37 protein-coding genes (1 of these 37 cut by a window edge) are annotated in these 41,205 nt (G+C 26.5%); 22 read left to right on the forward strand and 15 right to left on the reverse strand.

All coding sequences use genetic code 11. The features are described 5' to 3' along the window. On the forward strand, window positions 1-418 hold the end of the coding sequence (locus tag ACH5BF_RS11870; RefSeq protein WP_423274455.1) for a tetratricopeptide repeat protein. The gene continues 533 nt to the left of window position 1, outside the view; 418 of the gene's 951 nt are visible here — the last part of the coding sequence; its start codon lies beyond the left edge, outside the window; its stop codon occupies window positions 416-418. A gap of 30 nt (window positions 419-448) precedes the next feature. Here ACH5BF_RS11870 and ACH5BF_RS11875 read toward each other — a convergent pair whose 3' ends face one another. Beyond that, window positions 449-919, reverse strand: a complete 471-nt coding sequence (locus tag ACH5BF_RS11875; protein WP_423274456.1) for a hypothetical protein — start codon at window positions 917-919, stop codon at window positions 449-451. A gap of 266 nt (window positions 920-1,185) precedes the next feature. Here ACH5BF_RS11875 and ACH5BF_RS11880 point away from each other — a divergent pair, with 266 nt between their 5' ends. Then, window positions 1,186-3,645: a methyl-accepting chemotaxis protein gene (locus tag ACH5BF_RS11880; protein ID WP_423274457.1), complete on the forward strand. Its 2,460-nt coding sequence runs from the start codon at window positions 1,186-1,188 to the stop codon at window positions 3,643-3,645. 112 nt (window positions 3,646-3,757) lie between these two features. Next, complete coding sequence (locus ACH5BF_RS11885) at window positions 3,758-4,321, forward strand: hypothetical protein (RefSeq protein WP_423274458.1); 564 nt, start codon at window positions 3,758-3,760, stop codon at window positions 4,319-4,321. 15 nt (window positions 4,322-4,336) lie between these two features. Here ACH5BF_RS11885 and ACH5BF_RS11890 read toward each other — a convergent pair whose 3' ends face one another. Next, window positions 4,337-5,149 carry a DUF4197 domain-containing protein gene (locus tag ACH5BF_RS11890; RefSeq protein ID WP_423274459.1) on the reverse strand — a complete coding sequence of 271 codons (813 nt, stop codon included), beginning with the start codon at window positions 5,147-5,149 and terminating at the stop codon, window positions 4,337-4,339. Window positions 5,150-5,227: 78 nt separating this feature from the next. Between ACH5BF_RS11890 and ACH5BF_RS11895 the strand changes: the two genes are divergently transcribed. Next, window positions 5,228-5,662, forward strand: coding sequence for a hypothetical protein (locus ACH5BF_RS11895; RefSeq protein WP_423274460.1), 435 nt, complete (start codon window positions 5,228-5,230; stop codon window positions 5,660-5,662). An 8-nt stretch (window positions 5,663-5,670) separates the two neighbouring features. On the opposite strand, the gene ACH5BF_RS11900 is transcribed toward ACH5BF_RS11895, so the two are convergent. Next, window positions 5,671-6,297 (reverse strand): LOG family protein, encoded by a 627-nt coding sequence (locus ACH5BF_RS11900; protein ID WP_423274461.1) that lies wholly within the window; start codon window positions 6,295-6,297, stop codon window positions 5,671-5,673. 120 nt (window positions 6,298-6,417) lie between these two features. Here ACH5BF_RS11900 and ACH5BF_RS11905 point away from each other — a divergent pair, with 120 nt between their 5' ends. From ACH5BF_RS11905 to ACH5BF_RS11950, 10 genes are all read left to right on the forward strand, one after another. Beyond that, window positions 6,418-7,950 (forward strand): cache domain-containing protein, encoded by a 1,533-nt coding sequence (locus ACH5BF_RS11905; protein WP_423274462.1) that lies wholly within the window; start codon window positions 6,418-6,420, stop codon window positions 7,948-7,950. Between the two features lie 71 nt (window positions 7,951-8,021). Further along, window positions 8,022-8,972: an HD-GYP domain-containing protein gene (locus ACH5BF_RS11910; RefSeq protein WP_423274463.1), complete on the forward strand. Its 951-nt coding sequence runs from the start codon at window positions 8,022-8,024 to the stop codon at window positions 8,970-8,972. 45 nt (window positions 8,973-9,017) lie between these two features. Further along, window positions 9,018-9,698 (forward strand): response regulator transcription factor, encoded by a 681-nt coding sequence (locus ACH5BF_RS11915; protein ID WP_423274464.1) that lies wholly within the window; start codon window positions 9,018-9,020, stop codon window positions 9,696-9,698. Between the two features lie 64 nt (window positions 9,699-9,762). Continuing rightward, window positions 9,763-10,719 (forward strand): TRAP transporter substrate-binding protein, encoded by a 957-nt coding sequence (locus tag ACH5BF_RS11920; protein ID WP_423274465.1) that lies wholly within the window; start codon window positions 9,763-9,765, stop codon window positions 10,717-10,719. 5 nt (window positions 10,720-10,724) lie between these two features. Continuing rightward, window positions 10,725-11,210: a TRAP transporter small permease subunit gene (locus ACH5BF_RS11925; RefSeq protein ID WP_423274466.1), complete on the forward strand. Its 486-nt coding sequence runs from the start codon at window positions 10,725-10,727 to the stop codon at window positions 11,208-11,210. Next, window positions 11,200-12,534, forward strand: coding sequence for a TRAP transporter large permease (locus tag ACH5BF_RS11930; RefSeq protein WP_423274467.1), 1,335 nt, complete (start codon window positions 11,200-11,202; stop codon window positions 12,532-12,534). The genes ACH5BF_RS11925 and ACH5BF_RS11930 overlap by 11 nt, the downstream gene beginning before the upstream one ends. A gap of 102 nt (window positions 12,535-12,636) precedes the next feature. Then, a complete protein-coding gene (locus tag ACH5BF_RS11935) occupies window positions 12,637-12,837 on the forward strand; it encodes a hypothetical protein (RefSeq protein ID WP_423274468.1) in 201 nt (66 codons plus the stop codon). Window positions 12,838-12,892: 55 nt separating this feature from the next. Further along, entirely contained in the window at window positions 12,893-13,630 is a 738-nt protein-coding gene (locus tag ACH5BF_RS11940) for a 5-oxoprolinase subunit PxpA (RefSeq protein WP_423274491.1), read from the forward strand. Beyond that, entirely contained in the window at window positions 13,630-14,304 is a 675-nt protein-coding gene (gene pxpB, locus ACH5BF_RS11945; protein WP_423274469.1) for a 5-oxoprolinase subunit PxpB, read from the forward strand. Before ACH5BF_RS11940 ends, pxpB begins: the two co-directional genes overlap by 1 nt. Beyond that, entirely contained in the window at window positions 14,301-15,212 is a 912-nt protein-coding gene (locus tag ACH5BF_RS11950) for a 5-oxoprolinase subunit C family protein (protein ID WP_423274470.1), read from the forward strand. The genes pxpB and ACH5BF_RS11950 overlap by 4 nt, the downstream gene beginning before the upstream one ends. Here ACH5BF_RS11950 and ACH5BF_RS11955 read toward each other — a convergent pair. Continuing rightward, window positions 15,204-15,989, reverse strand: a complete 786-nt coding sequence (locus tag ACH5BF_RS11955; RefSeq protein ID WP_423274471.1) for a diguanylate cyclase domain-containing protein — start codon at window positions 15,987-15,989, stop codon at window positions 15,204-15,206. The genes ACH5BF_RS11950 and ACH5BF_RS11955 overlap by 9 nt on opposite strands. Continuing rightward, window positions 15,986-17,209 (reverse strand): EAL domain-containing protein, encoded by a 1,224-nt coding sequence (locus ACH5BF_RS11960; RefSeq protein WP_423274472.1) that lies wholly within the window; start codon window positions 17,207-17,209, stop codon window positions 15,986-15,988. The genes ACH5BF_RS11955 and ACH5BF_RS11960 overlap by 4 nt, the downstream gene beginning before the upstream one ends. A gap of 177 nt (window positions 17,210-17,386) precedes the next feature. Between ACH5BF_RS11960 and ACH5BF_RS11965 the strand changes: the two genes are divergently transcribed. The 6 genes from ACH5BF_RS11965 to ribA all read left to right on the forward strand — a co-directional run bounded on the left by ACH5BF_RS11965 (window position 17,387) and on the right by ribA (window position 23,495). Next, window positions 17,387-18,013, forward strand: coding sequence for a hypothetical protein (locus ACH5BF_RS11965; protein ID WP_423274473.1), 627 nt, complete (start codon window positions 17,387-17,389; stop codon window positions 18,011-18,013). A gap of 1 nt (window position 18,014) precedes the next feature. Further along, the gene (locus tag ACH5BF_RS11970; RefSeq protein WP_423274474.1) at window positions 18,015-18,545 is read left to right on the forward strand and encodes a DedA family protein; all 531 of its coding nucleotides are present in this window, start codon (window positions 18,015-18,017) and stop codon (window positions 18,543-18,545) included. 11 nt (window positions 18,546-18,556) lie between these two features. Beyond that, on the forward strand, window positions 18,557-19,924 hold the full coding sequence (dbpA, locus tag ACH5BF_RS11975; RefSeq protein WP_423274492.1) for an ATP-dependent RNA helicase DbpA: 1,368 nt from the start codon (window positions 18,557-18,559) through the stop codon (window positions 19,922-19,924). Between the two features lie 111 nt (window positions 19,925-20,035). Beyond that, window positions 20,036-22,480 (forward strand): diguanylate cyclase domain-containing protein, encoded by a 2,445-nt coding sequence (locus ACH5BF_RS11980; protein ID WP_423274476.1) that lies wholly within the window; start codon window positions 20,036-20,038, stop codon window positions 22,478-22,480. 42 nt (window positions 22,481-22,522) lie between these two features. After that, the gene (locus tag ACH5BF_RS11985; protein ID WP_423274477.1) at window positions 22,523-22,804 is read left to right on the forward strand and encodes a peptidylprolyl isomerase; all 282 of its coding nucleotides are present in this window, start codon (window positions 22,523-22,525) and stop codon (window positions 22,802-22,804) included. 115 nt (window positions 22,805-22,919) lie between these two features. Then, entirely contained in the window at window positions 22,920-23,495 is a 576-nt protein-coding gene (gene ribA, locus ACH5BF_RS11990) for a GTP cyclohydrolase II (RefSeq protein ID WP_423274478.1), read from the forward strand. On the opposite strand, the gene ACH5BF_RS11995 is transcribed toward ribA, so the two are convergent. From ACH5BF_RS11995 to ACH5BF_RS12015, 5 genes are all read right to left on the reverse strand, one after another. Continuing rightward, entirely contained in the window at window positions 23,490-24,827 is a 1,338-nt protein-coding gene (locus ACH5BF_RS11995) for a sensor histidine kinase (RefSeq protein ID WP_423274479.1), read from the reverse strand. The two genes, ribA and ACH5BF_RS11995, sit on opposite strands and share 6 nt — an antisense overlap. A 3-nt stretch (window positions 24,828-24,830) precedes the next feature. Then, window positions 24,831-25,304, reverse strand: coding sequence for a hypothetical protein (locus ACH5BF_RS12000; RefSeq protein WP_423274480.1), 474 nt, complete (start codon window positions 25,302-25,304; stop codon window positions 24,831-24,833). 71 nt (window positions 25,305-25,375) lie between these two features. Then, a complete protein-coding gene (locus ACH5BF_RS12005; RefSeq protein ID WP_423274481.1) occupies window positions 25,376-25,741 on the reverse strand; it encodes a hypothetical protein in 366 nt (121 codons plus the stop codon). A gap of 89 nt (window positions 25,742-25,830) precedes the next feature. Continuing rightward, window positions 25,831-27,336: an HD domain-containing protein gene (locus ACH5BF_RS12010; RefSeq protein WP_423274482.1), complete on the reverse strand. Its 1,506-nt coding sequence runs from the start codon at window positions 27,334-27,336 to the stop codon at window positions 25,831-25,833. A gap of 189 nt (window positions 27,337-27,525) precedes the next feature. Continuing rightward, the gene (locus ACH5BF_RS12015) at window positions 27,526-28,905 is read right to left on the reverse strand and encodes a PhoH family protein (RefSeq protein ID WP_423274483.1); all 1,380 of its coding nucleotides are present in this window, start codon (window positions 28,903-28,905) and stop codon (window positions 27,526-27,528) included. A 122-nt stretch (window positions 28,906-29,027) separates the two neighbouring features. Between ACH5BF_RS12015 and ACH5BF_RS12020 the strand changes: the two genes are divergently transcribed. Next, on the forward strand, window positions 29,028-30,590 hold the full coding sequence (locus ACH5BF_RS12020) for a sensor histidine kinase (protein WP_423274484.1): 1,563 nt from the start codon (window positions 29,028-29,030) through the stop codon (window positions 30,588-30,590). A 278-nt stretch (window positions 30,591-30,868) separates the two neighbouring features. Here the strand turns inward: ACH5BF_RS12020 and ACH5BF_RS12025 are convergent, their stop codons facing one another. Next, window positions 30,869-31,378 (reverse strand): NADPH-dependent FMN reductase, encoded by a 510-nt coding sequence (locus ACH5BF_RS12025; protein WP_423274485.1) that lies wholly within the window; start codon window positions 31,376-31,378, stop codon window positions 30,869-30,871. Window positions 31,379-31,487: 109 nt separating this feature from the next. On the opposite strand from ACH5BF_RS12025, the gene ACH5BF_RS12030 reads away from it, so the two are divergent. Beyond that, a complete protein-coding gene (locus ACH5BF_RS12030; RefSeq protein WP_423274486.1) occupies window positions 31,488-33,371 on the forward strand; it encodes a sensor histidine kinase in 1,884 nt (627 codons plus the stop codon). 1 nt (window position 33,372) lies between these two features. Here ACH5BF_RS12030 and ACH5BF_RS12035 read toward each other — a convergent pair whose 3' ends face one another. The 4 genes from ACH5BF_RS12035 to ACH5BF_RS12050 all read right to left on the reverse strand — a co-directional run. Beyond that, entirely contained in the window at window positions 33,373-35,016 is a 1,644-nt protein-coding gene (locus ACH5BF_RS12035) for a response regulator (protein ID WP_423274487.1), read from the reverse strand. Beyond that, the gene (locus ACH5BF_RS12040) at window positions 35,016-35,552 is read right to left on the reverse strand and encodes a heme NO-binding domain-containing protein (protein ID WP_423274488.1); all 537 of its coding nucleotides are present in this window, start codon (window positions 35,550-35,552) and stop codon (window positions 35,016-35,018) included. Before ACH5BF_RS12040 ends, ACH5BF_RS12035 begins: the two co-directional genes overlap by 1 nt. 17 nt (window positions 35,553-35,569) lie before the next feature. After that, window positions 35,570-39,349: an ATP-binding protein gene (locus ACH5BF_RS12045; protein ID WP_423274489.1), complete on the reverse strand. Its 3,780-nt coding sequence runs from the start codon at window positions 39,347-39,349 to the stop codon at window positions 35,570-35,572. Window positions 39,350-39,352: 3 nt separating this feature from the next. After that, on the reverse strand, window positions 39,353-41,205 hold a 1,853-nt coding region (locus tag ACH5BF_RS12050), incomplete at its 5' end, for an ATP-binding protein (protein WP_423274490.1).

Below are 41,205 nucleotides of genomic sequence, written 5' to 3' on the forward strand. Positions count from 1 at the left end.
TGTAGCTTTACTACATGCAAAAGAGAATGAAAATGAAGAAGCTATTAAGGCTTATGATTATCTAATCGATAACTTTAATACTTATGAAGAGGACAACATTAAAGAGCTTGTTGCTAAAGCATATGTAAATAAAGCTGGGAGATTTAGAGAAGAAAATGAAATCACTAAAGCACTTGAAATTTATGATGAAGTTGTTTTAAAGTATGAAAATGAAAAAGGGGTACTTTTAAAACAAGTTGCATTAGCTTTATACAATAAGTCGATTATTTTAAGTCAGTTAAGTAATGAAAATGAACTTTTAGAGGTTTGTGATACTATTATTGAAAAGTTTTCAAATAGTAAAGACGAAATGATTATGAATATTGTAGCTTCTGCTGAGGTAGTTAAAGATAAAGAGAGATTTAATCACTCTTTCTAAAATAGTAAAAGTAAGATTTACTTTTACTATTTATTGATTATTGTTTTCTAGTTGCTTTAGAGAAACAATAATAGCGTTAGCTAAATCTTCTGTAATTATAGCTTCCCATTTTTTTAGCTGTTCTTCTGTGTGTTCATCACAAACTTGAATCATTGTTTCATTGAAGAATTTATTATCATTTATTTCATGAACCATATGCTCAATTTCAATCTTTTCTGTTTTTACATCTTCTAAATTGTCATTTGCAAACTTTTGTAAAGCATCCATTGCTGCTTGTTTTTTTAATTCATCTTCAAATATTTCATTGATATTGTCAAGTTTAGATAAATCTTTTAAAAGTTCATATATTGAACCAAGTGCATATTGTAGTTCTATGTCGTAATCAATATTATTGTTATTTGTAAGGGAGCAAAGTTTTCCAAGTGATACTTGATAATAGATTTCATAATTTGCTAGATTTTTAGTGATATTATTTCTTTGAAAATAGTTTTCTATATCCATGATTTTCCATTTTTTTATTTTCATTTTATCTAAAAAAATAAAAATTTAGATTAACACAAATTAGCAGTTTTATATGATAGTTACTTAAAGGGTTACCTTTTTATATTAATGTGTTATTTATAATGATACAATTCTTTAGAACCCCATTCTTATGTATAATATGTAGAATTATATCAAATTATTTTTTAGTGATTTTTGATGATTTTTTAGTAAAAATAAAACTATTTTATTATATAATGTTTAAAATTTATACATAAGGAAAACAAATGTTTAAAAAAATGACAATTAAAGCAAAAGTTATTGGACTTATTGTAGTGTCATTAAGTTTACTTGCTGTGATAATAGCTGGTTTTTCAGTAAGTAAAGCAAAAGAGGGAATTCTAGCACAAAACTATGCAATGCTTACAGCAGCTAGAGATTCAAAATCAAATCAAATTATAAACTTTTTTCAAGAAAGAATTGGTGATATTAAAGTACTATCTAAAAGTAATGATGTACTAGAATTGTACAATGCTTTAGAAAGTAGTTTTGAAACAGTAGGTTTGGATTCTAAATCTTCTTTTAATGTAAATAATCAATTAGTAAAAGATATTACAAATAAATATGAAGACTATTTTCAAAGCTATATGAAAGAGTATGGATATTATGATATTTTCTTAATCAATGCTCAAACTGGACATGTAATTTACACTGCTGCTAAAGAGTCAGATTATGGTGCAAATTTAAAATATGGTTCATTAAAACAGAGTGGATTAGGACAAGTTTATTCTAAAACTCTTCAAAAAAATCAACCAACATTTCAAGATATGAGACCTTATGCTCCAAGTAACAATGCTCCTGCAATGTTCTTAGGTAATCCAATTATTAAAAATGGGCAAGTAGAAGCTATTCTTGTTTTTCAAATTAGTGATAGAGCAATAAACAAAATCATGCAATTTAGAAAAGGTTATGGTCAATCTCAAGAGGACTATTTAATTGGTTCTGATAGATTAATGAGAAGTGATAGTTATTTAGATCCAAAAGGTCATAGTTTAAATGCTTCATTTGCAAATAATACTGAAGTAAAAACACAAGCTAGTTTAAATGCTTTAGATGGTAAATCAAAAACAGAAGTTGTTATTGACTATAATGGAAATCCTGTATTATCAGCTTATGCACCATTAGATATTAGTTCTGATATTAAATGGGCAATTTTATCTGAAATCGATGAAGCTGAAGTTTTAAAAACTCCACATGCTATTAGAAACTTAATTTTAATTATTGCTTTAGGTTTACTTATTTTTGTAATTGCAGGAGCTGTAATTACTATTAATAATGTAGTTGTAAAAAGATTAGTTAGATTTCAAGATGGATTAGAAGGTTTCTTTGATTATGTAAATAGAAAATCTTCAGATGTAAAAGAGCTTGAAACTGATAGTTTTGATGAGATTGGTTTAATGGCTCAGGTTGTAAATGAAAATATTCAAAAAGCTAAAAAAGGTATTGAAGAAGATAGAGCAATTATTGATGAAACAATCACTGTTTTAAATGAGTTTGAAAAAGGTGATCTAACTCAAAGAATTACAACTTCTGTTAATAATCCTGCTTTAAATGAGTTAAGAGATGTTCTTAATAAAATGGGTGATAATTTAGAAAATAATATCGATAATATTTTAGATGTTTTAGAAAAATTCTCAAATTACAACTATTTAAGTAAAGTTGATACAAATGGAATTAAAGAGCATTTAGAAAAACTTGCAAATGGTGTTAACTCATTGGGAGATTCAATTACTGAAATGTTAATTGATAACAAGAAAAATGGTCTAATTGTAAATAATTCTTCTGAACATTTATTATCAAATGTTGATACTTTAAATCAAGCTTCAAATGAGGCAGCAGCTTCACTTGAAGAAACAGCAGCAGCATTAGAAGAGATTACAGGAAATGTATCTTCAACTACACAGAAAATTTCTGAGATGTCAGTTTTAGCAAATGAAGTTACTAATTCTGCTAATCAAGGGGAACAATTAGCTTCAAGAACAACAGCCGCAATGGATGAGATTAATGATCAAGTAAGTTCAATCAATGAAGCAATTACTGTAATTGACCAAATTGCATTCCAAACAAATATCCTTTCATTAAACGCAGCAGTAGAAGCAGCAACAGCAGGTGAAGCAGGAAAAGGTTTCGCAGTTGTAGCACAAGAAGTTAGAAATCTTGCAGCAAGAAGTGCAGAAGCAGCTAAAGAGATTAAAGAGTTAGTTGAGAGTGCAAATATTAAAGCTAATGAAGGTAAAAACATTGCAGCTGAGATGATTAAAGGATATGAGGGATTAAATGCAAATATTGATAAAACAATTGAGCTTATCTCTGATGTTTCAAGTGCATCTAAAGAGCAAGAAACAGGAATCGTTCAAATTAATGATGCTATTAATTCTCTTGACCAACAAACACAAAAAAATGCAACTGTTGCAGGAGAAACTAAAAACATTGCTTTAAATACTGCTGAGTTAGCAAAAGATATCGTTTCAAAAGCAGATGAAAAAGAGTTTGCAGGAAAAGATAATATTGATATCTCAAAAGATATAAAAGCTATTAATACTTCAAGTGTAAGTAGTACGCCTTCTTACTCTAATACAAAAACTGAAGTAAGAACAACAAAGCCTAAGACGGCACCAGTACAAACAAAATATGAACCAAAAACTTTCAATGACATATCATCTGATGATGAGTGGGAAAGCTTCTAAGAGATTCACGAAAGTGAATCTCTTAAAAAACTAAAATATAGCTCTTAAAACCTTGTAATTCACATTTAAATATGTTAAAGTACATTTCTTTAAATTAAATTAAGGTATTCAAATGGGAATCATAAAAAACTTCTTAAAAAGTTTTATAAAACTATCAAGACCACGCTTTTTTTTCAATGATAATAAGCTAATTTTTAAAATAGATTCTGATAATTTTTATACCTATGAAATTGATAATTACGAAACAAAAACAAGACATGACTCTTATGTTTTAGATGCCTATACTTTAAAAACTGATGCTGTTTTTTTAGAACATATTCATATAGATAATGATGTTCAATGGGAAGGTTTACCAAGTTCTATTTATATTTCTTTTTTAAAAGATTCATTAAGAATAAAACAAATGGATGTTTTAGAGAAGATAGAGTTTGACGGTTTTGATTTTATTACTTATAAAATTGATAATCACTTTATTTTAAACTTTATTTATATTTATGAAATAAATAAAGATACTTTTATTTTAGATGTAAAATCTGAGCTTTACACAAATTTATTAAAAAAGTTTGATAGCTCTTATACTTATAAGTTTGAACAAAATAGTGATGAGACTTTAAGTCTTGATTTAAGTATCGTAAAACAAAATGGAATTTATGGTTACTTTAAACTTGATAACTAAAAAGGTTTAACCTTTTTAGTTTCCAAATACTTTTTGTAAAATAGATGTAGTTTGTGCAATTGGACTTGTTCTAATTTCTGCTTCTTTTTGTGCAATCATTTTAAATAATCCATCAATTGCTTTATCTGTAACATATTCATCAAGGTTTTTATCACTACTTCCTGGAAGATATGAATCAACTCCAAAGTTTTTAGCAAGTCCCATTACTGAACTTTCATCCACCATTGATTTTACATTTGTTTTATAAAAGTTGTTTGCCATATCATAGTAAGTTGCAACTTGATTCTCTTTCATTGTATCTTGGATTATTGGTTTAATCATTTCTCTTAATGAATTTGAAGTATTATCTTCAAAATATTTTGTAGCAGCATTGTTATCACCTGCTAAAATCTTTTTAGCATCTTCAATTGACATTTTCTCAATACTTTTGATAAAAATATCTGCTGTTTTAGGAGCTGCTTTTGTAGCTGCATTATTCATTGATTTGATTAAATTATCAGCGATTTCATTTCCACCTGCTTTTCTAATTAGAGTTTCAACTTTTGCTAAATTATCAGGTAAAGGGATTTTTACATTGTTATTGTTTAAATAACCATTCTCTTTTCCTAAAGTTGATACTGCAAAGTTAACACCTGTTTTTAAAGCTTCTTTTAATCCAGTTGATACTGTAGAACTATCTAGTGATGATTGTTCTTTTGAAGTTGTTTGTGTTGTCGTAGTTGGTTTTGTAACTGTATCAATTACATCTTTTGTAAGTGCATTTAAATCAAATGCAAAAGAAAGACTTGAACTTAAAATTAAAGATGCAAGGATTGTTGTTTTTTTCATTTTTATTCCTAGTATAAATATTTATTTTTATTTTAATATTATATAATAGATTAATTGTGAAAAAGGATAATTAAAAAAATGACTAGTGGAATTTCTGATTATTTTCATGCTTTTAAGAACAAACTTTTAGAGGCTGATGATATATATGGCAAATGTAGAAAAGATATTTTTGAGTTTGAAAAAATTTTAAATGAATCAGAATGTTTGAAAGAGTATGAAGATAATTTCTTAGTAATCTTAGGATATACATACCGACTTGATGATGTTTCTCAAAGACTTTATTATACTTTTCAAGAAGCTGTTTATGCGATTGATTTAGATAAACTTATGAGAAATGAAGACTCTTTAAAACTCAATAGCATCGTTTATACGCTTGTCTTAGCAAATATTTTAAGAGAATATGAATCTAATGAAGTAGATGAAGACTTAAAACAAAAAGCAATTTTAGCATATAAAAAGCTTGAAGAAAGAAAAGCAAAAGAGAATCAAAAATATCATATGTATCAAAATTGATACATATTTTATTTTAAAAGAGTTTTTATCTCCTCTTCAATTAATTTGATATCATCTGTAGCTTTGATAATATGAATATCTTCTTTACTTATCATATTATTTGCATAAAGTGATTTTTCAATAAATTTTAATAAATACTCCCAATAATCATATCCTACAAGATATATTTTGAAACCTTTTGGCATTTTTTTAGTCTGTGTTAATGTTAAAACTTCAAACATTTCATCTAAAGTACCAAAACCTCCTGGGAAAACTATACAAGCTTTTGAGTATTTAACTAACATATATTTTCTTGAAAAAAAGTAGTTAAATGTAAGATTTTTAGTTGTATATTGATTTAATGATTTCTCAAATGGAAGATAAATACTCAATCCAATTGAGTGGGCATTTTTTGCATCATATGCACCTTTATTGGCAGCTTGCATAATACCATCACCACCACCAGTAATAACATTTATACCATTTTTACTTAGATTAAAAGCTAGTTCATAAGCTAATTTAGCATATTTATCATCTTTATTTGTTCTAGCACTTCCAAAGATTGTTACATTATCTTTTAAATCTTTTAATAATTCTTTACCATTTGTAAAATCATCATTTATCTTTTTTTTATATACTGCATCAGGACTTAACATAATGTCCTCCTTTATAAAAAAATATTATTTATCTAAATTATATGCCAAATAATATTAAAAAACTCACTACTTTCTCACTTAGTTTTGGTACACTTTTATTTTTAAAGCGGAGATAAGATATTGTTTAGTGAAAAAAATATACCAAAACTTATTATTTTAACACCTATTTTAACGGTAGTTTTTATTGCTTTTTTTACTATTTATTTTTTTATAGAAAATCAGAATAACTATTTTGAAGCACAGAGTATTGAAGTAGAGAAAGCATATATTGATAAACAAAAAAATATTCTAAAAAAAGAAGTTGATTATATTATAAACTATTTAGAACACCATGTAAAAAGAAATACAAAATTAGGTGAAGAAGAGTTAAAAAAAGAGCTTTTAAAATATACTGAAACTATTAGATATGGAAAACATGGTTATATTTGGATTCACGATACAAGCTACTATTTAAGAGCTCATCCTTTTAGGCAAAAAAGTATTGATACTTATGATATTGATTTAAAAGATGCAATGGGAACTTATATTACAAAAGAGTTTATTGATAAAACTATAAAAAATCCAGATGGAGTTTTTATTGAGTATTATTGGCAAAAACCAGAAAATGTTCATTTCTCAAAGAAGCTTGGTTTTTTCAGATTATATGAAAAATATAATTGGGTTATTGGAGCAGGGCTTTATATTGATGATATTCAAAACTCAATTTATGAAAATAAGAAGATTTTAGAAGATAAAATTAATAAGCATATTAGATTAGTTGTAACTATCTCTTTTTTAGTGATTTTAGTTATTGGAATGTTGTCTTTTATTATGTCAAAAAAGATTACACAAGTATTTAAAGCTTACCAAGATAGTGTAAAGAAAAAAGAGTTATTACTTGAAGATTTAAATAGAAACTTGGAGCTTAAGGTTCAAAAAGCAATTACTGAAGTTAAGAAAAAAGATAGAGCAATGCTTCATCAATCAAGATTAGCTAGAATGGGAACTATGCTTAGTATGATTGCTCATCAGTGGAGGCAACCACTAAGTGAAGTTTCTGGAATATTAATGGAGCTTGAAACTGCAAATAAGTTTAATAAAGTTGATTCAAATATGATTAAAGAAAGTGTAGATGAGTCAAATAAACAAATACAGTTTATGTCAAATACTATTGAAGATTTTAGGAATTTTTTTAAGCCAGATAAGAAAAAAGTAGATTTTTATATTGACGATGCTTGTAGTGAAGCAGTAACATTGGTATATGCTTCTTTAAAAAGTTTTAATATCAAATTAAATAAGAATGTAAAGTATAACTGTTTTATTCATGGATATGAAAGAGAATTTGCCCAAGTTATGTTAAATCTTATTTCAAATGCAAAAGATGTTTTAATTCAAAGAAATGTTAAAAATCCTAAAATTGATATTACATTAGATAGAAAATTTAATAATGCAATAATAAAAGTAGAGGATAATGCAGGGGGTGTTGAAGATGAGTATATGGACTTAATTTTTGAACCTTATTTTACTACAAAGAGTAGTTCAAAAGGTACTGGGCTTGGATTATATATGGCAAAAATGATTATAGAAAAAAATATGCAAGGAGAATTAATAGCTGAAAATAAAAAAGCTGGAGCTTGTTTTTTTATTATTTTACCAATTGATCAAAAAGTATAAAATGATACTACTTTGATACTATTTTTTTGTATATTTAATAATCAAAAATTTACAAAAGAAGGTATTTTATTATGAGTCAAAAAGAGTTTGTATTTTCAGCACCCATTGAAATCTTGGATATTAAACAAAGTTTTGATTATCCAATTTATGCAAAATGTGAAAATAAAGGCTTTAAACTTTTAGTTGGAAGAAATGGACACTATAATAAACAAGAGTGCTCTTTTTATAAAGAAAAACAATTTAAAAGAGTATTTATAAATGTAAAAGATAAAATAAAATATCAAACAGATATGCAAAAATATATTGCAAATATTGTTGATAACGATGATATCTCATCAAATATAAAAGCAGTTTTGATAAATGACTTAGCAAAAGATACAATGCAGGCTTTATTTGAAGCTGATGTTTCAAAACAAGCTTTAGAAAATGTTGATGCTCTTTTAACAAGTAGTATAGATTTTATTTTAAAAGATGAACTTGCAATGAAATCTATGATAAAAGTAATCTCATATGATTACTATACATCAACACACTGTATTGATGTATCAACTTATGCTTTAGCCTTTGGAACATATTTAAATTTAGGAAAAGAGGATTTGAAAATCCTTGGGAAAGCAGCGCTTTTACACGATTTAGGTAAAAGAAAGATTGATAAAAATATCATATGTAAAAAAGGAAGATTAACAGAAGAAGAGTTTGAAAAAGTTAAAGCTCATCCAACATTTTCTGTTAAGATTTTAAAAAAATATGGAGAATCAAATCAAAGAGTATTGGATATTGTAGAACAACATCATGAAAAATGTGATGGAACAGGATATCCAAAAGGTTTAAAAAAACATGAAATTGACGACTTTGCAAAGATAATTGCAATTTGCGATATATTTCATGCTTTAACAACAAGGCGAAGTTACAAAGATAGTTTAGACAAACATGAAGCTTTCATGATTATGTATGAAAAAATGAGAGGCGAGATTTGTGAAGACTATCTTCGAAAATTTTTACAATTTTTGAAAGTAACTTAAAATAAAAAGCCTTGTTTATAAAATATATTTAAATAAGGTTTTTAAATGGAAGACTTAATAAAACAGCTTCAAAACTATACGGTTTTATGTGTAGAAGATGAAGATGGAATTAGAAAAAGATTAGTTAATACTTTAAAATACTATTTTAAAGAGGTTTATGAAGCTAATAATGGTGAAGAAGGTTTTGATACATATTTAGAGTATAAACCTACTTTAGTTATTAGTGATATTGAAATGCCAAATGAAAATGGTATTTCAATGATTGAGAATATCAGAAAAAATGATTTAGATACAATTGTTGTTATGATAACTGCATATTCAAATGAAGAGTATCTTTTAGAACTTATAAACCTTAATATAAATCAATATATTTTAAAACCTGTAAATGCAGATTCTTTGCTAGATGGAATTATAAAAGCTTTTGGAAATAGATTAAATGAAGTAATAGAGTTTTCAAAAGATTTACATTTTGATACAACACAAATGGAGCTTTTTTATGAAAAAAAGCTTGTACCTTTGCGAAAACGAGATAAAGAGTTTTTATTACTTCTACACAAGAATAGGAACGGTGTTGTTACTTATGACTTACTTGAAGAGTATTTATGGAGAGATAAGTCAATGAGTATTTCTGCACTAAAAACTTTCATCAAAGAGTTCCGTCAAAGAATACCTGTTGATATTATCACAAATGTGCCACAAATTGGTTACAAACTTTTAAACTCATAAAAAACTCACTATAAACTCACTTGATTGTTTTATGATTTCCTTATGAAAAATAAGGAGAAATGAAATGATCAAAAAAAGTTTATTACTTGCATCTCTAGCTACTTTAGCTTTAGCTGGAAATGTTAAAATGGATTTAAATGCAAAATATGGAGCAAATAACTTCCATACAAAAGGTGCTGTACAGTTTGCTGATCTTGTAAAAGATTACTCTAATGGAAGTGTAAATATCACAGTTCACCCAGGAAGTGCTTTAATTAAAGGTAACCCTTTAAAAGCTGTAAAAGACGCAACAGTTGCTATGACTGATATGTTTATTCCTTTTACATCAGGTGGAGGAAAAGTATTTGGAATCTCTGCTTTACCTTTTATTGCTAACTCTTATGAAGACGCTTATAAGTTATACCAATTAGCAAAACCTGCTTATGAAAAAACTGCAAGAAAATGGAATCAAAAACTACTTTATTCTGTAACATGGCCAGCTTCTGGTTTCTACTCAAAAGGTAAAGTGTCTTCTATTAATGACTTTAAAGGTATTAAAACTAGAACATATGATAAAAACTCTGCTGCGTTTATTAATTTAGCAGGTGGAAATGCTGTTGCATTACCATGGGGAGAGGTTTACTCAGCACTTAGAACTGGTATGGTTGACTCAGTTGTTACTTCATCTTCATCTGGAAAAGATGGTAAATTCTGGGAAGTTTTAGGAAACTATACAAAAATCAATTATGCTTACCCACTTCAAGCAGTTACTATTAACTTAGATTACTGGAATGCCTTAGATAAAGCACAACAAAAAGCTGTTTTAAAAGCTGCTAAACAAATTGAAGAGTCACAATGGAAAGCAGTAAAACTTGAAGAAAAAGACGCATTAGAAACTTTAGATAAAAATGGAATGAAAATAGCAGATGCAACTCCTGAATTAAAAACTGAGTTAGACAAGATTGCTAATAAGTTATTAGAAGAGTATTTAGAAGATGCAAATTCTGATATTAAAAAAATATTTAAAGAATATAGAAAGTAATAGTTATGAATTTAATTTCAAACTTTATAGATAAGCTTACCAAAATGGGAGCTTATCTTGCAGGCTTTCTTTTAGTGTCATTGGTTTTATTAATTTTAACAGAGATATTTTTAAGATCTTTTTTTGATATTTCTACAATGATTGCAGATGAGTATAGTGGGTATATATATCTAGCTTCAATCTTTTTAAGTTTAGGTTATGCTTTTTCAAAAGATGCTCATATTAGAATCAACATAATTACTTCAAGATTATCAAAAAAGACAAATAAAAAGATTGATATTCTTGCAGCAATTATTACTTTAGGTGTTTTAGCATTTGCTTTATATAGAACAATTTTATTTACATATGACTCTTATGACTTAGAGATGTTATCAGAAAATGTATCTGAAACGCCATTATATTTAACACAACTTGCAATGCCAATAGGAATTACAGTTTTTATGTTAGCTGTTGTATTGTTTATTTTTAAAGGATTCTCAAATGATAGCTGATCCACTAATTTTAGCAGTAGTTTTAATTACTGTAATGTTTATATTTTTACTGTCTTCTTTATGGATTGGAGTATCTTTAATACTTACAGGTATTATAGGAATGCTTATTTATGACCATAATTTGCCACCAGTAATTAGTATTTATGATAAAGTAGGGGATTTACTTGCTTCATCTTTATATGATGCAATGAACTCATGGTCACTAGCTGCCTTACCAATGTTTATTTTAATGGGTGAGATTTTATATAAGTCTTCTATTTCAGCAAAACTGTTAAATGGACTTAGACCTTGGCTTTCTCATATTCCTGGAGGGCTTTTACATGTAAATGTAGCAGCATGTTCACTTTTTGCTGCGGTTTCAGGTTCAAGTACAGCAACAACTGCAACTGTTGGAAAAATTACACTTGATGAACTTCAAAAAAGAGGTTACTCAAAACAATTAGCAATGGGTTCATTAGCTGGTTCGGGAACTTTAGGATATTTAATTCCTCCATCATTAATCATGATTATTTATGGGGTGATGTCTGATGTATCAATTGGTAAACTATTTTTAGCAGGATTACTTCCTGGTCTTTTAATGGCATCTTTATACTCATTTTATATTATGTATAAAGCAAAAGTTGACCCAAGTGTTTTACCTGCAAACGAAGAGAAGTATACTTGGAGTGATAAATTACATTCATTAAAAGATTTAGCTCCAATATTTTTACTAATTTCATTAGTTCTTGGTTCTATTTATGGGGGATATGCAACTCCAACTGAAGCTGCTGCTTTAGGAGTTTTAGGAAGTTTAATTTTAGCTACTTATTTTAAAGCTGTATCTTTAGAGATTTTAAAGAATGCTTTATTAAATAGTGTTAGAACATCTGTAATGATTGGATTTATTATTGCTGGTGCTGTTTTCTTATCTCAAGTAATTGGATTCTTAGGAATAGCAAGAGCTATGAGTGAGTTTATTACAGACCTTGGATTATCTCCAATGATGTTGATTTTATTAATTGGTGTAATGTATATTATTTTAGGAATGATTTTAGAAGCTATTTCTATTGTAGTTATGACTCTACCTATTGTATTACCAATTGTAGTAATGGCTGGATTTGATCCATTATGGTTTGGTGTATTCTTAGTATTTATGGTTGAAATGGCTCAAATTACTCCACCTGTTGGATTCTCATTGTTTGTAATCCAAAGTATTAGTAATGAAAAAATTCAAACAATTTTAAAAGCGACTTTACCATTCTTTATTTTAATGATTGTAACAGTTGTAATAATTACTATTTTCCCTGAAATAGTATTTTTCCTACCTGATCAAATGATTAAGTAGTAACTAAAAGAAGTAGTTTTGCTACTTCTTTTTTTATTTATATAAAACTCACTTTTTACCTACTTTTAGTTGTTAAGATTTAAAAAACTTTAGGTGGAAAATATGCTTGAATTATTTTATGTTTTTTTATGTGTGATGATTTATCTTAGTTCTTTTTTATATAGAAGAATATCGATATTAGCAAGTTTAGTAGTTTTATATGTAGCTTATGTTTTAGAGGTTAGTTTACCTTTTGCTCTTGGTGTTTTGGCCTTGTTAACCTTAATTAGGCTTAAAAAAACTGGGGTAAGAGAAGAACTTTAAAAAATTATATGTTTAATGTATGGTAGAATAAGGAATATCAATGCAAGGTAATGAAATGGCAACTATTAGATTAAACTGTGATATGGGTGAAAGTTTTGGAATTTGGAAAATGGGATTAGATGAGCAAGTAATGCCTTATATAGATATGGCAAACTTAGCTTGTGGATTCCATGCAAGTGATGCGGTAACGATGAATAAATCAGTAGCTCTTGCTAAGCAAAACAATGTAACTATTGGAGCACATCCTGCATATCAAGATTTAGTAGGTTTTGGAAGAAGAACGATGCAGTGTTCTTTAGAAGAAATAAAGTCAATAGTTTTATATCAGTTAGGCGCACTTAGTGCCTTTTGTAAAGCACATAAAACAGCAATATCTTATGTAAAGCCACATGGAGCTTTATATAATGATATGATGAGAGATGAAAATATTTATAAAGCAATTGTAAGTGCAATAGCATCTTTTGATAAAAATATTAAGATTATGATTTTATCAGGTCCAAAAAATGAGGCTTATAAACACACAGCACTTTTATATGGAATAAACGTAATTTATGAGGTATTTGCTGATAGAAACTATAATGATGATGGAAGTTTAGTTTCAAGAACAAGAGAAAATGCAGTTATTCATGATGAATTAGATGTGGCTGAGCGAATTGGTACTTTAAAAAATTATGGATATTTACATAGTGTAAGTGGACAAAAATTGTATATGGCTGTTGATACTATTTGTGTTCATGGTGATAATGAAAATGCTTTAGAGTTTATAAAGCTACTTAAAAAGGCGATGACCTAATGCAATTTAAAGTAGCATCTGTAGATTCATTGATTATTTATTTTGGCGATGAAATAGCTCAAGATGTAGCACTAAAAGTAAAAAAAGCTTATCAAGGTTTAAAAAGTTTAAATCTTGATGGTTTAATAGAATTAATTCCTTCATACACTTCAATCTTTATTAGTTACGATATTTTTAAATATGATTATGAAAGTTTAGTAGAACTTTTAAAACAAGAAATAAATCTTGATTCAAAAGTAGAGTTTGAAGAAAAAATTGTAACTATTGATACTTATTATGACCCTGAGGTTGGTCTTGATTTAAAAGATATGGCTTTTAAAACAAATCTTAGTATCGATGATATTATAGGGATTCATTCAAATAAACTTTATGATGTTTATGCAATTGGTTTTTTACCAGGTTTTGCATATTTAGCGAGTGTTGATGAAGCTATAGCAATGCCTAGATTAAGTAGTCCTAGAAAACAAATTCCTAAAGGTTCAGTTTCTATTGCAGATACTCAAACAGCAGTTTATCCACAAGCAAGTCCTGGTGGTTGGAATATACTTGGTAGAACAGCATTGGAACTGTTTGATAGAAATTTAGATACTTTATCTCCTTTAAGTGTTGGAGATAAGGTAAAGTTTAATCCTATTACTAAAAAAGAGTTTTTAGCCCAAGGAGGAGTTTTATGAGTTTAGAAATAATTAACTCTCCTATTTTTGCTACTATTCAAGATAAAGGAAGATTTGGCTTTAACTCTATTGGTGTTACAAACTCCGGAGTTATGGATGAGTATGCTTATTTAGTAGCTAATAAACTTTTAGAAAATAATGAAGATGAAAATATAATAGAAATAGCTTTTTCAAATGTAGAGTTTAAAGCTTTAAGCAATTTAAAAATAGCCATCACTGGTGCAAAATGTGAGTTTTTTATCAATAACACTCTATATACAACTTGGCAAACATATAATATCAAAGTAGGAGATATTATAAAAGTTGGAAAAATACAAGAGGGTGCTAGAGTTTACCTTGGAGTAAAAGGTGGTTTTGATATTAAAAAAGAGTTTGGAAGCGCTTCTACTACGCTAAAAGAAAAACTTGGTGGAATAAACGCAGATAGACTACAAAAAGGTCAAATCTTAAAGTGCAATTCAAACCATGATTTTTACAATATCAGATTGAAAGAGAAGTTTATTCCAAAGTATGAAGATATTTTGGAGTTAAGAGTGATTTTATCTTATCAAGATGAGTTTTTCCCAAAAGAAGAGATAGATAAGTTTTTCTGCTCAACTTATATTGTATCAAATGAATTTAACAGAATGGGATGTAAACTTCAAGGAGAGGCTATTTCTTGTAGCATTGATGGCATTATCTCAGAAGGAATAGGTTTTGGCTCTATTCAAGTTCCAAGTGATGGACAACCAATTATTTTACTTAAAGATAGGCAAACAATTGGTGGTTATCCTAAAATTGGTTCAGTTTTAAGTATTGATTGTTTTAAACTAGCTCAAGCAAAGCCAAAAACAAAAATTAGATTTAAAGCAATTGAAATTAAAGCAGCACAAGACTTAGTAAAGAAGTTTTATACTTCCTTACGATAAAAGAGCTTCAAAAAGCTCTTTTGAGTCAGTACCTTTTTCATAAGCTTTTACTTTGTAGTTAAAGTTTGCTTTTAAAACTATCCCCGATTTACTTTTTAAAGTACTATTTGCTAAAAGTCTTTTTATGTTATTGATTAAACTTTTAGCATCTTTTTCAGTTTTATCTTTGAAGATTACAATAAATTTATTATTTAAAAATCTTACAATTTCAAAATCACACTTATCATCATCAAGATGTTTTTTTAAGAAGTTACATATAAAAATAAGCAGATTATTTGAAATCACATCACCATATTCATTTTGAACATAATCATAGTCAACTAAATCAATCATTGAGATAATACCATCATCTTTAAATAGAGCATTTTCATTTAAAAACTGATTATAAAGCCATTTTCTATTGTAAGCTGTTGTTAAATCATCTAAGAATATTTTTTTATTTAATCTTTCTAGTTCTTCTTCTAAAGAGTTCATATGTTTATAAATTTGACTAAGAGCATCTTCATCTTTATTTTCTATTGCTTTTTTTGTATCATTTGCAACTTTTTTTAATTCACTTGCATTAGAAGCCACAATATCCATGTAGTTCTCAATAGTGTTAAAGTCTTCTAAAATTAATTCATTTATCTCTTTATTAAATTTTTCATCATTGAAGTCTATTTCTAAAGTTTTAGCGTTTTTATTAAATTTTTCAAAATAGACAGATGGCATAATAATTTCATTGTTCAGTAGCTCATTTAAAGTAAGGTTTGTAATCCTTCTAAGCTCTTTTTTCATTTATTTTCTCCGATTATATTCTCAATTGGTTCTGGTTTTCCTATATAGTATCCTTGCGAGTAATCGATACCCACAGCATTTACATATCTCAAAATTTTTAAATCACTTACAAATTCAGCAACAGTTTTTATATTTTGTTGTTTACAAAAGTGAACAATACTTTTTATAAGATTTAAGTAAATATCTTCATTTATCTTTTTTATTAAAGAGCCATCTATTTTTATATAATCAACATTTAGATTTAGAATATACTCATAGTTTGAAAAACCTGTACCAAAGTCATCAATAGCAATTTTTACGCCATATTTTTTAACCTTTGCAATAAAATCATTTACAACATTGTAGTTAGAGATTTTTTCACTCTCTAAAATCTCAATAGTAAGATATTCTCCAATATTGTTTTTATTGATTTTTCCTATGATAGATTTTTGAACATAAGGGTTTAAAATGTCTGTATAGTCTAAGTTTATACTAATATTTATTTTATATTTGATGATATAATCAACAACCTTATCAATTAAAAGTTCCATTAGTTTATGATAAAGTCTTGCTTTTTTAGCTTTTTGAATAAATACAAAAGGTGATAATACATTTCCTTCTTTATCAAAAACCCTCATTAAAGCTTCATATTTAAATAGCTCTTCTGTATCTGAGTCAACTATAGCCTGTAAATATGGTTCAACTAATTTGTTTTCAATATTATAGTTTAATAGTTCAATTATATTTTCACTACCATGATCATCTTCATAAAGTCTTGCATCATAGTATGTAAAATGTATATTGTTTACTTTTGCATTATATAAAGCTTTTTCAGCATAAACTCTTAAGTATGAATCTTTTGATTTAGAACATCCAATTGTAATATCAATATTAATAGGTGTTTTATCATCTTTTAGTTCAAAATTATGGTTAATTACTTTTTTAAATATAAGTTTTCTAATAGTCGTGATTTCTTCTTGTTCCAAATTATCATATAAGGTCAAAGAAAACACATCTGCATGTAGATTTGAAAGTTCAATATAGATTTTTCTTTTAAGGGATTTTTTTATTAATTTCGTTATTTTATTTTTAAGTAGTTTTTTTAATTGGTTTATTATGTAATCTCCATTTTTAAATCCATATATAGCATTAATATCTTTCATATATAGAATATCAACCAAAAATAGAGTTTTTACATCTTTTTTATGTAATTGTTTGTATATATAACCATTTAAAAACAAAATTTACCTTATTAAAAGAAATCTGAGTCATTATATATAATTAATCTTTAAGAATTGTAAAAAATCTAATTAAAAATTATCAATTTTACAGTTTTATATTAAATATCTTGTAAAAACTTTTATTTAATGCTATTTTCGATAGAATCACGCAACTATATAAGGTAGGATTTTAATAAAATGAATAAGATAAATATAAAAGATTTATATATAGATATTGATTTAATACAACTTAATGAATTTATAAACTCAAATGATACATTATTAATAGATTATAAAGGTAATTTATTAAATAAAAATGAAAATAAAGATGCAATAGTTTTTGAGAATACAAAATTAGATGACTTTAAAAACACTCAAGATTTAAAAGAGATTGCAACAAAACTTTTTGAAAAGTATAAACCTGTTATTACAGGAACAAACTGTAAGATTAAACCTTTAAATAATTGGCAAGAAATTATTGATTTAAATAGAAGTTATATGCTTTATTTTGATCATCAAAGTGATGGAGTTGAACTATTTGAAGATTCAATTTTAGAAGATTATGGGTGGCATGCTAGTGCACTGGAAATTAACTACAGAACACTTAGTGATTTTATAGAAAGTAACTGTGATGGTGTTCTTCTTTGTTATGATAATGAAATTCAATTTAGTGGATTTGCAATTGAAAAATCTATTGAAGATGTAAGAACTCAAGTAAAAGAGTTTATTATCAAAACAACAGTGCAAAATATTAAAGATGGTATTGTTGATTTAGATGATGAAGATGCACAAGAAGCTTGTGAGTTTTTTGGTATAGAGGAATAAAATGGAAGAATTGATTAGAGACTGGGGTTATATTGCTCTTTTTGCTTACTCTTTTGGTGGAGGATTTGTAGGTTTAGTTTTTGCAGGGATTTTGTCTTATGCCGGTGACTTAAACCTTTATATCTGTATTTTAGTTGCTGGAGTATCTAACTTTTTAGGTGATCAATTTTTATTTTTCTTAGCTAGAAAAAATAAATCTTATGCAAAAGATATGATGAAAAAATATGGAAGAAAAATTGCTATGGCTCATTTACTTATGAGAAGATATGGCTCTTTCGTAGTTTTCTTCCAAAAGTATATTTATGGAATCAAAACATTAATTCCTTTAGCAATGGGACTTACAAAGTATTCAGGAATTAAATTCTCTATATTAAATATATTTGCAACAGCTTTATGGGCTTGTGTTGTAGGATATGCTTCTTATACAGCAGGTGAGGTTATTTTAAGTTCAGCTGATGAGTTTAAATATGTTGGTTTAGGAATTGTAGCAGTTATTTTGCTTACAGTTTCTTACTATTTTAGAAAAATATAAAAGGCTATAAAATTTCTACATTTAATAAATTAAATTTAAAAGATGAGTTTATAAAAAACTTAGACTCTTTGGAGTATAAACAAATGACAAAGATACAAGAGCTATCTTTGCCACATACTTTAAACAATAAAGATATTATTGCAAAAGCTAAAACTGGTTCTGGAAAAACAGTCTCTTTTTCAATTCCAATTGTAAATAAACTAGATGTTAAAAAGTTTAAAATACAGTCTTTGGTTTTGGCTCCAACAAGAGAATTAGCAAATCAAATTGCTCAAGAGATTAGAAAACTTTCACGTCATATTCATAATGTTAAAGTTTTAACTTTAACAGGTGGGGTTCCTTTTAAGCCTCAAGTTGCTTCACTTTATCATGGTGCACATATTATTGTTGGAACTCCAGGTAGAGTTTTACAACACTTAAAAGAAGAGAATATTGATTTTAACTCTTTAAATACTCTTGTATTAGATGAAGCAGATAAAATGCTTGATATGGGTTTTTTTGAGGATATAAAACTTATTTTAGATTCCTTACCAAAAGAGAAACAATCTATGCTTTTTTCAGCTACGTATGAAGAGAATATTGAGCAGTTAGCCTCTTTTGTTTTAAATGAACCTGTAAACGTTGAAGTAAAAGATGAAGAGAAAGTAAATATAAAACAATCTTTTTATGCTGTAAATGAGTCTTCAAAAACAGCATTTATTCCATCTTTAATTAGTTCAAATGAAGCTAAAACAACACTTATATTTTGTAATACAAAAATAAAATGTGAAGAGTTAGCAGATGATTTATATGAAATGGATTTAGATGTTTTAACACTACACTCTGATTTAGAACAAAGAGATAGGGATGAGGTTATAACATTATTTGCTAGTAAGTCATATCCAATTTTAATTGCAACTGATGTAGCTTCAAGAGGTTTACATATTGATGATATTGACTTAGTTATAAACTATGATTTACCAAGAGATGAAAAAGTTTATACACATAGAATAGGAAGAACAGCAAGAGCTGGAAAAGGTGGAGTTGCTGTATCTTTATACTCTAGTGAAGAGATGGAAAAAGTAGAAGATTTAAAAGAGTTTTTTGAAGATATTAGTATAAATGAAGTATCAGATGTAAAAGATAATCCTTCTTTTGAAATTGATAGTGATTACAGAACACTTTTTATTAATGGTGGGAAAAAACAAAAGTTAAGAGCAGGGGATATTTTAGGAGCTTTAACAGCTGGACTTGGTCTTGATAAAAATAGTGTAGGTAAAATAAGTTCTTACGATTTTTGCTCTTATGTGGCCGTAAAAAAAGAGTTTATAAAAAAAGCTCATGAGGGATTAAATAATAAAAAAATTAAAGGTAAATATTTTAGAGTTTTCATTAAATAGTTATTACTTATAGTAATTTCTATTAAAAAGCTAAGTATAAATAAATAATTTGACCTATGATTTAGGTCAAATTTAATATAATTTAGAAATTAAAGAAAAGAGAACTCATATATGCTTAATAAATTATTTAATTTTTTTCTTTTAAAAAATAAACTATTTCTAAAAATTATTTTAGTATTTACGCTTCCTGCTATAGGTATGCTTTATTTTAGTACTATTTTAGTTTATGAAAAAATAAAAACTTTAGACGAAGTTAAAAATGTACAAAAAAACATCCAATACGCAGTTGTTACTCAAAATTTAATACATTCAATACAAAAAGAAAGAGGCTTAAGTTCTATTTATATTAGTACTAAGCAGTTTAAAGATGAACTTATAGCCCAAAAAAACTACACTAATAAAGCTTATGAAAGATATTTAAATAAAATTCTAACTTTAGATTTAAATGAAAAATCTTTAGAAAAAATCAAAAATATTAAATTAAATTTTTACAATGTTGAACCAATAAGACAAAAAGTTTTAGAACATAAAAAAGATTTAGTTGATATAACTTTTAAGGATTATTCAGTTGTAATCAATCTTTTAATAGATAGTTTAAAAACTATAAGACCTGTTAGGTCAGCAACTGATTTTAATAATAGATTTTCATATTTAGTTAATCTTTTAATTTTAAAAGAGAATGTAGCAACACAAAGAGGAATTGTTGCTATGCTTCTATCATCTAAAGATTTAAAACAATCAATAATAAATGAACTTCAAAGAAATATTGTATTAGAAGATGAAAATAAAAGACAATTTTCTTCAAAAGCAAATCTATTTGAGATTAAAAAATTAAATGACATTTACTCTAAAGATTATGAAAAAACAATTGAAAAAACAAGAGAAAAACTTATATTAGGCACAATGCCAAATGATATAAGTATTAGAAAGTGGTGGGAACTTGCTACAATAAAAGTTGAGTCATTAAATGAATTTTATGCTTATCTTATCTCTGAAACATCACATTATGCGAAGCATCTTCAAAAAGATGCTTATTTCGCACAGTTTTTTAGTTTGACTTTCCTTTTAGTCTCTTTTTTAACTTTAATTAGTTTACTGTTTGTTTTGAGAAATATAATCTCTAATGAACAAAAAAGTTTTAATAAAATTAAAAAGCAACAAGAGGTATATAAACTTCTAAATAAAACAAATAAGTTCTTAATTAAAATTAACAATGAGAAGAAGCTTTTTTCTGAAATTTGTAGACTGATTTATGAAAATCAAAATATGTCTTTTGGTTTTGTATATAAAATAAAAAGACAAAAAAACTTTTCTTTAATTGCACAAGAAGGTGAATTAAAAGAGCTTTTAGAACAAAAACTAAGAACATCTCATGAAAAAGATAATTTAATCAAAAAGGTTTTAGAAACAAACCATAATGCAATTGTTAATGATTATGATGAAGAGAATATATCTGTATTAAAAGATGTGTCTTTAACTTATGATATTAAATCAGCAGCAGCATTTCCTATAAAAAAGTTTGAAAAAATTGATGCTGTTTTAGTTTTATACTCAAATGAAAAAGGCTTTTTTGATGAGGAAATTGAAATATTATTTGGAAAAATGATAAATGATATGACTCACACTTTAGAGAGAATTGAGTATGAAAAAACAAGAAAAGACCAAGAAGATGAATTAAGACTTGCATCTTATGCTTTTGAATCTAATGAGCCAATGATTATTACTGATAAAGATACTTTTATTATCAATGCAAATAATGCATTTTGTAAGGTAATGGGCTATAGTAAAAAAGATGTAATTGGTAGACGACCTAATATGTTTAAATCTAAACATCAAGATAAAGAGTTTTATGAAAAGTTATGGAAGAGTTTAAATGAAACAGGTTCTTGGCGTGGTGAAATTTATAATACAAAAAAAGATAAACAAAAAATACCATTAAGATCAACTATTACAGCTATAAAAGATAATGATGGGATAGTTACACACTATTTAGGACAATATATAGATATTAGTGAGCAAATAGATAGACAAAAAGTTTTAGAGTATCAAGCAACTCACGATAACTTGACAGGTTTACCAAACAGACTTTTATTGCTTGATAGAATAGAACATGCTATTACTAAAACTATTAGACATGAAATAGTTGGTGGTTTAATCTTTATTGACCTTGATAACTTTAAACAGATTAATGATACTTTAGGTCATGATATAGGAGATAAACTTCTATTTGCTGTAGCTCAAAAATTAAAATCATGTATTAGACAAGAAGATACAATTGCTAGAATTGGTGGTGATGAGTTTATTGTTTTAGTTGATTGTATTGGTTCAAATACTCAAGAAGCAAAAGAAAATTTAACTATTTTGGCAACTAAGATAAAAGATGCTTTAAATAGTATAGAGTATATTGATGGTCATAAAAACATATCAACACCAAGTATAGGTATAACTTTATTTAAAGACTCTTCTGTAAAAGCTTCAGAGATAATAAAACAAGCAGATACTGCAATGTATGTAGCTAAAAAACAAGGAAAAAACACTATAGAGTTTTTTAATTGATTTATGTTAAAATTCTGCTTTTAAAAAATATAAGGAATTAAAATGAAGTCAGCAAGTGCAAGACATTTATTAGTAGAAACAGAAGAGTTATGTAACGAATTAAAACAAAGAATAGCAGACGGTGAGAAGTTTGAAGATATTGCAAAAGAGTATTCAAAATGTCCATCAGGAGCAAATGGTGGAGATTTAGGTACATTCTTCCAAGGGCAAATGGTTCCTGAATTTGATAAAGTAGTATTTAACGATGAATTAAATGTAGTTCATGGACCAGTTCAAACTCAATTTGGTTACCACTTATTAGAAACAACTTCAAGAAATGACTAATAAAACAGAGTTTTATACTCTGTTTTAAACAAGATAATTTTACTCCTCTTTAAGAAAAACTTACTATAATTCTATTATGCAACTTAGTTGCAATTTAAATAATTGAGAATAGATTATGGAAATTACAAAATCAAATACAGCAAAACTTCCATCTAAACATGGAAAATTTTTAATAAAAGCATATAAACAAGACAATCAAGAACATTTAGCAATCATGAGTGAAAATTTTTTTGATTTAGACTCTCCTTATGTTAGAGTACATAGTGAATGTTTAACAGGCGATGCCTTAGGAAGTTTAAAGTGTGATTGTCAAAATCAACTTGATTTGGCTTTACAGTTTATTTCAAAGCAGGGTGGTTTGGTTATATACCATAGGCAAGAAGGAAGAAATATAGGTTTATTAAATAAAATAAATGCCTATTCTTTACAAGACCAAGGTAGAAATACGGTAGAAGCTAACCTAGAACTAGGATTTAAAGAAGATGAAAGAGACTATAGTGTTGTAAAGTTTATTTTTGAAGACTTAGGTGTAAATAGTATTAAGCTTATTACAAACAACCCTAAAAAGATAGATTATATTAACTCTTTAGGTGTTCAAATAGTTGAGAGAATACCAGCTATTACCGAAGTAAATGAGTTTAATAAAAACTATTTAAATACAAAGAAGAAACACTTTGGGCATATGTTATAAAGGAATTTTTATAGTAAATTTAGCCCCTTTTAGTTTTTTGTTTTCATAATTATATTTATGATTACAAACTTCTATTGAGCCTTTACAGTATTTAGTGATTAGTTCATGTGACATGTAAAGGCCAATTCCTGTTCCTAAGGATTTATGTTTTGTTGTAAAATAGGGTTCAAAAACCTTTTTTATTGTCTCTTCATCAATTCCATTTGCGCTATCTAAAAACTCTATTTGTAGATATTTATTTACTTCTTTTATTGTAATAAAAAAGTATCTGTCTTCTGTTTTTATTTCTCTTTGTTTAAAGGCATCTTTTGCATTATTACAAATATTTATGAATGCCTGAATTAAGATACTTTCATTTGAATATAAATCATAATTTTTATCTATTTCTATTTTTGTTTTAATAAAGTTATTTTCAAATACATTTTTTGTTAAAGAATCTAAGTCTTTCATAACTTTTTTGATACTAATAATATTCATTGATTCACTATCAGCCATGAAAAAACTTCTAAAATCATCAATTGTTTTTGATAAATAGTTTGCTTGTTTTACAATATTATCTGAGATTTGAATAAGTTCATCTTTTTCAAGTTTATTGTTTATTTCTAAAGAAAACTTAGTCCCACTTGCTAATGTTGTTATAACTGATAAAGGTTGTCTCCATTGATGGGCAATATTTCCAAGCATCTCTCCAACTGCAGCAATTTTTGATTGATTTAAAAGAAGTTTTTGGTCTCTTATTTTTTCTTCTTCAAGTAAAGCTTTTTTCTGGAATATAAAAATCAGTATAGCAAAAAGCATAAAAATAAAAAGCAGGGTATAGATTAATACTATGATGATTTCAAATTTTTTACTCTCATCTTCAATGATTTGAGCGTGTAATTGCTCCCATTTGATTTTTTCAATATCTTCAACTAATTCATTTATATACTCTTTATTTTTAAGAAGCTTTTCTTTATCATTTTTACTAATATTAAGACCAGCATTTTCTAAAATTTCTATAGAGTTATTAATTGATTTTCTTAATTTATCTATGTTTTTATATTTTCGAAGTTCAAATGCAGAAAGAAAGCCAAAAGAGGCTTCAAGATATTCAATACTTTCATATATTAATTCTTCATCATTTTTTAGAAAAGCTTCGACTGATAAGTTGTAAGCTTTTTCATTTAAAATCGATACTTTTAAGATATGTCTTATTGATTCATTTGTAATAAAGTTTTTACCAACTTCATTAACCTTATTTGGTAGGTATTTATTGTATCCATACCAGAAGTAAAAGCTTGAGCTTAAAATAAATATTAAAAAAAAGGAAATGTATAAAACTCTATTTTTCATTGATTATTTAAACTCAATACTATTTATCATCCAAATCCATTTTGGTAGGTTTTTTGCAAAATTCTCACTTGCTAGTTTATAGTTTGGGAAGATTATTCTTAAAGGGCCTTTTTTATCGTAGCTAACATATTCATTATTAAGTTTTGTTGCAAGTAGAATATTATATTTTTGCCATTCATTTTTAGTGATTGTTACTTCATATCCATCAATAGCTTTAAAAACTATACTTTCAACTTCTTCTTTTCCATAAAAATTTGCAAATAGTTTTAAATCTACTCCACTATAATTTGTATTTTTCTTTGTATATGGGTCTATAATTTCATACTCTTTTAGACCTAACTTCTCGATATTTGCAATAGAGACTCTTTTTTTTATTTCTTCTTTAACTTTACCTGTAAACTTAATTTTTTTTTGAGAATAATCACTACTTGAAAAAAGAGTAGTAAAACAGAATAATAAAATCAGTATATACTTCAAAAGAACTCCAAAATATTAAAATATCATAGAAATAATAACATTTTTAGTATAAAAATGACTTGATTTTATAATTAAAAAGTGTCTTTTTCGTCTACTTCCTCGTCCCATAAAATAGATACACCGTACTCTTCATCAGTTATAACATACTTAAAATACTCTCCCGTACCTTTTCTTCCATGAAGTCTGATTACTGTTTGTCCATCTTGTAATAATTTTTTCATTTCCCTTTCACTAAAACTTCTTTTATTCCATCTTAAAAAGGCATTTGAGTATACTCTAAATCTACAAGTTGAATCAGCTGTAAAAACATATTGTTCACTTTCGTCATACTCTTTTTTTGCATTTTCACATGAGTATAATTTTGCTTTTTTCCCTTGAACATTTATATTTTTAGAACTAACTGTCCCTTTACAGTAAGGACATTCTCCTAATATCATCTAATTATCCTAAGTTTTTTATTTGGATTTTAACAAAAGTTTTTTATTTTTATCTAAAGTATTGCAGATTGAAAGATGAAAGTTAGAGCTTAAGAGAAAATCTTAAGGATAATCTCTTTTAACTCTTTTTTCATTGTATCATTTAGTGTTTTTTTATTTGAGTATATATAAAAAGGAACAGTATTTAACATAGAGTGCTTAAGTCTTTTTCTAAGTGTTGATACTTCATCTAAGTTTATTAAGTTTTCTCCATCATATAAACAGAAATCTTTTTGAATACCTATTTTAAATGAAACTATTTGATAAGTAAAAAATAGTTCTTCTTTTTTATTTTCCCATCTTTTCGTAAAGGCATCTAACTCTTTTTGAAGTGTTTTTGCTCTATTTTCAGTTATATAACCAAAACTTTCTCTAAACTTATATCTTTGAACTGTTTCAAAACCAAGCTCTTTGTAGAATTCATTTAGGTTTTTCCAGTGGGATTTAAATCTTCTTTTTCCAAATAGTACTTCTTCAAAACAGTATAAATATTTTTTGTCTTGGGCACTTAAAAAGTTTTTATTTTTTATATAAAAGTACTCTTTTTTAAATAGTGAAATCAACCAGTTCTCATCTAGCATAGAGATTGTATCTAGTTGTTTTTCCACATCTTTATCTTCATTGTAGTTCCAAAGCATTGAAATATTATCTTCATTATTTGCTGATTTTATTTTGTCATTGAAATAGTTATTTGAAAGATATAAAACTACATTTTCAAGTAAGGCATCAGTTTTTGCAATACCATGATTGTAAATAACTTTTTTATAAAGATTAAATCTCATCTCTAACATGTGTTCTATATCAATTAAAGACATATCAAAAAAGCTTAAATAGAATTTGTCATTTTCTTCAACTAATACTGCTTGTTTAGTGATTCTTATATGATCACTAGGTCCTGTAATATATCCACTTGCAAGCATATCTCTATTTACATAATCTAATCTATCAGCATCAACTGTACTATCAATATAGTTATGTAAAACTTTAAAGTCAAAGCCATTGTAAACTTTTTCTTCTAAAATAAGTAATGATAATCTTTTTATTAATTTTATATACTCTTTATCAATGCTCTTTTTTAAAAGCCCTTCTACTTCATAGTCAAAAAGAAGTTTTAAAAGATTTTTACCTATGGCTTCATGTAAAACTTCATTTGAGTTTTGAGTTATTTCTTCATAAGTTGCTTTAAACTCTAACTCTTTTTTTAATAAATCTTCTTTATTTAACTCTTTCTCTACTATTTTGTTATAAACTTTTTTTAGTGCATACTCTATTTGATGAGAGAAAGGAAGATGGCCTACATCATGTAAAAGTCCAACTATTCTAATCGTTTGTAAAACAATACAGTATGAAACCCTATGAGCTTTAGATTTTGTTGGAATATTAAATTGATATAAAGCTTTATTATCAAAATACTCCATATCTTTTAAATCAAGTTTTAAAGCATCTTCTTCAATGATTTTTAAAATTACATTTTTTAAAGAGTCTAAAAAATCATTTTTAGTAGTTTTATTTGCATTTAAAAGTGAGTTTTTAAACATAAATGATGCTAAATGCATAGTTCCTAGTGAATGGATAAATCTCTTTGTTGTAATAGATGGATAAGAGAAATATGCAAGTGCATTTTGCGTAATAAACTGTAATCTATTAACGATTTTTGTTTGTAATAATTTATCTTCTAATTTTGTATACTCTATATGATTATAGATTGTATCGTTTATTAATCTATTTTGTATTTTATATCCTTATTAATTCTCTTTTTTCTTTTCAAAAATTCGCTCTGTAAATTGGGCAAACTTACCTCTTACTGCTTTATCAAGTTCAATTGCAAACATATTAATCTCTTCATGTTTATTACTTGTTTGCTTTAATAAAGTAGTTAAACCGTTATTGTATTTATTTAAATATAAATTATCAATTTGTCGGTTTGATCCAATCACAATTGCCATACAAGATTCATCTAATCTTGAAAGTATTAATTGTGTTGTTTTCTCACTTGAGTTTTGCCACTCATCCATAATAACAATAGCACCAGATAAAGTTCTACCTCTAGCTTCTCCTGGCCATAAAGTTTCAATACAATATTTTGATTGAAGTTCACTTATTTTAGACTCAATTGATTCTTTATTTTCTCTATTTTCACTTTTTTTAAGATATTTTTTTGCAATAAACTCTAAAGTATCTTGTAAAGCCATATTATAGATTCTAAATTTCTCATCATTTCCTGCAAGATAACCAATATCAGCACCTTTATCTAATGACTCAATAGAGTTTCTTACATATACAATTTTATCATACAGTCCTAAGTCTATAAGTCTCATGGCACTTACTATTGACATAAGTGTTTTACCACTTCCAGCTTTTGCATCAATCACTAAAAGGTCATACATATTTGATAAGATAGCTTTTGAGAATAGTTTTTGTTTTAAATTTACTGGTTTTACATTTAGCGATTTAAAATCATTCTCTTTTAAAATATCAAGTTTTCCATTGCAAATAATACCATAGGTACTATTTCCATCAGGACTTTCAAAGCTATATGAAAAGTTTTCATATAAATAATGTTCATCAACATTAAAAATATTTTTTTTATCTAAATTATTAAAATAGCTTGAATCAAGCTCTAACCTTTTTACAAATTCAAAAGTAGGAACAGTTGATTTGTCATCATGTAAAGTCTCTGTTTTAATACTTTTAAATAATGCAAAAGTTCTTGCATAAACATCAAGTGATAAGAATATAGTTTGATAACCTTTATAATACTCTTGGGCTATTGATGCAGCTTCAATGATTCTTTTATCATTGCTTTCGCTAATATGAATTTGCTCAATTTGTGTATCATATTTATCTTTTGAAATAATATGAAGATTAAGTTCTTCATTAAAGAATTTTACGACTTTAAAGCCTGATTTATAATCAACTTCTTTTATCTTCATTTTGGCTAGTAATCTAGCAAACTCTCTTGAATAAAATCCTAATTCATTTGTCAATTTTTTCTTATCTTCAAGTTCTAGTAAAACAGTCTCGGGGATTACAATATGGTTAGTTTTATTGTCAGATATTTTATAAAGATTTTGAATATTTTGCAAAATGATATTTGTGTCTAAAACATATACTTTATCTTTCATAAAAAAAGTCTATCACAGCAAAGTTACAAATCAATGACAAAGTTGCATAAAATTTATACTTTGGCTATAATCATTTCTAAAAAATAATAATTTTAAAAAAATAAATAATTATAGGTTTTTAGGTGACAAAGTTAAAGACAAACAATATTAAAAATCTTTTAAAAACATCATTAGAACTGGCAAATGAAGCTATATATTTAATAGATTCTAATGGTAGAATTCTTTTAGCAAATACAACAGCTTGTAATGAACTTGGCTATTCAAAAAGAGAGATGTCAAGTTTAAATGTTTTTGATGTGGATGTTTTAGTTAAAACAAAAGAAGCTTATATTGAAAAGTTTGAGGAATTTAAAAAAAATAGTTTAAAAGCATCTATAATAGAGTCAGTACATCAAAGAAAAGATGGCTCTACTTTTCCTGTTGAGATTAGTTCTAGGCTTATTGAGATTGAAGGCAAAGAGCATCTAATATCATATGTTTTAGATATTTCCCATAGAGTTAAACAAGATGAAGAGTTAAAACTTTACTTTGAATTTATAAAAGAATCAAGTGATATGATTTTTTTAGTTGATTTTGAGACTCAAAAAATAGAGTTTGCAAATGAGAAAGTATGTAAGGTTTTAGAGTATTCACAAGAAGAGTTAAAAAAAATGAGAATCTCTGATTTAAGAAAAGGGATTTTAGACTCAAAAGAAATACCAGAGGTTTTTAAAAATATTAAAAATAAGAAAAATATGATTACTTATGGTAAATATTTAGGAAAAAATAATAATAGTGTTTTTGTAGAAACCTCTTTAAGTTTAAAAAACTATCATGGAAAAGATTATATTATGGCAATCTCAAGGGATATAAGTGAAAGATTAGAGATTGAGAAGCAAAGAGAGGCTTTAAATAAAAAACTAGAAAATTATAATAATACTTTAAAGCAAGAAGTAGCAAAGATAAAAAAAGAGCTTACTGAGTATGAAACTATTATGCAAAGACAATCAAAAATGGCTGCGATGGGGGAGATGCTTGAAAATATTGCTCATCAATGGAGACAGCCTTTATCTATAATCTCAGTTTTATCAACAGGAATGAAAATACAAAATGATACTGGTACTTTAGATAAAGAGACTTTAACAAATGGTTTAAACGATATAAATACAAGTTCTCAATACTTATCAAAAACAATAGATGATTTTAGTAACTTTTTCAAACCAAGTTATAAGAAAACGCAATTTAATATAAAAGATGTAATTTCATATACTATTGATTTAGCAAAAACAAATTTCAAAACACAAAATATTAAGATAATTGAAAACATAATTGATTTAGAAGTGTATACTTTTAAAAATGAACTAATACAAGTTTTATTAAATATTTTAAACAATGCAGCAGATGAGCTTGTAAAACTACAACTAAAAAGAAAATTGATTATGATGGAGACATATGAAGATGATGAGTTTTTATATGTTAAAGTTTTAGATAATGCTAATGGAATAAAAGACTCAATAATTAATAGAGTTTTTGAGCCTTACTTTACAACAAAACATAAGTCACAAGGCACTGGTGTAGGGCTTTATATGTGTGAGACAATTGTTAAAAAACATATGCAAGGTTCAATTGAAGTTTCAAATAAAGAGTTTATGTATGAAGATGAAAGTTATAAAGGTGCACAGTTTATTGTAAAACTTCCTAAATAGTATTAGCACTTTTTATATTGGAGTGCTAAATTTTATTGAAATTTAAGTTTTTAGGATTTATAATTACATTAACTTTAGTCATTTACACTAAAGTATACTTTTTTATTACGGTAAGGAGGTTGCGAAGGTTTGGCTAATTTTTAATAAATATATTATGTAGTTAAAAAGTTTATACAAAGAGGCAATAGCACTCTATTTTTTAAGTAAATTCCCTGATTATTGAAGACATCAATAGGTTAATCTCCCATTTTATAAAATATAGGCAATTTGCCTATATTTTAAACTTTTGAAAGTTTTACTAACTGTTCAATCATATTTTTTGCACTATCTTCATTTAGTTGTTTTTCATATGTAGTTAAAAGTTCTCTAGCTAAAATATTTGCTCCTAAGTGTTGAAACATTATTCTCATAGCTTGAAGTCCTTTAGCTCCACCTCCACCACTGTGTGTTGCTAAACCTACAACTTTTTCATTGAAAGCATCTCTCCAATCTTTAGTTGATCTTGAAGTCCATGCCATTGCATTGTTTAATACAGGAGGCATTACTCCATTATATTCTGGTGCAATTACAATAAATGCTTTTAATGCTAAAATTTTATTTGCTAACTCTAAAGCAGTATCAGGGATACCATTTTTTTCTTCTTCAACTGTACTATACAGTGGTAAATCTAAATCAACTAAGTTGATTAATTCAACTTCACAACCTAAGTTTTGTGCAATTTCTGCTAATGTATCACCTAATTTTCTATTATTGTTTGCACTTGCTACTAAAATACCAATCTTTGACATAATTTATTCCTTAATAATTTATAAAATTTTTAGAAGTATATCTGATTTATTACTTATAAAGTGAAATTCTTATATGATTTTAATTAAACTATAATAAAACAGATAGCTAATGAAAAACAATAATGAAAAAATTATACTAAACTTTATTAAATTTACTCCCCCATTTTTTATTATATTAATATCAATTGTTTTATCAATTATTTTATATTTAGATAAAAAAAAGACTATCATAGAACAGAAAAAAACTATCAAAGAAGAGCTAATATTCGAGCAAAAGCAGATTATTAAAAATGAAGTTGATAGAACTTATAGATATATAAAATACTTAGAAGAGACTACTGAAAATCAATTAAAAGAGCATATTAAAAATAAAATTCACGAAACTCATAATTTAATCACAGAACTTTATGAAAAATATAAAAATATAAAAACAAAAGATGAGGTTTTTGAAATAATCAATACCACATTATCAAAAATGAGATATGATAATGGAAAAGGTTACTACTTTACTTATAATCGTGCTTTAGATGTTTTGCTTTATCCAATTTCAAATGATAGAAGACATTATAAAAAGTATGATAAATTTGGAAATAGTGTAGTAGAGGAAATTGAGAAAACTTTTAAAGATAAAAAAGAGAGATTTGGAACTTATTTTTGGTATAAACCAAATCAGGGTGAAGAACAATATAAGAAGATTGCTTACTATAAATACTTTGAACCTTTTGATATGGTTTTAGGTACAGGTATTTATTTGGATGATTTTGAAAAGAAAATTCAAAAAAAAGTTTTAGATTATACAAAACTTGTAAGTTATGATGACAGTAGTTATCTTTTTGTTATAGATTATAATACTGTTTATTTAAGCCACAAACATGAAAGTTATATAGGTAAAACAGCAAAAGAAAACAATGATACACAATATGTTGAGGATGTTATTGCAAAGCTTATAGAAATAGCTAAAAATGGTAGTGGATTTTATGAGTATATTCAAAATAAAAAGCCAGGAACTAATATTCCTATGAAAAAAATAAGTTATATTAGAGGTAATAATAATTGGGGTTGGCTTATTGGAATGGGAATATATCATGATGATATATTAAAAAAGATTGAAGACAAAGAGAAAATTATTGATGAAAAGTTTAATCAATATATTCAAAATATTATTATTGGCTCTTTAATACTTACTATATTAATGCTTTTAGTTTCTATTTATATTTCAAATGTTTTAAGACAAAAATTTAATCTTTACAGAGAAGATATTGAAAAGAAGCAATCAATCTTATTTCAGCAATCAAAAATGGCAGCAATGGGTGAAATGATAGGTAATATTGCACACCAATGGAGACAGCCTTTATCTACAATCACAACAGTTTCAAGTGGTATGTCACTACAGAAACAAATGGGTGTATTATCAGATGAGTTTTTTGAAGAAGGAACACAAAAGATTACAAAGTCTGCACAATACTTATCTCAAACAATTGATGATTTTAGAAACTTTTTTAGTCCAACAAAAGATAAAAATAATTTTATTTTAGAAAATGCATTTGAATCTACTTTTGATTTAGTTGATGCACAATTTAATTCAAAGAATATAAAAATAATAAAAAATATTGAGAAAATTACACTTTTTACATATGAAAGTGAGTTAATACAAGTATTTATAAATATTTTAAATAATGCAAAAGATGCTTTCTTAGAAAATAAATCAAATAATGATAGATTGATATTTATAAATGCCCATAGTAGTGAATCTTTACTAACTATAGAAATAAAAGATAGTGCAGGGGGAATTCCTGATTCTGTTATTCAAAGAGTTTTTGAACCATACTTTACAACTAAAGGTGATAAAGATGGTACAGGAATAGGTCTTTATATGACAAAAGAGATTATCACAAAACATTTAAATGGAAAAATTACAGTAGAAAACTGTGAGTATAAATATGATGAAAAAGTTTGCAAAGGAGCTATTTTCAAAATAGTTTTACCTCTATAACTTATAGGTTTTTAAAACTTTTTTCTAAGATTAAAACTGCATTTCTTTGCTCTAAAAGTGTAAGTTTATTCTCTTCAATAGTTTGAAGTATTTCACATATTTTATCTAATAAGAGATTTAAACAAGAGTTTTTTATATCATGAGCTTTTAAAGTTATACTCTCTTTTTCTTGTTTTTCTATAAGCTTTTTTAAATCAGAAATATCATTATTGATAGTTTCTTTGAATTTTTCAATAATCATAATTGCTACATTTTCAGAGATACCAAGTTTTTCTGCTATTTTTTGAGAGTTCAAATCTATATCAATTATTTCTTCATTAGTTTTTTTATTTAAATATTTAGAAAAAACTTTTTTTAGTTCATTTGTATTTATAGGTTTTGATAAGTAATCATTTATTCCTATTTTTAAAAAGTTTTCTTTATCTCCTTTTATAGCATTTGCAGTTAATGCAATAACAGGAGTGTTTTTTAGATTATTAGTTTTTTCAAACTCTCTTATTTTTTTAAAAGAATCAATGCCATTTAAAATAGGCATATTTATATCCATTAAGATTAAATCAAAAGCTTTTGGTGTTTCAAAATATTTATTATAAGCTATTTCACCATTTTTGGCAATAGTTAGCTTTATATCCATTTCTTCTAAGATTGCTTTCATTAGTTCTTGATTTGCATAATTGTCTTCAGCTAATAAAATATGTGCATTTAAAGGTTTTACCCTTATATTTTGATTATTCGTTTTTACCGTTGATTCTACTTCTTTTATCGCTTGTGTTTCAAGTATAAATTTAAAAGTACTTCCTTTATTTACTTCACTTTCAATAATAAGATTTGAATCAAAAAGTTTTAGAAGATGATTACAAATACTAAGACCTAATCCTGTACCAATACTCTCTTTATTTGATACTTGTTCTAACTGTACAAATGGTTTTAATATTGAATCAATTTTATCTTTTTCTATACCTATTCCACTATCTTTGATTGAGAATTCAATTGTAACTTTTTCTTTTGTACTGTTAAGAAGATTTATATTAAATTGAATACTTCCACCTTCTTTTGTAAATTTAAAAGCATTAGAGAGTAAATTTATCACTACTTGTTTTAATCTTAGTGTGTCTGTAATTAGATATTTAGGAATACCTTTATCAATATTATGGCTGAAAACTATATTTTTGTCTTCTAATTTTTTTGAAAATAAGTCAATTATATCTGTATAAATTGAATATATATTTGATTTACTTTTAGAAATATTAAAGTTACCATTTTGGATTTTTGAGAAGTCTAAAATATCATTTATTATTGATAATAAAGAGTTTGCACTTGAGTTAATAATCTTAGCGTATTTATTGTTTTTTTCATTTAGTTCATCTGAATCACTAAGATATTTTGAAAAGCCAATTATCGCATTAAGAGGAGTTCTTATTTCATGACTCATATTTGCTAAAAAGTCAGATTTCGCTTGATCTGCTTTTTTAGCTTCTACAAGTGCTTTTTCAAGACTAATAGTTCTTTCATGAACTTGTGCTTCTAAATCTTGGTTGATTTTCCAAAGTTCAAAGCTTTTTTCTTCAAGTAGTCTTTCACTCTCTTTTCTAGCTTTTCTTTCCCTTTCAAATCTATTTTGCCAAGGGTTTTTTTCTTCACTCATTAGATTTTCTTAATATTGAATTCTACTTCATAAGGTTCATTTGAAATAGTTTTATATTTAACTTCAAGAGGCTCTTGAAAGTACTCACCACAAGCCTCAATCAATCCATGAGCAAAAGCTTCTAACTTTTTATTAGATTTATAAATAAGAGTTAATTGATTTTCATCTTTTTGGATAGTATCAAATTTTGGAAGTTCAGCATCAGGATATAATTTTTTTACTTCAACATGTACATAATGCTCAACACTATCAATAAAATCTAAAGCATTACCTGCTTTAATATCTCTTCCATAAAGTTTTACTAAAGTAGAAAAAAGATGTTTCCCAAAAATAAAAAGAAGTTCATTTGGAGCTTTTCCTGTTATTTCTGATAAAGCTGTTAGAAGTTTAACCATATGTTCAAAAGGATAGTTGCCACCTTGTGAAAAAGCACCATGGTTTTCAAGCATTGCTTTTTCTATCATTTTATCAGCTATTTCAAAACCTAAAGCCTCTTCTACAAACTCAATCATCTCAGTAAAAATTACACCTCTCATAATAGCCCCTTTTTATTTTATTTAATTGAAATTATTATATTATTTATATCTTTAAAAATATCATTAATGTCATCAAAGGATAGATCAGAGTTATCTTCCAAAGATTGAAGAAGATTACAAATATCATCTAAAGCAAGATTTAAACAAGAGTTTTTAATATAATGAGCCTTAGAAGAGATAGATTCAGAATCTTTATTCTCAATAGCTAACTTTAACTCATCTAAATCCTTGTGAATTTCCTTTTTAAACTTCTCAATAATCATTAAAGCAATATTCTCAGATACACCAAGTTTATCTATAACCTTTTGAACATCAATCTGAAATGAAGTATTAGATGAACTATTGTCCTCTAAAGAACTCTCTTCAATCTTTTCAGAAATATTATTCTTATTTAAAAACTTTTCAAATAAAAACTTTAACTCGCTTGTATTAACAGGTTTAGATAAATACTCGTTCATACCAAGATTTAAGAATTTTTCCCTGTCACCTTTAATGGCATTAGCAGTTAAAGCAATAATAGGAATAGTACCTAAAGCATTTTGCTTTTCATGCTCTCTAATAGCATTAAATGCCTCAATACCATCCATAACAGGCATATTAATATCCATTAAAATTAAATCGTAAGACTCTGGATTAGAAATAAACTCATCTAAAGTCTCTTTCCCATTTGGCTTAATAGTGAAATTAAGATTTAAACTTTCTAAAATATAAGAGATTAACTCTTGATTAGCAAGATTGTCCTCAGCAACTAAAATATTACCAGTAAATGAATCAACTAAATTGCTATCATCATCTATTGAAATAGTCTCAACAGTTTTTTTCTGTAACTCTTGAAGTGCATCATTAACCTTAGAAGCATAGAAAGGTAAAGATAAAGCTTGTTCATTATCAGTTAATACAACTTTAGATAAATCCTCTTCATACTCAAATAGAATTAAAATAGGGTTGTCTTTGTGAAGCTTTCTAAACTCATCTAAATCACCATCTTTGTTGTAATTAAAGATATAAATATCCTTAGATGAAGACTTGTTGATATTGATAGTTCCAAAAATAGATAAATATCTTTTAATGTAGTGATATAAATCATTTTTAGTATTTTCAACTTTGAAGTTTAAATGATGTAAATAGTCTTTGTTAGTATGAATAGAATCATCACAAACATCAAAAGATAAATCAAAGAAGAATCTAGTACCTAAACCAATAGAACTCTCAATACCAATTTTAGAACCTAAAGCTTCTATAATATGAGAACAAATACTTAAACCTAAACCAGTACCCTCAAACTCTCTTGTTGATTTGTGGTCAACTTGAATAAAAGGTTTAAATACATTGTCAAGCTTATCCTCAGGAATACCAATACCAGTATCCTTAATTTCAAAACTAATAGTTGCTTTATTATTAGACATAGACTCTAAAGAGATATTAAGCTCAACCTTTCCATGCTCAGGAGTAAATTTGATAGCATTAGAGATAAGATTAGAAAGAACTTGTCTAATTCTAACACCATCAGTTAAGATACACATAGGGATTCTATGGTCAATGTTGAAAATAAGTTTAAGATTTTTTTCAATAGCATTTTTAGAGAAAAGCTCAATAACATGCTCAGAGATAAAATATAAATCAGTATTATCAATAGTAATGTCAAAATTACCACTTTCAATTTTAGAGATATCTAAGATATCATTAATAATAGATAATAGAGAGTTAGCACTAGATTGAATAATTCTAGCTTGTTTAACACCATGAATATCTAAAGATTTAGATTTACAAAGGATATCAGAGAAACCAATAATAGCATTTAAAGGAGTTCTAATTTCATGACTCATGTTTGCTAGGAATGTTGACTTCGCCTCATCCGCTTTTTTAGTGTTTTCTAAAGCTTCTTGTAAACTTTTTGTTCTTTGTTCAATTTGTTTTTCTAAAGATTGATTAATTTGAACTAATTGTTTTGTTTTGTCATCAATTTTCTCTTCTAAATGCGTATTTAACTCTTTTTGCTCATTAATTAAAACTTTTATTTTATGAGTCATTTCATTAAACGATTTTTCTAGATTTCCTATTTCATCATTTGAAGTTACATCTATTTTATAGTTAAAATCATTATTAGCAAACTTTTTCGTACCAATTAAAAGATTTTCTATTTTTGATGAAATATATTTCGACATCCAAATAGCAATACCAATAATTAGAATAATCATTAATAAAGTAAGAATAGTAAGTTCATTTATTAAAGCTTGAATAAAATTTGCAACCTCAAAAGTATTATCGTCAACAATCTCTTTCATTTGTTCTGTTTGATGTCTTAGTATTTTATTTACATTATTTTTAGTCTCATTTGCTGCCATATGAAACTCTTCAACATTAGCTCCAATTGTTACAAAACCAAATCCTCTTTTTGTATTGGCATATTGTCCTGTGTAGTATGGAATAGCTGCAGCAGTTGTAAGTTTCCATACTTTACTCCAGTAAATAATAAAAGAACCATAACCACCATCTTGTGTTACTTGCATCCATCCTTCACATTGTGGTGCAAAATTTAAGTATCTACAATCTAAACCAATATTTCCTTTATCTTTAAGCTGTTTAATATTTGGTTTTTTCTTTAAGGATTGTTCTTCAAAAGTAGGGTAGGAAGCTAAATACTTATTTATATCTTCGTTTGAGTTATAATATTTTTTAGCAATATCACTACTAAGCCAAGGCATTGCTAAATCTCCACTGTTTTTATCATATCCCATAATAAAATAGTCTCTAGCATGAGAGATATTCTTACCTTTAAAATCCCACATAAATGCGTAGTTTCCATTACTTGCATCAGATATGTTCTGAATAGGGTTACTACTTGTTGGATTTACAGTATCTGTAAATTGCATAATATGTTCATGGTCTAATGCAAGTGAGACATATCCTACTTTTGTATTGTTTTTATAAACAGGAGTGATAAATCTTACAATTCCTTCAAACTTTTTCCCTACAGGATTTTCTTTTCCAGCATACCCATATTTTTCAGGTTCAAACTCAATATTAGATTTAGAAGCTTTTTGTTTTGTAAAGTTTCCTATTACTTTTGTATAAAGTTGTTCTCCTATAACTTCAGATACATAAATCTCACCTTTTTTAAGATTTTTTATTTCATTATAGTAAGTCTCTGAGTTTATATATGTGTTTTGTTTTTTTGAAATATCCAATAGTTCAGAGTTGATTTGAGAGACTTTATAAATCTCTTTTCCCTCAAGATTAAAGTAGTTAATCTCTTTATAAATAGGGATTCTTTTTTTCTCAAAATTTATAGGATTAGTGTAGTTGAACTCTTTTTGATTATCTTTTAACGTAGCAACAAGTTTTTCAGATTTTACTTTTGATGGTTTTTGAGAACTTACCCATGTATTTGTTTTATCATCATAAACATAATCTTCATGAATGATGATATCTTTCATTTTACTTTCATAAAAGTTTTTTAAACTATCTTCATTTAAAGTAGTTTTTGATAAATATATTAAATCTTTGTCTCTTTCATACAAAAACTCTGCAACTTTTTGTGCTATTTCAAATGATAATCTTTCAAGTGCTAATTGAGATTTTTTATCTAGGTTTTTAATACTATCTTCGATTGATTCATTTGCTGTATTTAATATAATCTCTTTATTTTTATTAAATAAGAACCTTGTACTATCTTGAAGATACTCTTCTAGTTTAATAGCACCATTGTATGCAATATAAGTAATTATAAGTAAGGGAATGACTTTAATTAAAATAAATAAAAGTATCAGTTTTACTTTAATCGAGAGGTTCTTCATTTTTTAGTCCTTATTTAAATTACTTAAAAGTTTTCTAATGCAGTTAAAAATATCATTAATGTCATCAAAGGATAGATCAGAGTTATCTTCCAAAGATTGAAGAAGATTACAAATATCATCTAAAGCAAGATTTAAACAAGAGTTTTTAATATAATGAGCCTTAGAAGAGATAGATTCAGAATCTTTATTCTCAATAGCTAACTTTAACTCATCTAAATCCTTGTGAATTTCCTTTTTAAACTTCTCAATAATCATTAAAGCAATATTCTCAGATACACCAAGTTTATCTATAACCTTTTGAACATCAATCTGAAATGAAGTATTAGATGAACTATTGTCCTCTAAAGAACTCTCTTCAATCTTTTCAGAAATATTATTCTTATTTAAAAACTTTTCAAATAAAAACTTTAACTCGCTTGTATTAACAGGTTTAGATAAATACTCGTTCATACCAAGATTTAAGAATTTTTCCCTGTCACCTTTAATGGCATTAGCAGTTAAAGCAATAATAGGAATAGTACCTAAAGCATTTTGCTTTTCATGCTCTCTAATAGCATTAAATGCCTCAATACCATCCATAACAGGCATATTAATATCCATTAAAATTAAATCGTAAGACTCTGGATTAGAAATAAACTCATCTAAAGTCTCTTTCCCATTTGGCTTAATAGTGAAATTAAGATTTAAACTTTCTAAAATATAAGAGATTAACTCTTGATTAGCAAGATTGTCCTCAGCAACTAAAATATTACCAGTAAATGAATCAACTAAATTGCTATCATCATCTATTGAAATAGTCTCAACAGTTTTTTTCTGTAACTCTTGAAGTGCATCATTAACCTTAGAAGCATAGAAAGGTAAAGATAAAGCTTGTTCATTATCAGTTAATACAACTTTAGATAAATCCTCTTCATACTCAAATAGAATTAAAATAGGGTTGTCTTTGTGAAGCTTTCTAAACTCATCTAAATCACCATCTTTGTTGTAATTAAAGATATAAATATCCTTAGATGAAGACTTGTTGATATTGATAGTTCCAAAAATAGATAAATATCTTTTAATGTAGTGATATAAATCATTTTTAGTATTTTCAACTTTGAAGTTTAAATGATGTAAATAGTCTTTGTTAGTATGAATAGAATCATCACAAACATCAAAAGATAAATCAAAGAAGAATCTAGTACCTAAACCAATAGAACTCTCAATACCAATTTTAGAACCTAAAGCTTCTATAATATGAGAACAAATACTTAAACCTAAACCAGTACCCTCAAACTCTCTTGTTGATTTGTGGTCAACTTGAATAAAAGGTTTAAATACATTGTCAAGCTTATCCTCAGGAATACCAATACCAGTATCCTTAATTTCAAAACTAATAGTTGCTTTATTATTAGACATAGACTCTAAAGAGATATTAAGCTCAACCTTTCCATGCTCAGGAGTAAATTTGATAGCATTAGAGATAAGATTAGAAAGAACTTGTCTAATTCTAACACCATCAGTTAAGATACACATAGGGATTCTATGGTCAATGTTGAAAATAAGTTTAAGATTTTTTTCAATAGCATTTTTAGAGAAAAGCTCAATAACATGCTCAGAGATAAAATATAAATCAGTATTATCAATAGTAATGTCAAAATTACCACTTTCAATTTTAGAGATATCTAAGATATCATTAATAATAGATAATAGAGAGTTAGCACTAGATTGAATAATTCTAGCTTGTTTAACACCATGAATATCTAAAGATTTAGATTTACAAAGGATATCAGAGAAACCAATAATAGCATTTAAAGGAGTTCTAATTTCATGACTCATGTTTGCTAGGAATGTTGACTTCGCCTCATCCGCTTTTT

Origin of the sequence: Arcobacter pernae (assembly GCF_049472135.1) — a bacterium.
Lineage (GTDB): Bacteria > Campylobacterota > Campylobacteria > Campylobacterales > Arcobacteraceae > Arcobacter_B.

Excerpts from the sequence above, each read along its gene's own strand:
- ACH5BF_RS11875 (WP_423274456.1), bottom strand. The coding sequence starts at position 919 with ATGGATATAGAAAACTATTTTCAAAGAAATAATATCACTAAAAATCTA.
- ACH5BF_RS11880 (WP_423274457.1), top strand. The coding sequence starts at position 1,186 with ATGTTTAAAAAAATGACAATTAAAGCAAAAGTTATTGGACTTATTGTA.
- ACH5BF_RS11885 (WP_423274458.1), top strand. The coding sequence starts at position 3,758 with ATGGGAATCATAAAAAACTTCTTAAAAAGTTTTATAAAACTATCAAGA.
- ACH5BF_RS11890 (WP_423274459.1), bottom strand. The coding sequence starts at position 5,149 with ATGAAAAAAACAACAATCCTTGCATCTTTAATTTTAAGTTCAAGTCTT.
- ACH5BF_RS11895 (WP_423274460.1), top strand. The coding sequence starts at position 5,228 with ATGACTAGTGGAATTTCTGATTATTTTCATGCTTTTAAGAACAAACTT.
- ACH5BF_RS11900 (WP_423274461.1), bottom strand. The coding sequence starts at position 6,297 with ATGTTAAGTCCTGATGCAGTATATAAAAAAAAGATAAATGATGATTTT.
- ACH5BF_RS11910 (WP_423274463.1), top strand. The coding sequence starts at position 8,022 with ATGAGTCAAAAAGAGTTTGTATTTTCAGCACCCATTGAAATCTTGGAT.
- ACH5BF_RS11915 (WP_423274464.1), top strand. The coding sequence starts at position 9,018 with ATGGAAGACTTAATAAAACAGCTTCAAAACTATACGGTTTTATGTGTA.
- ACH5BF_RS11920 (WP_423274465.1), top strand. The coding sequence starts at position 9,763 with ATGATCAAAAAAAGTTTATTACTTGCATCTCTAGCTACTTTAGCTTTA.
- ACH5BF_RS11925 (WP_423274466.1), top strand. The coding sequence starts at position 10,725 with ATGAATTTAATTTCAAACTTTATAGATAAGCTTACCAAAATGGGAGCT.
- ACH5BF_RS11930 (WP_423274467.1), top strand. The coding sequence starts at position 11,200 with ATGATAGCTGATCCACTAATTTTAGCAGTAGTTTTAATTACTGTAATG.
- ACH5BF_RS11935 (WP_423274468.1), top strand. The coding sequence starts at position 12,637 with ATGCTTGAATTATTTTATGTTTTTTTATGTGTGATGATTTATCTTAGT.
- ACH5BF_RS11940 (WP_423274491.1), top strand. The coding sequence starts at position 12,893 with ATGGCAACTATTAGATTAAACTGTGATATGGGTGAAAGTTTTGGAATT.
- pxpB (WP_423274469.1), top strand. The coding sequence starts at position 13,630 with ATGCAATTTAAAGTAGCATCTGTAGATTCATTGATTATTTATTTTGGC.
- ACH5BF_RS11950 (WP_423274470.1), top strand. The coding sequence starts at position 14,301 with ATGAGTTTAGAAATAATTAACTCTCCTATTTTTGCTACTATTCAAGAT.
- ACH5BF_RS11955 (WP_423274471.1), bottom strand. The coding sequence starts at position 15,989 with ATGAAAAAAGAGCTTAGAAGGATTACAAACCTTACTTTAAATGAGCTA.
- ACH5BF_RS11965 (WP_423274473.1), top strand. The coding sequence starts at position 17,387 with ATGAATAAGATAAATATAAAAGATTTATATATAGATATTGATTTAATA.
- ACH5BF_RS11970 (WP_423274474.1), top strand. The coding sequence starts at position 18,015 with ATGGAAGAATTGATTAGAGACTGGGGTTATATTGCTCTTTTTGCTTAC.
- ACH5BF_RS11980 (WP_423274476.1), top strand. The coding sequence starts at position 20,036 with ATGCTTAATAAATTATTTAATTTTTTTCTTTTAAAAAATAAACTATTT.
- ACH5BF_RS11985 (WP_423274477.1), top strand. The coding sequence starts at position 22,523 with ATGAAGTCAGCAAGTGCAAGACATTTATTAGTAGAAACAGAAGAGTTA.
- ribA (WP_423274478.1), top strand. The coding sequence starts at position 22,920 with ATGGAAATTACAAAATCAAATACAGCAAAACTTCCATCTAAACATGGA.
- ACH5BF_RS11995 (WP_423274479.1), bottom strand. The coding sequence starts at position 24,827 with ATGAAAAATAGAGTTTTATACATTTCCTTTTTTTTAATATTTATTTTA.
- ACH5BF_RS12005 (WP_423274481.1), bottom strand. The coding sequence starts at position 25,741 with ATGATATTAGGAGAATGTCCTTACTGTAAAGGGACAGTTAGTTCTAAA.
- ACH5BF_RS12010 (WP_423274482.1), bottom strand. The coding sequence starts at position 27,336 with ATGCATTTAGCATCATTTATGTTTAAAAACTCACTTTTAAATGCAAAT.
- ACH5BF_RS12015 (WP_423274483.1), bottom strand. The coding sequence starts at position 28,905 with ATGAAAGATAAAGTATATGTTTTAGACACAAATATCATTTTGCAAAAT.
- ACH5BF_RS12025 (WP_423274485.1), bottom strand. The coding sequence starts at position 31,378 with ATGTCAAAGATTGGTATTTTAGTAGCAAGTGCAAACAATAATAGAAAA.
- ACH5BF_RS12030 (WP_423274486.1), top strand. The coding sequence starts at position 31,488 with ATGAAAAACAATAATGAAAAAATTATACTAAACTTTATTAAATTTACT.
- ACH5BF_RS12035 (WP_423274487.1), bottom strand. The coding sequence starts at position 35,016 with ATGAGTGAAGAAAAAAACCCTTGGCAAAATAGATTTGAAAGGGAAAGA.
- ACH5BF_RS12040 (WP_423274488.1), bottom strand. The coding sequence starts at position 35,552 with ATGAGAGGTGTAATTTTTACTGAGATGATTGAGTTTGTAGAAGAGGCT.
- ACH5BF_RS12045 (WP_423274489.1), bottom strand. The coding sequence starts at position 39,349 with ATGAAGAACCTCTCGATTAAAGTAAAACTGATACTTTTATTTATTTTA.